The 54,863-nt window shown below is 71.8% G+C and carries 59 protein-coding genes and 1 pseudogene (1 of these 60 running past the window's edge); 35 read left to right on the top strand and 25 right to left on the bottom strand.

Going from position 1 to position 54,863, the window contains the following annotated elements:
• From E6R62_RS29805 to E6R62_RS29790, 4 genes are all read left to right on the top strand, one after another.
• Positions 1-1,097, top strand: partial view of a bifunctional uroporphyrinogen-III C-methyltransferase/uroporphyrinogen-III synthase gene (locus tag E6R62_RS29805; protein ID WP_136216591.1) — the 3' portion only. The gene continues 571 nt to the left of window position 1, outside the view; 1,097 of the gene's 1,668 nt are visible here — the last part of the coding sequence; its start codon lies beyond the left edge, outside the window; the stop codon is at positions 1,095-1,097.
• A gap of 157 nt (positions 1,098-1,254) precedes the next feature.
• Positions 1,255-2,256 carry a porphobilinogen synthase gene (gene hemB, locus E6R62_RS29800; RefSeq protein ID WP_136216590.1) on the top strand — a complete coding sequence of 334 codons (1,002 nt, stop codon included), beginning with the start codon at positions 1,255-1,257 and terminating at the stop codon, positions 2,254-2,256.
• A 132-nt stretch (positions 2,257-2,388) separates the two neighbouring features.
• A complete protein-coding gene (locus E6R62_RS29795) occupies positions 2,389-2,754 on the top strand; it encodes a hypothetical protein (RefSeq protein ID WP_136216589.1) in 366 nt (121 codons plus the stop codon).
• Positions 2,755-2,810: 56 nt separating this feature from the next.
• Positions 2,811-3,083 carry a DUF1876 domain-containing protein gene (locus tag E6R62_RS29790; RefSeq protein WP_136216588.1) on the top strand — a complete coding sequence of 91 codons (273 nt, stop codon included), beginning with the start codon at positions 2,811-2,813 and terminating at the stop codon, positions 3,081-3,083.
• On the opposite strand, the gene E6R62_RS29785 is transcribed toward E6R62_RS29790, so the two are convergent.
• The gene (locus tag E6R62_RS29785) at positions 3,065-3,304 is read right to left on the bottom strand and encodes a DUF397 domain-containing protein (protein WP_136216587.1); all 240 of its coding nucleotides are present in this window, start codon (positions 3,302-3,304) and stop codon (positions 3,065-3,067) included. The genes E6R62_RS29790 and E6R62_RS29785 overlap by 19 nt on opposite strands.
• A complete protein-coding gene (locus tag E6R62_RS29780; RefSeq protein ID WP_306432481.1) occupies positions 3,301-4,107 on the bottom strand; it encodes a helix-turn-helix transcriptional regulator in 807 nt (268 codons plus the stop codon). Before E6R62_RS29780 ends, E6R62_RS29785 begins: the two co-directional genes overlap by 4 nt.
• Before the next feature lie 130 nt (positions 4,108-4,237).
• On the opposite strand from E6R62_RS29780, the gene E6R62_RS29775 reads away from it, so the two are divergent.
• A complete protein-coding gene (locus E6R62_RS29775; protein WP_136216585.1) occupies positions 4,238-4,639 on the top strand; it encodes an ATP-binding protein in 402 nt (133 codons plus the stop codon).
• On the opposite strand, the gene E6R62_RS29770 is transcribed toward E6R62_RS29775, so the two are convergent.
• The 4 genes from E6R62_RS29770 to E6R62_RS29755 form a co-directional block, all read right to left on the bottom strand.
• On the bottom strand, positions 4,636-5,091 hold the full coding sequence (locus E6R62_RS29770) for a hypothetical protein (RefSeq protein WP_136216584.1): 456 nt from the start codon (positions 5,089-5,091) through the stop codon (positions 4,636-4,638). The two genes, E6R62_RS29775 and E6R62_RS29770, sit on opposite strands and share 4 nt — an antisense overlap.
• Positions 5,088-5,528 carry an RNA polymerase sigma factor gene (locus E6R62_RS29765; protein WP_136216615.1) on the bottom strand — a complete coding sequence of 147 codons (441 nt, stop codon included), beginning with the start codon at positions 5,526-5,528 and terminating at the stop codon, positions 5,088-5,090. The genes E6R62_RS29770 and E6R62_RS29765 overlap by 4 nt, the downstream gene beginning before the upstream one ends.
• Positions 5,529-5,593: 65 nt before the next feature.
• Positions 5,594-6,022, bottom strand: a complete 429-nt coding sequence (locus E6R62_RS29760; RefSeq protein WP_136216583.1) for a DUF3995 domain-containing protein — start codon at positions 6,020-6,022, stop codon at positions 5,594-5,596.
• A 131-nt stretch (positions 6,023-6,153) separates the two neighbouring features.
• The gene (locus E6R62_RS29755) at positions 6,154-7,071 is read right to left on the bottom strand and encodes a LysR family transcriptional regulator (RefSeq protein ID WP_136216582.1); all 918 of its coding nucleotides are present in this window, start codon (positions 7,069-7,071) and stop codon (positions 6,154-6,156) included.
• A 70-nt stretch (positions 7,072-7,141) separates the two neighbouring features.
• On the opposite strand from E6R62_RS29755, the gene E6R62_RS29750 reads away from it, so the two are divergent.
• A complete protein-coding gene (locus tag E6R62_RS29750) occupies positions 7,142-8,155 on the top strand; it encodes an NAD-dependent epimerase/dehydratase family protein (protein ID WP_136216581.1) in 1,014 nt (337 codons plus the stop codon).
• 16 nt (positions 8,156-8,171) lie between these two features.
• Here E6R62_RS29750 and argS read toward each other — a convergent pair whose 3' ends face one another.
• Entirely contained in the window at positions 8,172-9,953 is a 1,782-nt protein-coding gene (gene argS, locus E6R62_RS29745) for an arginine--tRNA ligase (RefSeq protein ID WP_136216580.1), read from the bottom strand.
• A gap of 181 nt (positions 9,954-10,134) precedes the next feature.
• Between argS and lysS the strand changes: the two genes are divergently transcribed.
• The gene (gene lysS, locus E6R62_RS29740) at positions 10,135-11,862 is read left to right on the top strand and encodes a lysine--tRNA ligase (RefSeq protein ID WP_206308881.1); all 1,728 of its coding nucleotides are present in this window, start codon (positions 10,135-10,137) and stop codon (positions 11,860-11,862) included.
• 72 nt (positions 11,863-11,934) lie between these two features.
• Here lysS and E6R62_RS29735 read toward each other — a convergent pair whose 3' ends face one another.
• From E6R62_RS29735 to E6R62_RS29725, 3 genes are all read right to left on the bottom strand, one after another.
• Entirely contained in the window at positions 11,935-13,293 is a 1,359-nt protein-coding gene (locus E6R62_RS29735; RefSeq protein ID WP_136216579.1) for a DUF2637 domain-containing protein, read from the bottom strand.
• 186 nt (positions 13,294-13,479) lie between these two features.
• Positions 13,480-14,334 carry a DUF3558 family protein gene (locus E6R62_RS29730; protein ID WP_136216578.1) on the bottom strand — a complete coding sequence of 285 codons (855 nt, stop codon included), beginning with the start codon at positions 14,332-14,334 and terminating at the stop codon, positions 13,480-13,482.
• Positions 14,335-14,528: 194 nt separating this feature from the next.
• Positions 14,529-15,398 carry a DUF3558 domain-containing protein gene (locus tag E6R62_RS29725; RefSeq protein ID WP_240801986.1) on the bottom strand — a complete coding sequence of 290 codons (870 nt, stop codon included), beginning with the start codon at positions 15,396-15,398 and terminating at the stop codon, positions 14,529-14,531.
• A gap of 193 nt (positions 15,399-15,591) precedes the next feature.
• Between E6R62_RS29725 and E6R62_RS29720 the strand changes: the two genes are divergently transcribed.
• Positions 15,592-16,791, top strand: coding sequence for an RtcB family protein (locus tag E6R62_RS29720; protein ID WP_136216577.1), 1,200 nt, complete (start codon positions 15,592-15,594; stop codon positions 16,789-16,791).
• Positions 16,792-16,869: 78 nt separating this feature from the next.
• Here E6R62_RS29720 and E6R62_RS29715 read toward each other — a convergent pair whose 3' ends face one another.
• Positions 16,870-17,127, bottom strand: a complete 258-nt coding sequence (locus E6R62_RS29715) for a Uma2 family endonuclease (RefSeq protein WP_240801985.1) — start codon at positions 17,125-17,127, stop codon at positions 16,870-16,872.
• Positions 17,128-17,135: 8 nt separating this feature from the next.
• Positions 17,136-17,897, bottom strand: coding sequence for an SDR family NAD(P)-dependent oxidoreductase (locus E6R62_RS29710; RefSeq protein WP_136216575.1), 762 nt, complete (start codon positions 17,895-17,897; stop codon positions 17,136-17,138).
• A gap of 202 nt (positions 17,898-18,099) precedes the next feature.
• Here E6R62_RS29710 and E6R62_RS29705 point away from each other — a divergent pair, with 202 nt between their 5' ends.
• Positions 18,100-18,567 carry a hypothetical protein gene (locus E6R62_RS29705; protein WP_240801984.1) on the top strand — a complete coding sequence of 156 codons (468 nt, stop codon included), beginning with the start codon at positions 18,100-18,102 and terminating at the stop codon, positions 18,565-18,567.
• Between the two features lie 57 nt (positions 18,568-18,624).
• On the opposite strand, the gene E6R62_RS29700 is transcribed toward E6R62_RS29705, so the two are convergent.
• From E6R62_RS29700 to E6R62_RS29690, 3 genes are all read right to left on the bottom strand, one after another.
• Complete coding sequence (locus E6R62_RS29700) at positions 18,625-20,112, bottom strand: FAD-dependent monooxygenase (RefSeq protein ID WP_136216573.1); 1,488 nt, start codon at positions 20,110-20,112, stop codon at positions 18,625-18,627.
• Positions 20,113-20,133: 21 nt separating this feature from the next.
• The gene (locus tag E6R62_RS29695; protein ID WP_136216572.1) at positions 20,134-20,892 is read right to left on the bottom strand and encodes a Mut7-C RNAse domain-containing protein; all 759 of its coding nucleotides are present in this window, start codon (positions 20,890-20,892) and stop codon (positions 20,134-20,136) included.
• 119 nt (positions 20,893-21,011) lie between these two features.
• Positions 21,012-21,497: a carboxymuconolactone decarboxylase family protein gene (locus E6R62_RS29690; RefSeq protein WP_136216612.1), complete on the bottom strand. Its 486-nt coding sequence runs from the start codon at positions 21,495-21,497 to the stop codon at positions 21,012-21,014.
• Positions 21,498-21,686: 189 nt separating this feature from the next.
• Between E6R62_RS29690 and E6R62_RS29685 the strand changes: the two genes are divergently transcribed.
• Both E6R62_RS29685 and E6R62_RS29680 read left to right on the top strand, forming a co-directional pair.
• Positions 21,687-22,616 (top strand): RNA polymerase sigma-70 factor, encoded by a 930-nt coding sequence (locus E6R62_RS29685; protein WP_240801983.1) that lies wholly within the window; start codon positions 21,687-21,689, stop codon positions 22,614-22,616.
• 228 nt (positions 22,617-22,844) lie between these two features.
• Positions 22,845-23,915: a serine hydrolase gene (locus tag E6R62_RS29680; protein WP_136216570.1), complete on the top strand. Its 1,071-nt coding sequence runs from the start codon at positions 22,845-22,847 to the stop codon at positions 23,913-23,915.
• Positions 23,916-23,933: 18 nt separating this feature from the next.
• On the opposite strand, the gene E6R62_RS29675 is transcribed toward E6R62_RS29680, so the two are convergent.
• Positions 23,934-24,371: a hypothetical protein gene (locus E6R62_RS29675; protein WP_136216611.1), complete on the bottom strand. Its 438-nt coding sequence runs from the start codon at positions 24,369-24,371 to the stop codon at positions 23,934-23,936.
• Between the two features lie 295 nt (positions 24,372-24,666).
• Here E6R62_RS29675 and hemL point away from each other — a divergent pair, with 295 nt between their 5' ends.
• The 8 genes from hemL to E6R62_RS29635 all read left to right on the top strand — a co-directional run bounded on the left by hemL (position 24,667) and on the right by E6R62_RS29635 (position 32,989).
• A complete protein-coding gene (hemL, locus tag E6R62_RS29670; RefSeq protein ID WP_136216569.1) occupies positions 24,667-25,989 on the top strand; it encodes a glutamate-1-semialdehyde 2,1-aminomutase in 1,323 nt (440 codons plus the stop codon).
• On the top strand, positions 25,986-26,675 hold the full coding sequence (locus E6R62_RS29665) for a histidine phosphatase family protein (protein WP_136216568.1): 690 nt from the start codon (positions 25,986-25,988) through the stop codon (positions 26,673-26,675). The genes hemL and E6R62_RS29665 overlap by 4 nt, the downstream gene beginning before the upstream one ends.
• A 293-nt stretch (positions 26,676-26,968) precedes the next feature.
• Positions 26,969-28,192 (top strand): hypothetical protein, encoded by a 1,224-nt coding sequence (locus E6R62_RS29660; RefSeq protein WP_136216610.1) that lies wholly within the window; start codon positions 26,969-26,971, stop codon positions 28,190-28,192.
• Positions 28,193-28,258: 66 nt separating this feature from the next.
• Positions 28,259-28,891, top strand: a complete 633-nt coding sequence (locus E6R62_RS29655) for a TlpA disulfide reductase family protein (protein WP_136216567.1) — start codon at positions 28,259-28,261, stop codon at positions 28,889-28,891.
• Between the two features lie 5 nt (positions 28,892-28,896).
• Positions 28,897-29,676 carry a cytochrome c biogenesis CcdA family protein gene (locus E6R62_RS29650; RefSeq protein WP_136216566.1) on the top strand — a complete coding sequence of 260 codons (780 nt, stop codon included), beginning with the start codon at positions 28,897-28,899 and terminating at the stop codon, positions 29,674-29,676.
• Between the two features lie 13 nt (positions 29,677-29,689).
• Positions 29,690-31,381, top strand: a complete 1,692-nt coding sequence (locus E6R62_RS29645; protein ID WP_136216565.1) for a cytochrome c biogenesis protein ResB — start codon at positions 29,690-29,692, stop codon at positions 31,379-31,381.
• Positions 31,378-32,457: a c-type cytochrome biogenesis protein CcsB gene (gene ccsB / locus E6R62_RS29640; protein WP_136216564.1), complete on the top strand. Its 1,080-nt coding sequence runs from the start codon at positions 31,378-31,380 to the stop codon at positions 32,455-32,457. The genes E6R62_RS29645 and ccsB overlap by 4 nt, the downstream gene beginning before the upstream one ends.
• 25 nt (positions 32,458-32,482) lie before the next feature.
• Complete coding sequence (locus tag E6R62_RS29635; RefSeq protein ID WP_136216563.1) at positions 32,483-32,989, top strand: SRPBCC domain-containing protein; 507 nt, start codon at positions 32,483-32,485, stop codon at positions 32,987-32,989.
• Between the two features lie 19 nt (positions 32,990-33,008).
• Here E6R62_RS29635 and E6R62_RS29630 read toward each other — a convergent pair whose 3' ends face one another.
• Positions 33,009-33,317, bottom strand: a complete 309-nt coding sequence (locus tag E6R62_RS29630; protein WP_136216562.1) for a PLD nuclease N-terminal domain-containing protein — start codon at positions 33,315-33,317, stop codon at positions 33,009-33,011.
• A 90-nt stretch (positions 33,318-33,407) separates the two neighbouring features.
• On the opposite strand from E6R62_RS29630, the gene E6R62_RS29625 reads away from it, so the two are divergent.
• From E6R62_RS29625 to mqnP, 3 genes are read left to right on the top strand one after another with little or no spacing between them, the layout of a single operon-like run.
• Positions 33,408-34,865, top strand: a complete 1,458-nt coding sequence (locus E6R62_RS29625; RefSeq protein WP_136216561.1) for a menaquinone biosynthesis decarboxylase — start codon at positions 33,408-33,410, stop codon at positions 34,863-34,865.
• The gene (locus tag E6R62_RS29620) at positions 34,862-35,341 is read left to right on the top strand and encodes a hypothetical protein (RefSeq protein WP_136216560.1); all 480 of its coding nucleotides are present in this window, start codon (positions 34,862-34,864) and stop codon (positions 35,339-35,341) included. The genes E6R62_RS29625 and E6R62_RS29620 overlap by 4 nt, the downstream gene beginning before the upstream one ends.
• Positions 35,341-36,261 carry a menaquinone biosynthesis prenyltransferase MqnP gene (mqnP, locus tag E6R62_RS29615; RefSeq protein WP_136216609.1) on the top strand — a complete coding sequence of 307 codons (921 nt, stop codon included), beginning with the start codon at positions 35,341-35,343 and terminating at the stop codon, positions 36,259-36,261. Before E6R62_RS29620 ends, mqnP begins: the two co-directional genes overlap by 1 nt.
• Positions 36,262-36,282: 21 nt before the next feature.
• On the opposite strand, the gene E6R62_RS29610 is transcribed toward mqnP, so the two are convergent.
• Entirely contained in the window at positions 36,283-36,822 is a 540-nt protein-coding gene (locus E6R62_RS29610) for a rhomboid family intramembrane serine protease (protein ID WP_136216608.1), read from the bottom strand.
• Between the two features lie 194 nt (positions 36,823-37,016).
• Between E6R62_RS29610 and E6R62_RS29605 the strand changes: the two genes are divergently transcribed.
• Positions 37,017-37,703: a UbiX family flavin prenyltransferase gene (locus E6R62_RS29605; protein ID WP_136216559.1), complete on the top strand. Its 687-nt coding sequence runs from the start codon at positions 37,017-37,019 to the stop codon at positions 37,701-37,703.
• On the opposite strand, the gene E6R62_RS41900 is transcribed toward E6R62_RS29605, so the two are convergent.
• Positions 37,700-37,834, bottom strand: a complete 135-nt coding sequence (locus tag E6R62_RS41900; RefSeq protein ID WP_268250203.1) for a hypothetical protein — start codon at positions 37,832-37,834, stop codon at positions 37,700-37,702. The two genes, E6R62_RS29605 and E6R62_RS41900, sit on opposite strands and share 4 nt — an antisense overlap.
• 123 nt (positions 37,835-37,957) lie before the next feature.
• Here E6R62_RS41900 and E6R62_RS29600 point away from each other — a divergent pair, with 123 nt between their 5' ends.
• The 5 genes from E6R62_RS29600 (at position 37,958) to E6R62_RS29580 (ending at position 42,616) form a co-directional block, all read left to right on the top strand.
• The gene (locus tag E6R62_RS29600; protein ID WP_136216558.1) at positions 37,958-38,413 is read left to right on the top strand and encodes an Lrp/AsnC family transcriptional regulator; all 456 of its coding nucleotides are present in this window, start codon (positions 37,958-37,960) and stop codon (positions 38,411-38,413) included.
• 108 nt (positions 38,414-38,521) lie between these two features.
• Positions 38,522-39,685, top strand: a complete 1,164-nt coding sequence (gene mqnE, locus E6R62_RS29595; RefSeq protein ID WP_136216557.1) for an aminofutalosine synthase MqnE — start codon at positions 38,522-38,524, stop codon at positions 39,683-39,685.
• Between the two features lie 116 nt (positions 39,686-39,801).
• Positions 39,802-40,326 carry a GNAT family N-acetyltransferase gene (locus E6R62_RS29590; RefSeq protein ID WP_136216556.1) on the top strand — a complete coding sequence of 175 codons (525 nt, stop codon included), beginning with the start codon at positions 39,802-39,804 and terminating at the stop codon, positions 40,324-40,326.
• Between the two features lie 111 nt (positions 40,327-40,437).
• Positions 40,438-40,782: a DUF4229 domain-containing protein gene (locus E6R62_RS29585; protein WP_306432480.1), complete on the top strand. Its 345-nt coding sequence runs from the start codon at positions 40,438-40,440 to the stop codon at positions 40,780-40,782.
• 496 nt (positions 40,783-41,278) lie between these two features.
• Positions 41,279-42,616, top strand: coding sequence for a dicarboxylate/amino acid:cation symporter (locus tag E6R62_RS29580; protein ID WP_136216555.1), 1,338 nt, complete (start codon positions 41,279-41,281; stop codon positions 42,614-42,616).
• A 90-nt stretch (positions 42,617-42,706) separates the two neighbouring features.
• Here the strand turns inward: E6R62_RS29580 and E6R62_RS29575 are convergent, their stop codons facing one another.
• Both E6R62_RS29575 and E6R62_RS29570 read right to left on the bottom strand, forming a co-directional pair.
• A complete protein-coding gene (locus E6R62_RS29575; RefSeq protein ID WP_240801982.1) occupies positions 42,707-43,072 on the bottom strand; it encodes a hypothetical protein in 366 nt (121 codons plus the stop codon).
• Positions 43,065-43,478 (bottom strand): MerR family transcriptional regulator, encoded by a 414-nt coding sequence (locus E6R62_RS29570; RefSeq protein WP_136216605.1) that lies wholly within the window; start codon positions 43,476-43,478, stop codon positions 43,065-43,067. The genes E6R62_RS29575 and E6R62_RS29570 overlap by 8 nt, the downstream gene beginning before the upstream one ends.
• 139 nt (positions 43,479-43,617) lie before the next feature.
• On the opposite strand from E6R62_RS29570, the gene E6R62_RS29565 reads away from it, so the two are divergent.
• The 5 genes from E6R62_RS29565 to E6R62_RS29545 all read left to right on the top strand — a co-directional run bounded on the left by E6R62_RS29565 (position 43,618) and on the right by E6R62_RS29545 (position 48,791).
• Complete coding sequence (locus tag E6R62_RS29565) at positions 43,618-44,292, top strand: class II aldolase/adducin family protein (RefSeq protein ID WP_136216554.1); 675 nt, start codon at positions 43,618-43,620, stop codon at positions 44,290-44,292.
• Complete coding sequence (locus E6R62_RS29560) at positions 44,289-44,729, top strand: carboxymuconolactone decarboxylase family protein (RefSeq protein WP_136216553.1); 441 nt, start codon at positions 44,289-44,291, stop codon at positions 44,727-44,729. The genes E6R62_RS29565 and E6R62_RS29560 overlap by 4 nt, the downstream gene beginning before the upstream one ends.
• 303 nt (positions 44,730-45,032) lie before the next feature.
• Entirely contained in the window at positions 45,033-45,959 is a 927-nt protein-coding gene (locus E6R62_RS29555; protein ID WP_136216552.1) for a helix-turn-helix domain-containing protein, read from the top strand.
• Positions 45,960-46,161: 202 nt separating this feature from the next.
• Complete coding sequence (locus E6R62_RS29550; protein ID WP_136216551.1) at positions 46,162-46,605, top strand: hypothetical protein; 444 nt, start codon at positions 46,162-46,164, stop codon at positions 46,603-46,605.
• A gap of 311 nt (positions 46,606-46,916) precedes the next feature.
• Positions 46,917-48,791, top strand: a complete 1,875-nt coding sequence (locus E6R62_RS29545; RefSeq protein ID WP_136216550.1) for a long-chain fatty acid--CoA ligase — start codon at positions 46,917-46,919, stop codon at positions 48,789-48,791.
• Positions 48,792-48,843: 52 nt separating this feature from the next.
• Here the strand turns inward: E6R62_RS29545 and E6R62_RS29540 are convergent, their stop codons facing one another.
• Positions 48,844-50,046 (bottom strand): PLP-dependent aminotransferase family protein, encoded by a 1,203-nt coding sequence (locus tag E6R62_RS29540; protein ID WP_136216549.1) that lies wholly within the window; start codon positions 50,044-50,046, stop codon positions 48,844-48,846.
• A gap of 143 nt (positions 50,047-50,189) precedes the next feature.
• On the opposite strand from E6R62_RS29540, the gene E6R62_RS29535 reads away from it, so the two are divergent.
• Positions 50,190-51,086, top strand: a complete 897-nt coding sequence (locus E6R62_RS29535) for a hypothetical protein (protein WP_136216548.1) — start codon at positions 50,190-50,192, stop codon at positions 51,084-51,086.
• A gap of 146 nt (positions 51,087-51,232) precedes the next feature.
• On the opposite strand, the gene E6R62_RS29530 is transcribed toward E6R62_RS29535, so the two are convergent.
• The 3 genes from E6R62_RS29530 to E6R62_RS29520 form a co-directional block, all read right to left on the bottom strand.
• On the bottom strand, positions 51,233-51,445 hold the full coding sequence (locus E6R62_RS29530; RefSeq protein ID WP_136216547.1) for a DUF397 domain-containing protein: 213 nt from the start codon (positions 51,443-51,445) through the stop codon (positions 51,233-51,235).
• A gap of 214 nt (positions 51,446-51,659) precedes the next feature.
• On the bottom strand, positions 51,660-52,544 hold the full coding sequence (locus E6R62_RS29525) for a helix-turn-helix transcriptional regulator (protein WP_136216546.1): 885 nt from the start codon (positions 52,542-52,544) through the stop codon (positions 51,660-51,662).
• Between the two features lie 349 nt (positions 52,545-52,893).
• Positions 52,894-53,655, bottom strand: coding sequence for a GPP34 family phosphoprotein (locus E6R62_RS29520; RefSeq protein ID WP_136216545.1), 762 nt, complete (start codon positions 53,653-53,655; stop codon positions 52,894-52,896).
• A 186-nt stretch (positions 53,656-53,841) separates the two neighbouring features.
• On the opposite strand from E6R62_RS29520, the pseudogene E6R62_RS29515 reads away from it, so the two are divergent.
• Positions 53,842-54,863: pseudogene (locus E6R62_RS29515) on the top strand (hypothetical protein); the annotation flags it as partial.

Below are 54,863 nucleotides of genomic sequence, written 5' to 3'. Positions count from 1 at the left end.
CGGCCGCCGCCGCGGAGCTGGTGGGCGCCGGACGGGGGCCCGACACCCCGCTGACGGTGACCGTCGCCGGTACGACGACCCGGCAGCGGACCTGGAGCGCGACGCTGGGCTCCATCGCGCAGGTCTTCAAGCAGGGCAAGGTGCTCCCCTCGCCCGAGGGTTCGCGCTCGGTCATAGCCGTGGTCGGGGAGCACGGCGCCACCGCGCGCCGCGAGGACCTGGCCTGGTTCGAGTCGAAGCCGCTGTTCGGCTGGCGGGTGCTCGTGCCGCGTACCAAGGAGCAGGCCGCCTCGCTCTCCGACCAGCTGCGTTCGTACGGCGCCGTGCCGCACGAGGTGCCGACCATCGCCGTGGAGCCGCCGCGCACCCCGCAGCAGATGGAACGGGCCGTCAAGGGCCTGGTCACCGGCCGCTACGAGTGGATCGCGTTCACCTCCGTCAACGCCGTGAAGGCGGTGCGGGAGAAGTTCGAGGAGTACGGGCTCGACGCGCGCGCCTTCGCGGGCATCAAGGTCGCCGCGGTGGGCGAGCAGACGGCCGCCGCGCTGGTCGAGTTCGGTGTGAAGCCGGACCTGGTGCCGAGCGGCGAGCAGTCGGCTGCCGGGCTGCTGGAGGACTGGCCGCCCTACGACCCGGTCTTCGACCCGATCGACCGCGTCTTCCTGCCGCGCGCCGACATCGCGACCGAGACGCTGGTCGCGGGCCTGATAGAGCTCGGGTGGGAGGTCGACGACGTCACCGCCTACCGGACGGTGCGCGCGTCGCCGCCGCCGGCGGACACGCGAGAGGCGATCAAGGGCGGCGGCTTCGACGCCGTTCTCTTCACCTCGTCCTCCACGGTGCGCAACCTCGTCGGGATCGCCGGCAAGCCGCACAACGTGACCGTGATCGCCTGCATCGGCCCGGCGACGGCCAAGACGGCGGAGGAGCACGGCCTGCGGGTCGACGTGCTCTCCCCCGAGCCGAGCGTCGGCAAGCTGGCCGAGGCCCTGGCCGAGTACGGGGCCGCGCGCCGCGAGGCGGCCAAGGAGGCCGGCGAGTCGGTGTACCGGCCGAGCGAACGCCGCCCGGGCGCGCGCCGGCGCCGGACCACCTGACGGCGACAGCGGTGAGGCGCGGGGCCCGGACGCGACGCGTCCGGGCCCCGCGTCGTACCCGGGCGGGGCGCGGCGCGGGGTGTGGCGCGGGGACGCGGGCGGGCACGGCCTACGCTGGATGCCGACTGTTCTCGATGCTCGAAGAGGCGACTACAAGATGAGCACGTACGGATCCTTCCCCGGCTCGCGCCCCCGCCGGCTGCGCACCACCCCGGCGATGCGACGAATGGTCGCGGAGACCCGCCTGCACCCCTCGGACCTGATCCTCCCCGCCTTCGTGCGCGAGGGCATCACTGAGCCCCTGCCCATCTCGGCGATGCCGGGCGTGGTCCAGCACACCCGTGACACCCTGCGGAAGGCGGCCGTGGAGGCCGTCTCGGCCGGCGTCTCGGGGATCATGCTGTTCGGTGTCCCGACGGACGAGAACAAGGACGCGCTGGGCACGGCGGGCACGGAGCCGGACGGCATCCTCCAGGTCGCGATCCGCGACGTGAAGGCCGAGGTGGGCGACGACCTCGTGATCATGTCCGACCTGTGCCTGGACGAGTACACCGACCACGGCCACTGCGGTGTCCTCGACGAGCACGGCCGCGTCGACAACGACGCGACGCTGGAGCGCTACGCCGAGATGGCGCAGGTCCAGGCCGACGCGGGTGTCCACGTGGTCGGGCCCAGCGGGATGATGGACGGCCAGGTCGGGGTGATCCGCGACGCGCTGGACGAGACGGGCCACGAGGACGTGTCGATCCTCGCGTACACGGCGAAGTACTCGTCGGCGTTCTACGGTCCCTTCCGCGAGGCCGTCGCCTCCTCCCTCCAGGGCGACCGCAAGACCTACCAGCAGGACCCGGCGAACGCGCGCGAGTCCCTGCGGGAGCTGGCGTTGGACCTGGAGGAGGGCGCCGACATGGTCATGGTCAAGCCCGCGGGCCCCTACCTGGACATCCTGTACCGGGTCGCGCAGGCGGTGGACGTGCCGGTGGCCGCGTACCAGATCAGCGGCGAGTACGCGATGGTCGAGGCGGCAGCCGAGAAGGGCTGGATCGACCGCGACCGCGCCGTCATGGAGACGCTGCTCGGCATCAAGCGGGCGGGCGCGGACACGATCCTCACGTACTGGGCGACCGAGGTCGCGCAGTGGCTGGGCCGGGAGCGCTGAAGCGGGCCGGGTAGCGGGGCGGGCAACCCCCCGCCCCCCGACGCCGCCCCGCCAGGCCTGGGTGGGGCGGCCCCCCGGGGATGAGTACGGGCACTCATGCGCCGGGGGCCCCTGGGGTGGCTTGATGGGGGCATGACGCAAAACGCCACCGCCGTCACCATCCGCACCGCCCGTGACCGCCGCGCCTTCGTCGCGCCGCTGGTGACGACCCTGATCACGCTGCCCCTCGGCCTGGTGGCGCTGTTCTTCGCCGGTATCAGCCCGATGGCCTGCGACTCCTGCGACGGCGAGGTGGCCCACCGCTTCGACGACAGCTTCGCCACCGCCTTCACGGTGCTCCAGGTCGGGCTGGCCGTGGCGCTCGTCCTAGTGGTGACGGCATGGGCGCTGCCCTGGCAGCGACGCCACGCCACGAAGCGCGTGCTCGTGGCCGCGCTCGCGCCCACCGCCGTCGCCTTGGCCTGGGTGCTCTTCCACGGCATGGTCGACTGGCCGTAAGCCAAGGGGTGGGCGCACCCTGGAGGGAAGAGGTCGACCTCTGGAGGTGATGCCTCATGGCCACGCTCGCCGGGTGGCATGTGGAGATGGAATTCACCGAGGAGGGCCACCGCACCAGCGCGGCAGCCCTGCTCAGGCTCATGGACGGCACCGAACTGCGGGCGCGGGGCTACGCCATGCGCCATCCGTCCGACACGGACCAGCTCCGCGTCGGTGAGGAGATCGCGGGCGCACGCGCGCTCATGGATCTCGCGTCGCAGCTACTGGACAAGGCCCACACCGAGATCGACGCGGAGTCGGGCCGGCACTCCTACCCGCTGACCCAGTGAGCGAGGCGGGTCCAGGTAGCCGGTGAGAGGGTGAGGACGGGACCGTGCGGGACCTTCGAGTCCCGCACGTGTACCTGGTCGGCGCAGGGCGCGACCTCGACGCACTGGCCGCCCTCATCACCGCTGTACGTCGACTTCTGCCAGGCGTAGCCCACTTCGACGCAGTTGCCGCCGTCGCTGCCGCTGTAGCTGGACTTGAACCACGTGAGTTCGGTGCTCATGGATCTCCTAGCAGCCGGTTCAACAGGTCCCTGGTCTCGTCGGGGTTGAGGGCCTGTGTCCGCAGCATCGCATACCTCTGGGCGATGATGCTGACCTCATCGAGGTCGGAGACGACCAGACTGCCGCGTTGGCTTTCGACGTACGCGATGTGCTCGTGGTTCGGCGTTTCCAGCAGGACGAACGGTCCGTCGAGGGCCGGGTGGGCGGTCCGGTCCAGCGGCAGTACCTGGATCATCACACCGGGGAGCCGTGAGCAGGTCACCAGGTGCTGGAGCTGCTCCCGCAGGACCTCCGGACCGCCCAGCGGGCCCCTCAGGGCCGGCTCCCAGATGACGAAGCTGACCAGCATCGGCTTCTCGCGGTGTAGGACCGACTGCCGGTCGATCCGGGCGGCCGTCTGGTCGGCGATCTCGTCGTCGGTGTACATGGGGATGCGGCTGCGGAAGACCGCCTCCGCATACGCCTTGGTCTGGAGCAGACCCGGGATGACCTGGTTCTCGTACGAGGACAAGGCCAGGGCTTTCTTCTCCAGGCTCATCAGCGGCTCCGCCCAAGGCGGTATCACGTCCATCTGGGGCAGCCGGTCGGCCGCGACGGCGAGCAAGCCGGGCAGCCCGAGCACGGCGTCCATCAGCGCCGCCACGTCGGGCATCAAGGGGCGCCTGCCCTGCTCGATGGAGGCGATGCTCTCCTCCTGGAGCCCGACCCTCTTTCCGAGCTCCCGCTGAGTCAGTCCTTTGGCGACGCGGGCGGCGGCGACTTGGGCGCCGACCATCCTCATCGCCGTCGCGTTGGGCCGCACCCTGTTCCTTGGTGGCATGGACCTGAACTCCCCACCTGCACAAGCGAACTACCCGTACCCATCCGTACTGGATGGTCAGTACGGATAGGCGTACTGCAGCACGGTAGTCACACACCGCGACCCTCGTCAGGTGAACGTGACGAATGAACCCGCCCTGGTGCGGGACCGGTTCTATCCGCGCAGCCGCCAGACCGTCGGTGCCGCCAGGCAGTTCGCCGCCGCGACCCTCGACGCGTGGGATGTCGTGGGCCGCCTGGACGACGTGTTGCTGTGCGTGAGCGAGCTGGCCACCAACGCCCTGCTGCACGGCGTCCCGCCCGGCCGGGGCTACCGGCTGCGGCTGCTGCGCTTCGGCGGGGTGGTCCGGGTGGAGGTGCACGACAGCGGCGGCGGACGGCCCCGGATCGGGGGCCGGAGCGACGACGCCGAGTGCGGGCGGGGACTGCTGCTCGTTGCGGCCGTCGCCGACCGGTGGGGTGTCGGGCTGCGCAGCCCCGGCAAGACGGTGTGGTGCGAGCTGGACGTGCCTTAGAGACGCACCTCCTCGACCCGCTGCGCCAGCCGGGACATCGCTCGGGCCAGTTCGCCGGCCGTGCCCAGGGGGACGATCGCCGCGCGGCCCGGGACCCGTACCCCGCCCGTCAGGGCCACGCGGGTGCCCCCGCCCGGTTCCGGGGCCGCCGCCATGCCGATGATCAGGAAGCGGCTCTGGAGCCAGCACCAGCCCGGGCGCAGCACCCCCCGGAAGTGGGCCCGCAGCCCGTACTTGCTGCGGGCCAGCGCCTCCACCCGGTCGCCGCGCACCCGCAGCACCCGCAGCGAGCGCATGTCCGGCTGGAACCGGCCGAACTCGCCCTCCAGGTCGGCCATCACCGCCCAGACCGTCTCCGGGGCGGCGGGCAGCACCCGTTCGGCGACCCGCGCGCCCGGGACGCCGGCCGCCATCACCCGCAGCCGGGCGACCGTGTCGATCGCGTACGTCATGAGGACCACGCCTTCCGGAAACTCGTACGGGCCCGGTGCAGCCGGGACTTGGCGGTGCCGGGCGGTACTCCGAGGACGGCCGCGGCGGCCTCCTCGTCCAGTCCCTCGATGTCCCGCAGCACCAGCACCGCCCGGTGGTCGGGGGACAGGCGGGCCAGTACGTCGTCGATGTCGGCGGCGAGCTGGGGGTCGCCGCGCTCGGGGACGTCGGCGAGTTCGGCCGGGTGGGCCCGGGCCGCGCGGCGGGCGGTGCGCACCGCCTCGCGGACGGCGATGGCCCGCACCCACCCGTACAGGGCCTCGGGGTCCCGCAGCGTCCTCAGCGCCCCGAAGACGGCGATGAGGGCCTCCTGGGTGGCGTCCGGGCCGTCCGCGAGGGCGATCGGGGCGCAGATCCGGGCGACGAACGGGGTGAGGTGGTCCAGAAGGTCGTGCATCGCGAGGGTGTCGCCGGCGCGGGCGGCGCGGGCGAGGGCGACCGCGCGTTCGCGTTCCTCGGGGCTCACCGGGCGCGTGCCAGGCGGGCGGCGGCCCAGCCGAAGCCGAGGCAGGCGGGGGTGTAGAGGGCGAGGTTGAGGGCGTAGAAGGGCCCGGGCGGGCTGTCGACGACCTTCGCGACCCACCCCAGGCCCGCGAGGCCCCGGACCGCGAGCCCGGCGGCGACCGCGCCGGTCACCAGGCGGGTCGCGGGCCCGCCGCGGCGGTGGGTGGTGGCCAGGACGGCGGCGGCGCCGGTGAGGGTGAGTGCGGCGAGCGGCAGGACGACGGGCGGCGCGAAGGAGACCGCGGTGCCCAGGACGGCGAGGGACAGCGCGTGCGCGTCGGGGGCGGGCCAGGTCCGCCCCGTGGCCCAGTACAGGTGGACGAGGCCGTCCACGGCCAGCAGGGCCGCGAGCCCCGTGCCCAGGCTGCGGCGGGTGGTGTCGTTCATGTGCTCCCCCTCGGTGTCGGACGCGGTGTCGGGAACCGACGCCAGGGAGAGGGGGCGCGGGGGCGGAACGTTCCCTGTGTTCCGCGTCACATCCTTGCGCGTCGCAGCGTTCCGCGTCACGTCGTCCCGCCTCACATCGGGGACTCGGCCGGTGCGGCCGCCTGTTCCCGCAGGGCGCGGATCAGGGTGGCGACCTCCGGTTGGTCGCGGCGGCGGCCGATCGTGGCGAGACCGATGTGCCGGGTGGGGGTGGGCGCCTCGACGGGGACGGTGCGCAGGCCCGGCACGCGCGGGGCGAGGGCGATGGACGGGACCAGCGAGAGGCCCAGGCCCGCGGCGACGAGGGAGCGGGCGAAGAAGTAGTCGGTGGTGGTGCCGTGCACCCGGGGGGCGAAGCCGGCGCGCTCGGCGTAACGACGCAGGTACGCCTCGGTCTTCAGGCAGCCGAGCACCCAGGGTTCGGCGGCCAGCTCGGCGAGGTCGAGCGCCTCGCGGGTCGCCAGCGGGTGCCCCTCGGGGAGGACGACGTACAGGGGGTCCTCCATGAGGGGGGTCCACTCCAGGGCGGGGCCCTGGCCCGGGCGCCCCGGCAGCGGGCCGTCGAAGTGGTAGGCGAGCGCGAGGTCCACGGCGCCCCGGCGGAGCAGGGCCAGGCTCTCCTCGGGCTCGCCCTCCCCGACGTGCACCACCGTGTCGGGGTGGGCCGCCGTCAGCTCGGCGAGCGCGCCGGGGAGCAGGAGCCTGCCGCCGCTGGTGAAGGTGGCGATGGTGAGCCGGGTGCGGCCCGTGCCGAGCCGGTCGACCTGCTGCCTGGCGTGGGCGAGTTCGGCGGCGACCGACTCGGCCGCGCCGACCATGATCCGTCCGGCGGGGGTGAGGGTGACCCCGCGCGTGCTGCGCGTGACGACCCGCGCGCCCAGGCCGCGTTCCAGGGTGGCTATCTGTTGGGAGACGGCCGACGGGGTGAGGCGCAGGGCCGCTGCCGCCCGGTTGAAGCTGCCGTGCTCCGCCACCGCCCGCAGGACGCGGAGCCGCTGCACATCGATCAACAGTTTTCCTTTACGCGCGTGCAGGAAGTGGGCACTTCTGCCGGGGACGGTACGTCTCCAGGATGACGGCATGAACAAGATCGGTACACGCCCGCCCGGTACGCGCACTTCCGGTACACGCACTTCCGGCACGCACACGTCCGGTGCGCACCAAGTCCCGCGGCGCGTCTGCGTCATCGGCGGGAGCCGGTACTTCGGGAAGCTCCTGGTCGAGCTGCTCCACGCGGCCGGACACCGGGTCACGGTGATCAACCGCGGTTCCGTCCCGCCGCCCGAGGGCGTCGAGCACCTCGTCGTGGACCGCGACGACGAGGCCGCCCTCACCGCCGCGCTCGCCGGCCGCGCCTTCGACGTGGTCGTCGACCAGGTCTGCTACACCCCCGTGCAGGCCTCGATCGCCGTCCGCGCCTTCTCCGGGCGCACCCGGCGGTACGTGATGACGTCCACGATCGAGGTGTACGACCCGGCGACCGCCGCGCCGGGGGAGGTGGCGACCCTCGCGCCCGGCACCCCCGTGCCGGAGGACCTCGTGGACCCGGCCGGCGGGCCGGTGCGGACGGACCTGCCCTGGCAGGACGCGGCCTACCGCGAGGCGCACTACGCCGAGGGCAAGCGCCAGGCGGAGGCGGTCTTCACCCGCGAGGGCCGGTTCGCGTTCGCCTGCGTGCGCAGCGCGCACGTACTCGGCGGCGGCGCAAGGGAGTTCACCGGACGCCTGGCGTACTACGTCGAGCGGGTCGCCGGGGGCCGGGAGATCGCCGTGCACGCCGGGGCGCTGCCCACGGTGTTCATCCACTACCGGGAGCTGGCGGAGCTGCTGCTGTGGGCGGCGACGGCCACCGGCTTCACCGGCGCGGTCAACGCCTGCTCCGACGGTCTGCTCGACGTGCGCGACCTGGTGGCCGTGATCGCCGGGCAGACCGGGCGGCGGCCCGTGTACCGGACCGTCGCGGCGGGCGGGGAGGCGAGCCCGTTCTCCTTCGAACGGCACTACGCCATGCGCAACGACCGGGCGCTGGAGCTGGGTTTCGCCTTCTCCCGCACGGCCGACTGGCTGCCCGGAGCCGTCGCGGAGGCGCTCTGAACGGCCCCGGGGGCCGTCAGAGGCGCTCGGGGGTGCGGATGCCCAGGAGCGCCATGCCCTTGGTGAGGGTGCGGGCGGTCAGGTCGCAGAGGAAGAGGCGGTTCTCCATCTGCTCGGCGGTGTCGGCCTTCAGCACCGGGCACTGGTCGAAGAAGGTCGAGTAGAGCGTCGCGAGCTGGAAGAGGAACGCCGCGACCTTGTGCGGGGCGTACTCGGCGGCCGCGTCCGCGACGACCTCGCCGAACTGGTCGATGTGCAGGCCCAGCGCGCGCTCGGCCGGGGCCAGAGCCAGCTCCGGGTGCGCGACCGGCCGGGTCTCGCCCGCCTTGCGCAGGATCGAGCGGTTACGGGCGTACGCGTACTGGAGGTACACGGACGTGTCACCGGTCAGCGAGACCATCTGGTCGAGGTCGAACTTGTAGTCGCGGCCGGCGGAGGTGGACAGGTCCGCGTACTTGACCGCGCCGATGCCGACGTACCGGCCGTTGGAGACGATCTCCTCCTCGGTCAGGCCGATCTTCTCGCTCTTGTCGCGCACGACGGCGGTCGCCCGCTCGACGGCCTCGTCCAGCAGGTCCACGAGCCGGACGGTCTCGCCCTCACGGGTCTTGAACGGCTTGCCGTCCTTGCCCAGGACGGTGCCGAAGGCCAGCTGGACGGCCTTGACCTCGTCGTTCAGCCAGCCGGCGCGGCGGGCCGTCTCGAAGACCATCTTGAAGTGCAGCGACTGGCGGGCGTCCACCACGTAGATGAGGGTGTCGGCCTTGAGCTCGCCGACACGGTTGCGGATGGCGGAGAGGTCGGTGGCGGCGTAGCCGAAGCCGCCGTCCGACTTCTGGACGATCAGGGGCGTCGGGTTGCCGTCCGGGCCCTTGTACTCGTCGAAGAAGACGCACAGCGCGCCGTTGGAGCGGACGGCGACGCCCGAGTCCTCCAGCAGCTTGCAGGTCTCGGCGAGCATGTCGTTGTAGCCGGACTCGCCCACGACGTCCGGGTCCTGGATGTCCATGTCCAGCTTGTCGAAGACGGAGTAGAAGTAGATCTTCGACTCGTCCACGAACCGCTGCCACAGCGCGAGGGTCTCGGGCTCCCCGGCCTGGAGGTCCACGACCCGGGCCCGGGCGCGCGTCTTGAACTCCTCGTCGGAGTCGAAGAGGGCGCGCGAGGCCTTGTAGAGGCGGTTGAGGTTGGACATGGCCTCCTCGCCGGAGACCTCCACGTCCCCGGCGGCGACGTCGGCCTTGTGGTCCAGCTCGTGCGGGTGCTCCAGGAGGTACTGGATGAGCATGCCGAACTGGGTGCCCCAGTCCCCGATGTGGTGGCGACGGATGACCTTCTCGCCCGTGAACTCCAGGATCTCGACCATCGCGGCGCCGATGACGGCGGACCGCAGGTGGCCGACGTGCATCTCCTTGGCCACGTTGGGCTGCGCGTAGTCGATCACCGTGGTGCCGGCGTTCGCGGCGTGCGGGACGCCGAGGCGGTCGTCGGCGGCGCGGGCGGCCAAAGTCTCGATGATCGCCCGGTCGGTGATCGTGATGTTGAGGAAGCCCGGTCCGGAGACCTCGATCTCCTGGATCAGGTCACCGGTCGGGATCGCGCCGACCACGTCCGCCGCCAGCTCGCGCGGGTTGGCCTTGGCCTTCTTCGCGAGCGCCAGGATGCCGTTGGCCTGGAAGTCGGCCCGGTCGCTACGTCGCAGCAGCGGGTCGGTGGCACCGGCCTCCGGCAGGGCGGAGGCGAGGGCGTCCGCGACGCGCTGGTTGACGGAAGAAGCGAGGGAAGGGACCGAGGCCATGAGCTGCCGTTCCTGTGAGGTCGCGCCCGGGGGCGCGCTGGGAGGTGAACTTGGGTGTTCCGACAAAGACCGAGTATCCCACGGGAGGCCCTGCGGTTTCCCGGGAGAAAAGCAACCCCGGAGCGGCCTCTTCCGTCTGGGAGAATGGCGTAAGCCAGCATTCGAGATAGAAGGACGTGTCGTGGCTCAGAGCAGCACCGAGACCGACTGGGTCTCCCGTTTCGCGGACGAGGTCATCGCCGAGGCGGAGCGCCGAGCACCCGGCAAACCTGTCGTCGTCGCGTCCGGACTCTCCCCCTCCGGCCCGATCCACCTGGGCAACCTGCGCGAGGTCATGACCCCGCACCTGGTCGCCGACGAGATCCGCCGCCGGGGCATCGAGGTCCGGCACGTCCTGTCCTGGGACGACTACGACCGCTACCGCAAGGTGCCGGCGGGCGTCGAGGGCGTGGACGAGAGCTGGGCGCAGCACATCGGCAAGCCGCTGACCGCCGTCCCGGCCCCGGCCGGGTCCGCGTACGGCAGCTGGGCCGAGCACTTCAAGGCCGCGATGGTCGAGGCGCTGGCCGAGCTGGGCGTCGAGTACGACCCGATCAGCCAGACCGAGCAGTACACGAATGGTGTCTACCGCGAGCAGGTGCTGTTCGCGATGAAGCACCGCGGGGACATCGACGCCGTGCTCGACCAGTACCGCACGAAGCAGAAGCCGGGCGGCAAGAAGCCGCAGCAGAAGCCGGTGGACGCGGCCGAGCTGGAGGCGGCCGAGGGCTCGGGCGCCGCCGCCGAGGACGACGGCAGCGCCGAGGGCGCGGAGTACTTCCCGTACAAGCCGTACTGCGGCGCCTGCGGCAAGGACTTCACCAAGGTCACCTCGTACGACGACGCGACCACGGAGCTGACCTACGTCTGCACCGAGGACGGGTTCACCGAGACGGTCGCGCTCGACGAGTTCAACCGCGGCAAGCTGGTCTGGAAGGTCGACTGGCCCATGCGTTGGGCCTACGAGGGCGTCATCTTCGAGCCCTCCGGCGTCGACCACTCCTCGCCCGGTTCGTCGTTCCAGGTCGGCGGGCAGATCGTGCACATCTTCGGCGGCGAGCAGCCGATCGGACCGATGTACGCCTTCGTCGGCATCAGCGGCATGGCCAAGATGTCCTCCAGCAAGGGCGGGGTCCCGACCCCGGCCGACGCGCTGAAGATCATGGAGCCGCAGCTGCTGCGCTGGCTGTACGCGCGCCGCCGCCCGAACCAGTCCTTCAAGATCGCCTTCGACCAGGAGATCCAGCGGCTGTACGACGAGTGGGACAAGCTGGAGGCCAAGGTCGCCGACGGCTCCGTCCTGCCGGCCGACGCCGCCGCGCACACGCGCGCCGTGCGGACCGCCGCCGGCGAGCTGCCGCGCACCCCGCGCCCCATGCCGTACCGGACGCTCGCCTCGGTGGTCGACATCACCGCCGGGCACGACGAGCAGACGCTGCGCATCCTGTCCGACCTGGAGCCGGAGCGCCCGCTGGCCTCTCTGGACGAGGTGCGGCCGCGACTGGACCGCGCCGAGAACTGGATCACCACCCAGGTCCCGGCCGACCAGCGGACCCTGGTGCGCGAGGAGCCCGACACCGAGCTGCTCGCCTCGCTGGACGACGAGGGCCGGGAGTCGCTGCGGCTGCTCCTGGAGGGGCTGGACTCGCACTGGTCGCTCGACGGGCTGACCACGCTGGTCTACGGCGTGCCGAAGGTGATGGCCGGGCTGGAGCCCGACGCCAAGCCCACGCCGGAGCTCAAGGTCGCGCAGCGCACGTTCTTCGCGCTGCTGTACCGGCTGCTGGTGACCCGGGAGACCGGGCCGCGCCTGCCCACGCTGCTGCTGGCGGTGGGGGCGGACCGGGTGCGCAAGCTGCTGGCCGCCTGAGCCCTCGTGAAGACCTGAGAAGGGCCCGCACCCCCCGGGGGGTGCGGGCCCTTCCGTCGTGTCCGGCGCGGGTTACGCGATGTGCTCGTTCTCCAGGTCCCGCTGGTAGCGGAGCTTCAGCTCCGGCATCAGGCGGCGGATCATCGAGGCGCTGCGCGGGTGCACGATCCCGTGCCGGTCCGCGAGGTGTATGTCCACCTGCTCCGGGGTCGGGAAGTGCGAGTTCTCGGCGAGGAAGGCCCGGAAGACCTCGTAGGCGGCCTCCTCGAACTTCACCTCGTCGATCTCCGGGTCCGCGGCCATGCCGGGGTCCGCGGCGATGCCGGAGTCCGGGGCGTTCTGCGGGGCGGAGGCGTGCTGCGCGGCCTGTTCCTGCTGGTCCGGGCCGGCCGGGGCCATGACCGGGGTCGGCTCCAGGCCCTCGACGTACTGGGGGTTGTAGCCGCCCTCGTACGCCGCCTGCGGGGCCAGGGGCGCGGCGAACCAGGCGCTGTTGTGGGCCGCGGGCATGGCGGTCGGCTCCACCGCGAAGGGCAACTGGGCGGGGAGGGGGCCGGGGACCACCGGCTGGGGGGCGGCCTGGGGGGCGGCTTGGGGGGCCGGTCCGGCCTGGGGGGCCGGGGTCGCGGGCTCGGCGGCCTCGGGGGCCGGTGCGCCGGGGGCGGTCGTTCCGGGAGCCGCTTCGAGGGCGGGGGCGGCGGCCGGCGACTGGGCCCCGACCTCGGCCGGGGGCAGCAGCATCGGCTCGATACCGGCGGCGGCGAGGCCCGTGGGGGCCGTCTGCGCGAGCGGTACCCCGATCCGGGCCAGGCGCAGCGGCATCAGCGCCTCCACGGGGGCCTTGCGGCGCCAGGCACGGCCGTAGCGGGCCTGGAGGCGGGCCTGGTAGATCAGCCGGTCCTGCTCCATGCCGACCGCCTGCTCGTAGGAGCGCAGTTCCCACAGCTTCATCCGGCGCCACAGTTTGAAGGTGGGGACGGGGGAGAGCAGCCAGCGGGTGATCCGGACGCCCTCCATGTGCCGGTCGGCGGTGATGTCCGCGATCCGGCCGACCGCGTGCCGGGCCGCCTCGACGGTGACCACGAACAGGATCGGGATCACGGCGTGCATGCCGACGCCGAGCGGATCCGGCCACGCCGCCGCGCCGTTGAAGGCGATGGTCGCGATGGTCAGCAGCCATGCCGTCTGGCGCAGCAGCGGGAACGGTATGCGTATCCAGGTCAGCAACAGGTCCAGCGCCAACAGCACGCAGATGCCGGCGTCGATGCCGATGGGGAAGACCAGCGAGAAGTTGCCGAAGCCCTTCTTCAAGGCCAGCGCGCGCACCGCGGAGTACGAACCCGCGAAACCGATGCCCGCGATGACCACGGCTCCGGCGACCACGACACCGACGAGTATCCGGTGCGTACGAGTCAGCTGCATCGCGGCCACCCGTGATCCCCTCCCCTTCGACGTGCTACGAGCTGCTGCCAGAGCTGCGAGGAGCCCGGGCAGGCACAGAGTACGGGTGACTGGATGTCAGCCCCACCTCTGCCCCTGCTCCTGCGGATTCCCCTGCCCGGACGGGGCGCTTCCTGCCGGTTCCTGCCGGTTTCGGCGCCGCCGTCCGCCTGCCGCCTACTGCTCGGCGGACTTCGAGGGCTCCGGGGACTTGGACTCCTGCGCCGACTGCGAAGGCGCCGGGGACTGCGGGGCGCCGCCCTGGGGTGCGCCCTGTCCGGGGGCCGGCTGGTTGGGGGCCGGCTGGCCGGTGCCCGCGGCCTCCACCGAGGCGGCCGTCTCCTTGGCGGCGGCGATGGCGTCCTGGAGCAGCTTGCCCTGGTCGGGGGCGGCGGCGCCCTCGTAGGCGGCGCCGTTGTAGTCGAGGGTGATCACGACGTTCTTGTCCCGCACGACGACGGTGGTGTTGAAGAAGTCGACGTCCTTCTTCACGCCGTAGACGACCGAGGTGCCCTGGTCGCCGATCCCGCCGGCCTGCTCGACCTTGACGTCGTGGGCGCCGTCGACCTTCTTCGCCGTCTCGACCTGCTTGTTGTACTGGTCCTCGGCGCGCTTGTTGCCGCTGCCGAGCGTGGCGTGGGAGTCGTAGCGGACCAGCGAGATCGACAGCCAGTGGTACTGCGAACCCTTGAGGCCGTCCTCGTCGAGGCCGTTCCAGGAGCAGCTGGCGCGGCTGGAGAGGTCGTTCGACTTCGTCGCAGAGCCGTTCTTGTCCTTCGCCTCGGGCACGAGGGTGTCGATGGTCTTCGACTGCACCGCCTTGCAGGGCTCGGGCAGCGTGGTGAACGCCACCTTCTCCAGGGTGGGCGTCTTCTTCGCGTTCGGCTTCGAGGATGCGGAGGAATCGGACTTCTTGCCGTCCGAGCCCGAGGCCTTGCCGCCCGAGTCGGAGGAGCATCCGGCGACGGTGAGGATCACCGGGACGGCTGCGCAGGCGAGAACGCGGGTGAGGCGCGAGGCTGATCGGTGCATGGTTCCTTCAGTCGTTGGGGCCTTCTCACGGGCCTTTTCACGGGCCTTCGTGCGGGCCTTGCTGCGGCCCTGGTGCGGCCCTTGGTGTCGGCGCGTTGCGGGCGCGGGACTCGAACAACGGTAGCCCGACCCGGCGCCCGGCTGCTGTGCGCGCCGTCACGCGGGCCGCGCGCGCCCCTCGGGGGCGCGTGCGGTCAGTCGTTGAACCGCTCGACGAGCGCCTGCGCCAACTGCCTGACCCTGTCCTGGGTTTCCACGCTGGAAGGGACGACGCCGGGCTGGGAGGGCTGGACGCTGTACTCGATGGTGACGATGACGTTCGAGGTGCGGAACACAGTGCGCACGGTGCGCGACTGCGGGGCGGTGGTGCCGGCCGGGCTCAGCTTGTCCTCGATGTAGGCCTCGTTGCCGAGCCCTTCCAGGACGCGGGAGCCGAGTTCGGGCGCGGCGGTGGGGCCGGGACCGGCGCCCGGGCCGGCGCCGGGGCTGCCGGTGGGGCTGCCGCCCGGGCTGCCGGTGGGACTCGGGGGCGCCGCGGGCGCCCCGCCGGTCGAGGCGGACGCGACCGGCGGGGAAGGCGTCGCCGTAGCCCCCGGGAAGGGCAGGTGCGCGTCGGTGAGTCGGCGCACGTACACCTGGCGCGCCTTGTCGTCGTCGCTCGCGGTGGCCCGGTCGTAGGAGACCACCCGCTCGAAGCCGACGGACAGCAGCCGGGTCTCGGAGGGCGTCTGCGCGGTCCAACGGCAGCCCACGCGCCGGTCGGCGTCGTAGGAGGCGTCGGCGGTCCCGGCGTAGAGCTGCTCGCGCTGCTGGTTGGTGAGGCTCTCGTCGGCGGGGAGCATGACCCGCAGCCGCTTGGCGTCGACGGCCTTGCAGGGCGCCGGGAGATTGCGGTACTTCCCCGGCTGGGCGGGCGCGACGGTGCTGCCGCCGGCCTTCGCGTCGGTGGTGGTCCCGGGGCTGCTCGTCTCGGTGCACCCGGTGAGGCCGGTGACCCCGGCCACGAGCGCGGTGAGCATCGCGACACCTGGCAGGGCCCGCCGTCGTACCGCCTTGCGCTGCACGTCCCATGGCTCCCTTCGGCCGGCCGGCTGCCCGGCGGTCAGGAAATTGCTTTGCCGTGCCTGGGGCACGGCTGGACACAATGTCTATCGCACACGTTGGTGCCGGCGCCGGTTCCCTGTCCGCTATGGGGCCTTGAGCGAGGCTTTTTGCGTATTCCGACTTTCCTGTGCTTAACGGGGTTTTGAGGCTGTTATGTCGTATGTAGAGGTGCCCGGGGCGAAGGTTCCGATCCGGATGTGGACCGATCCCGCGTCGGTCGAGGACCACGCGATGCGGCAACTGCGCAACGTCGCCACCCTCCCGTGGATCAAGGGCCTGGCCGTCATGCCGGACGTCCACTACGGCAAGGGGGCCACGGTCGGTTCGGTGATCGCGATGAAGGACGCGGTGTGCCCGGCGGCGGTGGGCGTCGACATCGGCTGCGGCATGTCGGCGGTGAAGACCTCCCTCACGGCGAACGACCTGCCGGGGGACCTGTCGGCGCTCCGCTCGAAGATCGAGCGGGCCATCCCGGTGGGCGTGGGCCTCCACCGGGACCCGGTGGACCCGGCGCGGCTGTACGGGTTCGGGGTGAGTGAGAAGGCGTACGACGACCTGTGGCAGAGGTTCGACTACCTCACGGACGCGGTCAAGTCCCGTCGTGAGCGCGCCGCGAAGCAGGTGGGAACGCTCGGCTCGGGAAACCACTTTGTCGAATTCTGTCTCGATGAGTCGGGTTCCGTCTGGCTGATGTTGCACTCGGGTTCGCGCAACATCGGCAACGAACTGGCGAGCTTCCACATCGACGTGGCCCGTGGGCTCTCCCACAACCAGGGCCTGGTCGACCGGGACCTCGCCGTGTTCCTGGCGGCGACCCCGGAGATGCGGGCCTACCGCAACGACCTCTTCTGGGCGCAGGAGTACGCCGAGTTCAACCGCGCCGTGATGATGAGCCTGTTCAAAGAGGTCGTCCGCAAGGAGTTCCGGAAGGCGAAGGTCTCTTTCGAGCCGGAGATCAGCTGTCACCACAACTACGTGGCGGAGGAGCGGTACGACGGGATGGACCTGCTGGTCACGCGCAAGGGCGCGATCCGCGCCGGCAGCGGGGACCACGGGATCATCCCCGGCTCGATGGGCACGGGTTCCTACATCGTGAAGGGTCTCGGCAACGAGAAGTCCTTCAACTCCGCTTCGCACGGCGCCGGCCGGAAGATGAGCCGGACGGCGGCGAAGAAGCGGTTCTCGGCCCGGGACCTCGCGGAGCAGACCAAGGGCGTGGAGTGCCGCAAGGACTCGGGTGTGGTGGACGAGATCCCGGGCGCCTACAAGTCGATCGAGCAGGTCATCGACCAGCAGACGGACCTCGTCGCGGTGGTCGCCAAGCTCAAGCAGGTCATCTGCGTCAAGGGCTGAGGTCCGGCGGGGGCCGTAGGAGTGGAGGCGCGGGGGAGCGGAGGGTCCGGACGGTCGACGGTCCGGACCCTCCGGCTGTCATCTGCCCTCGTCGCCGTCGAGGAGGCGGTCGACGGGCGGTTCCAGGGTGACCCCGGTCGACTCGGGGAGAAGGAGGGAGGCGCCCCGTTCGAAGGGCTTGCGCGAGCGGTACTCGCCGCCGCGCGGGTCGGTGTAGAGGACGACCTCGTCGTGGCGGCGGTCGCCCACGACGTATACCGGGATCCCGGCCTGGGCGTAGCAGTCGACTTTGGAGCCCAGGTCGTCCGACCGGTTGGTGGCACCGGGCAGGGGCACCGGTCCGGTTACAGCTCGCGGTGGACCTTCGTGTTCGAGGCCTGGGCGCGGGGGCGGACCACCAGCAGGTCGATGTTGACGTGGCTGGGGCGGGTCACCGCCCAGGTGACGGTGTCGGCCACGTCGTCGGCGGACAGCGGGTGCGCGACGCCCGCGTAGACCTTCTCGGCCTTCTCGGCGTCACCGCGGAAGCGGGTCTTCGCGAACTCCTCCGTCTTGACCATGCCCGGAGCGATCTCGATGACGCGGACGGGCTGCCCGACGATCTCCAGGCGGAGCGTCTCAGCGAGGACGCGGGCGCCGTTCTTGGCGGCCACGTAGCCGGCGCCGCCCTCGTAGGTGGAGTGCCCGGCGGTGGAGGACAGGACGACCACCGTGCCGTCGCCCGAGGCGATGAGGGCCGGGAGGAGGGCCTGGGTGACATTGAGCGTGCCGATGACGTTGACCTCGTACATCGTGCGCCAGTCGGCGGGGTCGCCGGTCGCGACGGGCTCGGCGCCGATGGCGCCGCCGGCGTTGTTGACGAGCACGTCACAGTCCGGGAGGGAGGCCGCGAAGGCGTCCACGGCGGCGCGGTCGGTGACGTCGAGGGCGTGGGCGGTGGCCTCGTGCCCCGCGTCGGTGATCTCGGCGGCGAGGGCCTCGACGCGGTCCTTGCGGCGGGCGGTGAGGACCACGTGGTAGCCGGCGGCCGCGAGCTGCCGGGCGGTGGCCGCGCCGATGCCGCTGCTCGCGCCGGTGACTACGGCGGTCCGGGTGGCGGGGCTCATGGGCGTGCTCCTCGTTCGTCGTTCGTTCGTACGGGCGATTACCGGCCAGCATAGGCGGATGACACGGCGGGGCCGGTTGGGCGCAGTGGGAGCGGCGACCCGCCCTCCTTCGTGTGATGGTCCGACCGGCGGGCGTCCGGGCGCTCTAGCGTGCGCGCCGGAGGTGGTGGCGGTGCGCCGTGGTGCCGTACGGAGTGTGGTGGTGGCGGGCTTGCTCGTCGTGGGCGGTGCCTGCGGTACGGGCGGCGCCTGGGGCGCGGGCGGCGTCGGGGACCCGACGCCGGGGGCCGAGGCGGACGTCTCGTACCACGGCCGGGTCTCGCTGGACGAGGGGCGGCTGCGCGTGTGGCTGGTCCCGCACAACGAGGGCCCGAACGCGCTGGCCGACACCACGCTCCGGGTGCGACTGTCGGAGGACCTCGCCGACCGGCAGGAGCCGGCCGAGGGTTGCGCGCGGGCGGGCAGGCGCGAGGTGGTCTGCGAGACCGGGCCGCTGCCCGCGCACGGGCAGGGCCGGCACATCGCGCTGGTGCTCGGGCTGCGGGAGCCGGTCGCGGAGGTGGTGGTGCGGGTCGACACGTTGTGGAACGGCGACGCCGCCGACCGCAACAGCGGCAACAACGAGCACACGGTGCTGGCGCTGGACACGGGGGACGCGTACGCCTTCTGACGCGGTGCGGAGGCGGGCCCGGGCGGTCGGCACCGGCGGCGGCTCCGGGCGGCGGGCCTACTCCTTCTTTCCCCGCGGGAGGAGCCAGGACGCGACGGCGGAGGCGGTCGCGGTGTCGTCGGCCCGCTCGGCGCTCCAGGCGACGTAGCCGTCGGGGCGTACGAGGACGGACGCCGTACGCCGCCCGGTGGGCCAGTGGTGGTGGGCGAGCGGGCTGCCGGGCGGGGTGGGCCGGCCGGGAGGGGTGACGAGGACGAAGCCGCCGGTGCGCAGGGCCTCGTAGAGGCGCAGGCCGCCGGCGAGGGGCAGGTCGGGGGCGCGACGGCCCGCGGTGGTCGGGCGGTGGGTGCCCGGCGGGGGCGGGTAGCCGATCCCGATGCCGGAGACCAGGCCGAGGGCGCGCTCCTGGGCGGGGTGGAACCGGGCGAGCAGTGCGGCGCCGAGGGCGCGGGCGGCGCGGCGGGCGGGGTCGCCGACCATGGCGGTGCGGACGAGGGCGCCGCTCGCGCGCAGGACGAGGCGGCCGACGGGGTGGCGCTCGCGGTGGTAGCTGTCGAGGAGGGCCTCGGGGTCGGGACTGTGGCCGCCGAGGACGGCGGCGAGCTTCCAGGAGAGGTTGGCTGCGTCCTGGAGGCCGGTGTTCATGCCCATGCCGCCGGCGGGGGAGTGGACGTGGGCGGCGTCCCCGGCGAGGAAGACGCGGCCGACGCGGTAGTGGGGGACTTGGCGTTCGTCGCTGTGGAAGCGGGACATCCAGCGCGGGTCGTGCATGCCGTGGTCGGTGCCGAGGGCGGCGCGGGTGATGGTGCGCAGCTCTTCGAGGTCGACGGGGTCGGTGTCGGCGGCGCGGCCGTCGCGGTGCCAGGCGATGGCGCGGTACCAGCCGTCGCCGAAGGGGACGATGAGGGCGAAGGCGTCGTCGCGGCCGTTGACGGCGAGGAAGTCCTCGGGGGGCTCGGTCAGGCGTACGTCGGCCAGGACCATGGAGCGGACGACGGCCTGGCCGGGGAAGGGCAGGCCGAGGGCCCGGCGGACGGTGGAGCGGACGCCGTCGGTGCCGACGACGTGGCGGGCGGTCTGACGCACGGGGCCGGTGGGGGTGGTGATGTCGAGGGTGACGCTGTCGTCGTCCTGGTGGAGGCCGGTGACTTCGCAGTCGTATCGGATGACCGCCCCTGTGGACAGAGCTCGGCGCTCCAGCACTTTCTCTGTCTCATATTGGGGGGTGATCAGCACGAAGGGGTAGCGGGAGCGCAGTCGTCGAAGGGAGAGGGCCATGCCGCCGAAGGGGCGTAGGCGGTCGATTCGTCGGCCGGTGGAGACGAGTTGGTCGGCGACGCCGCGGGCGTCGAGGAGTTCGAGGGTGCGGGCGTGGACGGCGAACGCCCGGGTCAGGTTGGGGGCGGTGCGGGGGCGGCGCTCGATGAGGGTGACGGAGAGACCGGCGGCGGCGAGGTCGCCGGCGAGCAGGAGCCCGGTGGGTCCGGCGCCTACGACGGCGACGTCGACAACGGCGTTGGGGGTGTGGTCCTCAGCGGCAGTCATGCCTCGGCAGTCTGCCGCAGATCAGGCGGCGGCGTCACCGGGGCCGAACTCGGCCAGGGCTTCGGAGACGATGCGCTCCAGGCGGGCGTGGTGGGCGCCGCGCCAGTACACGCGCTCGCAGTCGGCGCACTGGGCGAACACGTCGTAGGAGCGCTGCGTGCCGTGTTGCAGACGGTCGCCCACGCTGTCCTTGTCGGCCTCGCGCAGTGGTCCGTTGCAGGCGGTGCAGCGGGTCCAGGGCGCCAGGAGCGGGGCGAACCGGCTGAGGACGTCGCGCAGTTGCTCGTCGGGGCTGTCGCTGTAGACGTACGCGCCGGCGTAGATCTCGCGGCGGCGAAGGAGGCCGCGGTCGCGGGAGAGCAGGACGCGGTGCTCGGCGGCGGAGCGGGTGGCGAGGGCGGGGTCCCCGATGTCCTCGTTCTCGTAGGCGGCGTCGACACCGAGCAGGCGCAGGCGGCGGGCGAGCGTGCCGAGGTGGACGTCGAGGAGGAACCGGAGGGGGGTGGTGTCGTCCTCGTCCCGCCGCGGGATGCGCTGGGGCCGGTCGACGCCGAACACCTCGACCAGCTCGCCTGCTTGGGGCACGTACGAGACCGGCACCTCGTGCCCGTCCACGAGCAGCCGGCCGACCTCGGTGAGCGGGACGCCGGCGGACTCGACGACGTGCCCGACGCTGGAGGCGCCGTCGGTCGCGGTGGGAACGCGCTCGGCGCGCCTCCCGGGGGCGGCGAAGACGTGCAGTTCGGGCGCGAGGGTGAGTTGAATGCCGGGTCCGTTCACCCTGCCAGCATGCCATTCGCCTCCGGCACCCCGCGGCGATTTTCGCGGGCTCCCGGCCGCGCCCCCGCGGCTTGCCGCCGCGGGGTCGGGCGAGGGCGGGGCCGGGGGCGGGGTGGGAGTCAGGCCAGTGCGGCGGTGAACATGCCGGGTTCGTAGGAACCGCCCCGTTGGTGCACGATCACCGCCAGTCGGTTGGCCGCGTTGATCAGGGCGACCAGGGAGACCAGCGCCGCGATCTCGTCGTCGTCGTAGTGCTTGCGCACCTCGGCCCAGGTCTCGTCGGACACGCCTTCGTGGGCGTCGGCGAGCCGGGTGCCCTCCTCGGCGAGCGCCAGCGCGGCCCGTTCGGCCTCGGTGAACACGGTGGACTCGCGCCAGGCCGCGACCAGGTGGAGCCGGACCGCGCTCTCACCGGCGGCCTCGGCCTCCTTGGTGTGCATGTCGATGCACCAGCCGCAGCCGTTGATCTGGCTGGCACGCAGGGACACCAACTCCTGCGTGGACTTCGCCAGCGGCGACTGCTGGATCACCAGACCGGCGTTGGCGAACCGCTTGGTGAACTTGACCGAGATCTCGTTGTCGAACAGGTTGAACCGGGCGTCCATGACGTCGTCCTCACTCGTGGTCACTCGTGGTCTTGCAGGGACGAACACGAGATGCCGGCGGCCCGCCCGCTGTGACAGGTGCGGCCGTGTGACGAGCGCCACGGCCGGGCGATGTCACAAGAACGCGGGGAGCGGCGTCTTGTGCGCGTGCCGGTATCGGCGTCGGAGCGAACAGGCAGGGGGCAGCCGGTGGAGAGCGAGTACGGCGAGTACGGCGAGCACGCGGGGGCCGCGGACCCCGGGACGGACGCCGCCACTGAGGCGTTCGTCACCCACCGCAATCTGCTCTTCACCGTCGCCTACGAGATGCTCGGCTCCGCCGCCGACGCCGAGGACGTCCTCCAGGAGACCTGGCTGCGCTGGGCGGGCGTCGATCTCGGCACGGTGCGGGACCGGCGGGCGTACCTGGTCCGGATCACCACGCGCCAGGCGCTGGGTCGGCTGCGCGCGCTCGGCCGCCGCAAGGAGTCGTACGTCGGCTCCTGGCTGCCCGAACCGCTGCTCACCGCACCGGACGTGGCCGAGGACGTCGAGCTGGCCGACAGCGTCTCCATGGCGATGATGCTGGTCCTGGAGACGCTCGCGCCGACCGAACGGGCCGTGTTCGTGCTGCGCGAGGTGTTCGACCTCGGCTACGACGAGATCGCCGAGGCCGTCGACAAGACCCCGGCCGCGGTCCGTCAGATCGCGCACCGGGCGCGGGCCCACGTCGCCGCGCGCCGGCCGCGCGGCGCCGTCTCCCCGGCCGAGACCCGCGGCGCGCTCGACGCGTTCCGGCGGGCGGTGGAGACGGGCGACCTCCAGGGCCTGCTCGACCTCCTCGCGCCGGACGTCGTGCTCATGGGGGACGGCGGCGGGATCAGGCAGGCCGTGCTCCGGCCCGTCGTGGGAGCCGACAAGGTGGGCCGCCTGCTGGCCGCGGGCCTGGGCCGGATCACCGCGGCCTCCCTGCGGCCCGCGCAGGTCAACGCCCACCCGGCGCTGGTCGTCCGGCTCGACGGGGAGGTGGACACCGTCCTGGCGCTGCGCATCGACGACGGCCTCATCACCGGCCTGTACGCCGTGCGCAATCCGCAGAAGCTGTCGCACATGGGACGGGAGACCGCCCTGCGTCGCTGAGCGGTCGGGCAGGCAGGCAGGCAGGCGGGCGGTCGGGCAGGCAGGCAGGCGGGCGGGCAGGCGGTCGGGCAGCCGGGCGGGCGGCCCGGATCGCCTTGGGGGCGTACGGGAACCACCCGCCCGAGGGACCCGGCGGACGGTCCGGCGCGGCAACGGGGCGGGCCGCGCCCGCTCTGGCCACGCTAAGCGCGGAGATCATTACCGCACGGCACCACCCCGGAGGCAGAGATGACCCAGGCCGTACCGTTCACGACCGCCGAGACCCACGGGCTGCGCGACGCGCTGGACGAGACCGTCGCCGCCCGCGCCACTCCCGGCGGCGTCATCGTCTGCGGTACGGCCGCGGGCGAGCGGACCGTGATCTGCGCCGGGGTGGTCTCCCCGTACACGAACCCCAAAGCCCCGGACGAGAACACCGTCTACGACCTGGCATCGCTGACGAAGGTCACCGCGACCTGGCCGCTCGTCGGCCGCGCCGTCGCCGACGGGCTGCTCGACCTCGACACTCCGGTACGGGCGTACCTGCCGCCGATGGACGGCCACATGCCCAGCGGCGAGGCCACCGTGCGCCAACTGCTGACACACACCTCCGGCCTCCAGGCCGCCACCCGGCTCGACCTCTACGACCTCACCTCCCGGCCACTGCACGAGCTGATCTGCCACGAGTTGATGGAGAGCCTCCCGGGCACCCACCGCTACATCAACCGCGGTTACATCCTGCTCGGCCTGGCCCTCGCCCACATCGGCGGCCGACCCCTGGACCGCCAGGCCGCCGACTTCTGGGCCGAGCTCGGCATGGGCCGCACCGGCTACGGCCCGATCCCCCAGGCGCCCGACATCGCGCCGACCGAGCACCCCGACGGGCACGACCGCCTCTGGGGCGTGGTGCACGACGAGAACGCGGCGACGATGGGCGGCGTCGCGGGTCACGCCGGGGTCTTCGCCCCGGCCGCCGACCTCGCCACGTACGCCGAACACCTGCTGGGCGACGACGCGGACGCGGGCCACGAGAGCCCGGATCACCAGAACTCGGGCCACGGGGGCCCGCTCCGCCGGTGGCTGCGCGAGAGCCTCGCCCCGCAGGCCGAGATCGAGCCGGGCCTCTACCGAGGTCTGGGCTGGGTCCTCGCCGCCGGCGGGACGGTGGCCTACCACCACGGCTACACCGGGACGAGCCTCTACCTCGCCCCCGCGACCGGCCGCTACGTCGTCATCGCCACCAACGCCGTCCACAACGGCGCCCCCCGCATCCCCCTGGCCCCGCTGCGCGAACGCGCCCTCAAGACCCTGGCCGGGTGAAGCGGGTGAAGTCGGGGGTCACGGCCAGACGAGGCAGTACGCCTGGTGGCCCGCCTCGTGGAGGCGGTGGGAGAAGTCCTGCCATTCGTGCAGGAGCTGGTACACGTTGAACGCGTCGCTCGGGCCCCCGCGGTCCGGGACCGTGGACCAGATGAAGGCCGCCGCGCCCACCGACTCCTCGCCGACGCCGCGCAGCGGGTCGACCACCGTCATCGGGAGCTTGACCACCGCGTAGTCGGGATGCAGGACGACCAGTTCCAGCGGGGGCACCTTGTGCAGGGGTATGCCTTCGATGCCGGTCAGGACCATGGCCGCCATGGTCTCGGGCTTGATCTTGGTGAACAGGCCGCCCATGCCCAGCTCGTCGCCGCCCAGTTCCTCGGGCCGCATGGTGACGGGCACCCGCGCCGCCGTCGCGCCGTCCGGGGCGCCGAAGTACTTGTACGTCACCCCCATGCCGCGTCCCTTGGGCAGGTCGTCCGGTGGCCTGACGGGTTCGGGTACCGCATCGGCGGCCTCGGTGCCGCGCCGCCGGTGCTTCCCGCGACGGCGGGCATCACGGGCGCGCTGCGGGTCCAGGCCGTCCGTACCCTCGCCCGGTCCACCACCGCGTTGCATATCTCCACCCGACTGGTATTGCCTGCCCCGGCCCCGCGGCCCGCGCCACGCAGCCTGATCATCATGGCAGTGACCTCCCCCGGGGCGGCGTGGTGAAACGCCCGTCCGCAAGTCCGTCGCGGCCTCTGAGACCATGGCTGGTGTGAGCTACCCGTATCCGTATGAAGCCCCAGTCTCGCAGAACCTGTTTACGCGCGCGTCCGTAGTGACGCCCGGCGGCGTGAACTCTCCCGTGCGCGCCTTCCGCGCCGTGGGGGGTACGCCCAGGTTCATGGTGTCTGGTACCGGTCCGTATCTGACCGATGCCGACGGCCGCGAGTACGTCGACCTGGTCTGCTCGTGGGGACCGATGATCCTCGGCCATTCCCACCCCGCCGTGATCGAGGCGGTCCAGGCCGCCGTCGCCCGCGGCACGTCCTTCGGTACGCCGGGCGAGGGCGAGGTCGCGCTCGCCGAGGAGATCGTCGCCCGCATCGAACCCGTCGAGCAGGTGCGTCTGGTGTCGTCCGGCACCGAGGCGACCATGTCGGCGATCCGGTTGGCCCGCGGTTTCACCGGCCGCGCCAAGGTCGTGAAGTTCGCCGGCTGCTACCACGGTCACGTCGACGCGCTGCTGGCGTCGGCCGGTTCCGGGCTCGCGACCTTCGCGCTCCCCGACACCCCGGGTGTCACGGGCGCGCAGGCCGGCGACACGATCGTGCTCCCCTACAACGACCTGGAGGCGGTCCGGGCGGCGTTCGCCGCGCACCCGGGCGAGATCGCCTGCGTGATCACGGAGGCCGCGCCCGGCAACATGGGCGTGGTCACCCCCGGCGAGGGCTTCAACCAGGGCCTCGCCGACCTGTGCCGCGAGAACGGCGCGCTGTACATCTCCGACGAGGTGATGACGGGCTTCCGTACCTCCCGCGCCGGCTGGTACGGCGTGGACGGGGTCAAGCCCGACCTGATGACCTTCGGCAAGGTCATGGGCGGGGGCTTCCCGGCCGCGGCGTTCGGCGGTCGCGCCGACGTGATGGGCCACCTGGCCCCGGCCGGCCCGGTCTACCAGGCGGGCACGCTCTCCGGTAACCCGGTCGCCACCGCCGCCGGTCTCGCGCAGCTGCGCCTGCTGGACGAGGCGGCGTACGAGAAGGTCGACGCGGTGTCGCGGCAGATCCAGGGCCTGGTCACCGAGGCGCTGACGAAGGAGGGAGTCGCGCACCGGCTGCAGACCGCCTCCAACATGTTCTCGGTCTTCTTCACGGAGGACGAGGTGAGGAACTACGACGACGCGAAGAAGCAGGACGCCTTCCGCTTCAACGGGTTCTTCCACTCGATGCTGGCGCAGGGCGTCTACCTGCCGCCGTCGGCGTTCGAGTCGTGGTTCGTGTCCACCGCCCACGACGAGCAGGCCGTCGAGCGCATCGCCGCCGCCCTGCCCGCCGCCGCCCGCGCCGCGGCGGAGGCCTCCGCATGAGCGGCGGCACGCGCGGTGAGATCACCGTCGTCCACCTGATGCGGCACGGCGAGGTGCACAACCCGGACGGGGTCCTCTACGGCCGCCGCCCGGGTTACCACCTCTCCGAGCTGGGCCGGCAGATGGCCGAGCGGGTCGCGGAGCACCTGCGGTCGCGGGACATCACCTACGTCGTCTCCTCCCCGCTGGAGCGGGCGCAGGAGACGGCCGCCCCGGTCGCGAAGGCGCACGGCCTCGACCTGGCGACCGACGCGCGGCTGTTGGAGGCGGAGAACGTCTTCGAGGGCAAGACCTTCGGCGTCGGTGACGGGGCGCTGCGCAAGCCGGCGAACTGGAAGCACCTGACGAACCCGTTCAAGCCGTCCTGGGGCGAGCCGTACGTCGAGCAGGTCGTGCGGATGATGAGCGCGCTGGAGGCGGCGCGGGACGCGGCGCGCGGGCACGAGGCGGTGGCGGTGAGCCACCAGCTGCCGATCTGGATCGTGCGCAGCTTCGCGGAGAAGCGGCGGTTGTGGCACGACCCGCGCCGGCGGCAGTGCACGCTGGCGTCGCTGACCTCGTTCACGTTCCAGGGCGACGCGTTGGTGTCGGTGGGCTACAGCGAGCCGGCCCGGGACCTGGTCCCGGCACACCTGCTGGCGGGGGCCAAGCCGGTGAAGGGCAAGTCGAAGGCCTTCGGCGCGTAGCCCCGCCACGGCGGCCCCCGTGCCGCAGCCGGTCGGCCTGGGGCCCACCGCCCCGGCCCCGCCGCGCCCGAGGCGCGGGGGCCGGGGTCCGGGGCGGTGCAAGCGACACACCGCCCGCGGCTCCCGTCCCACCCGCCCCACCGCCCCGCCCGTCAGGCCCCCGCCCCCGGCGGCGCACGCCCGGGCCGGGGTGTGCCAAGGTTTGGCCTATTTTCGTACAAGTCGCTCCATCGCGGTCGTGTCGCTCTCCCCCTCCGTCTGAATGTCGGTTTGTATGACATTTCATGAGCGATGTGCGCGACTTCAGTCGAAGGGCGTTGCTGGGACTGGGACTTGGCGCCGTGGCGGCCGGCGTCGCCGGGTGCGGTGGCACGTCCGGGCCGGGTGGCGCGGGTCCGGCGAGCCCCCGGGGCGGCGCCGAGCCCCACGCGCCCGCCGTCAAGCCGATCGGCGACGGTTCCACCGCCGACACCGGTCCCCAGCCCCACCAGCCGGCGGCCCCCGTCCCGCTCCAGCCGGGCGAGACCCCGCCCCAGTTCGTCGTGTTCAGCTGGGACGGCGCCGGCGAGGTCGGCAACGGACTCTTCCCCCGCTTCCTGAAGGTCGCCAAAGACCACGGCGCGGCCATGACCTTCTTCCTCTCCGGGCTCTACCTGCTGCCCGAGTCCAAGAGGGACCTCTACCGCCCGCCCGGCAACCCCGTCGGCGCCTCCGACATCGGCTACCTGAACGACGACCACATCCGCGCCACGCTCACCCACGTGCGCCAGGCGTGGCTGGACGGCCACGAGATCGGCACCCACTTCAACGGCCACTTCTGCACCGGCTCCGGCTCCGTGGCCCACTGGAGCCCGGAGGACTGGCAGAGCGAGATCGACCAGGCCGTGTCGTTCGTCACCGACTGGCGGACCAACACCGGCTTCACCGACCTCCCGCCGCTGCCCTTCGACTACCGCAAGGAGCTGATCGGCGCGCGCACGCCCTGCCTGCTCGGCCAGGAGAACCTGCTGCCCACCGCCGGCAAGCTCGGCTGGCGCTACGACGCCTCCTCGCCCGGCGGCGAGCAGCGCTGGCCCCGCAAGCGGGAGGGCCTGTGGGACCTGCCCCTCCAGTCGATGCCCTTCCCCGGGCACTCCTTCGAGGTGCTGTCGATGGACTACAACATCCTCGCGAACCAGTCCGTCAACACCACCCGGGGCGTCCCCGCCAACTACCCCGCCTGGCGCACCCAGGCCACCGCCGCCTACCTCGGCGGCTTCAAGCGGGCCTACGAGACCAACCGCGCGCCCCTGTTCGTCGGAAATCATTTCGAGGACTGGAACGGCGGGATCTACATGGACGCCGTCGAGGAAGCTCTCAAGGGCATGTCGGACAAAAAGGGCGTACGGCTCGTATCCTTCCGGCAGTTCGTCGACTGGCTCGACGTCCAGGACCCGCGCCTCCTGGCCAAGCTGAGCGCCCTCACCCCCGGCCAGGAGCCGGCCGGTGGCTGGCGCACGTACCTCGCCTCCGGCTGACCAGCGGCTTGGCGCACGCCCGGGGGGCGCGGAAGATCCACAAATCGGTCATGCGAAACTTTTCACATGAGCCTTGGCCAAGCCCCCCGACGCCGCCGCTCGACCAGCGGCCGCGTCAGCCTGCTGACCGCGGTGACCCTCGCGAGCGCCCTGACCCTCACGGCGTGCGGCGATTCGGACAGCGGCAAACCCTCCGGTTCCGCCGGCGGGAACTACGTCGCCGGCGCCGGCGGCATCTCCACCGTCGCCAAGGGCGAGCGCACCCAGGCGCCCAAGCTCGACGGCGAGACGGTCGACGGCAAGACGCTCGACACGACCACCCTCAAGGGCAAGGTCGTCGTCCTCAACGTCTGGGGCTCCTGGTGCCCGCCGTGCCGCGCCGAAGCCCCGTACTTCGCCAAGGTGTCGAAGGAGCTGACCGACGGCGGCAAGGACGTCGCCTTCGTCGGGCTGAACATCCGGGACAACAGCAAGCAGAACGCCACCGCCTTCGAGGAGAACTTCGGGATCACCTACCCGAGCCTCTACGACCCCGACGGCCGACTGATCCTGCGCTTCCCCAAGGGCACGCTGAACCCGCAGTCGATCCCTTCCACGGTCGTCCTCGACAAGGAGGGCAAGATCGCCGCCCGTACGCTGGTCGCGCTCAACGAGACCCAGCTGCGCTCGATGATCGACCCGTTGCTCGCGGAGAAGTGACCGGCGTGGTCACCGAGCTCCACCTCCTGGCCGCCGAGGCGACCGGCGTGAACACCACCGTCCTGAACGGGGCGCTGCTGCTCGCGCTGCCCCTGTCGCTGCTGGCCGGCCTGGTCTCCTTCTTCTCGCCGTGCGTACTGCCCCTGGTCCCCGGCTACCTGTCCTACGTGACCGGGGTGGGCGGCGCCGACCTCGCCGACGCGCGGCGCGGACGGATGCTGGCCGGGGCGAGCCTGTTCGTCCTCGGGTTCACGGCCGTCTTCGTCTCGACGGGCGCGCTCTTCGGCTACTTCGGGGACACCCTCGCCGAGAACAAGGACGTCATAGCGCGCGTCCTCGGCGGCCTGGTGATCCTGCTCGGCCTGTTCTTCATGGGGGCGATCCCCGGCCTGACGATGCGCGAGTTCCGCTTCCACAAGAAGCCGGCCGCCGGTCTGATCGGCGCGCCCCTGCTCGGCGTACTCTTCGGCGTCGGGTGGACCCCCTGCATGGGTCCCACCCTCGCCGCCGTCAACACGCTCTCCATCGACCAGGCGACCGCCGGCCGGGGCGCCCTGCTCACCACGGTGTTCTGCCTGGGACTCGGGGTGCCGTTCATCCTCACCGCGCTCGCCTTCCGCAAGGCGCTCGGCGCGTTCGGGTGGGTCAAGCGGCACTACGCGTGGGTGATGAGGATCGGCGGAGGGATGCTGATCGTCACCGGGCTGCTCCTCGTCACAGGTTGGTGGGGCACGCTCATCAGCGACATGCAGAGCTGGACCAACGGCTTCACGGTGGGGATCTGAGGACTACACGGACATGAGTACGACCGACAAGGCGCCCCCCGAGGCGTCCCAGCAGACCGAGGACGCCGCCGCCGGGGCGCAGCTGTCCACCGCCCCCCTGGAGGACGCCCCCGGCGCTCCCGTGGGGATCGGCGTGATCGGCTGGCTGCGCTGGTTCTGGCGCCAGCTCACCTCCATGCGGGTGGCGCTGATCCTGCTGTTCCTGCTCTCCCTCGCCTCCATCCCCGGCTCGCTCATCCCGCAGACCCAGGTCGACGCGATGAAGGTCGCCACCTGGAAGCGCGAGCACGCCTCCTGGGTGACGGTCGCCGAGAAGCTCCAGCTCTTCGACGTGTACAGCTCGGTGTGGTTCTCCGCGATCTACCTGCTGCTGTTCGTCTCGCTGATCGGCTGCATCCTGCCCCGCTCCTGGCAGTTCGTGGGCCAGCTGCGCGGCCGGCCGCCCGGCGCGCCCAAGCGGCTCGACCGACTGCCCGCCTACACGACGTGGCGTACGGACAAGCCCGCGGACGAGGTCATCGCGGCGGCGGGGAAGGTGCTGGCGGGAAGCCGCTTCCGCACGGAGACGCGCGCCGGCTCCGTGGCGGGCGAGAAGGGCTACCTGCGCGAGGCCGGGAACCTGGTCTTCCACATCGCCCTCATCGTGATGCTGGTGGCCTTCGCCTGGGGGCAGCTCTACAAGTCCGAGGGCGGCAAGCTCGTCCTGCGCGGCAAGGGCTTCTCCAACACGCTCACCCAGTACGACGACTTCAAGTCCGGGTCCTTCTTCACCCCCGACGACCTCCCGCCGTTCTCCTTCACCCTGGACCGGTTCGACGCCTCGTACGCGAAGACCGGCCCGCAGAAGGGCACCGCGCGCGACTTCAAGGCGCACGTCACTTTCCGCGACGGCGCGGACGGCGCACCGCACCAGCGGGAGATCGAGGTCAACAAGCCGTTGGAGGTCGACGGCTCCAAGGTCTACCTCCTGGGCCACGGCTACGCGCCGATCGTCTCGGTGACCGACCCCACCGGCAAGGTGATCTTCAAGGACGCCGTGCCGATGCTCCCGCAGGACTCCAACCTCACCTCCTCCGGTGCCATCAAGGTCACCGACGGCTACAAGGACAAGGACGGCAAGAAGGAACAGCTCGGCTTCGGTGCCATGTTCGTGCCGACCTACGCGGGCGAGGGCAAGGGGACGATGTTCTCCCAGTTCCCCGACCTGGGCTTCCCGGCGCTCATGCTGAGCGCCTGGCACGGCAGCCTCGGCGTGGACTCCGGTCTGCCGCAGAACGTCTACCAGCTCGACACGTCGAAGATGCAGATGTTCAAGGACGACTCGGGCCAGTTGTTCAAGCAGAAGATGCTGCCCGGGGAGACGATGACCCTGCCGGGCGGCGCGGGCACCGTGAAGTTCGAGGGCATCGAGCGCTGGGCCACCTTCTCGATCACCCACCAGCCCGGCAGCGGCCTCGCGCTCGCGGGCGCCATCGCCGCCATCGGCGGACTGGCAGGCTCCCTGTTCATCCAGCGCCGCCGGATCTGGGTCCGGGCGGTCACGGGCGAGGACGGGGTGACCGTCGTGGAGATGGCCGGCCTCGGCCGCAGCGAGTCCACCAAGCTCCCCGAGGAACTGGGAGCGCTCGCCGCCGCGCTCCACCAGCAGGCGCCCACGGCGCCCGACCAACCTGTCAAGGAAACCGTTGAAGGGGAGCGCGGATGACGCCGCTCGCAGCCGAGGCCAATGAGAACCTGGCCCAGATCAGCAACTACCTGGTCTATTCGTCGATGGCGGTCTACACGTTCGCCTTCCTCGCCCACATCGCCGAGTGGATTTTCGGCAGCCGCAGCAAGGTCGGCCGCACCGCCGCCGCGCTGACCGGGGCCAAGGCCGCCGCGGCGCCGGCGGTGCAGGTGCGCGGCAAGGGGGGCACCGCCGTCCTCGACCGGCCGCAGGTCGTCACCCGGTCCGCCGCCGGCACCCGTGACGTCCCGGACGGCCCCGGCGCCGCGGGCGGCACCGAGCAGGGCGACCTGTACGGGCGGATCGCGGTCTCGCTGACCGCGCTCGGCTTCCTCATCGAGGCGGCCGGTGTCGTCGCGCGCGCGACGTCCGTGAAGCGGGCCCCCTGGGGCAACATGTACGAGTTCTCGCTCACCTTCTCCACGGTGGCCGTCGCCGCGTACCTGATCCTGCTGATGCTCGGGAAGAACGTCCGCTGGATGGGCCTGATCCTGGTCACCACCGTCCTGCTGGACCTGGGCATCGCCACCACCTGGCTGTACACCGCGAGCGACCAGCTGGTCCCGGCCCTGCACTCGTACTGGCTGTGGATCCACGTCTCCACCGCGATCATCTGCGGCGCGGTCTTCTACATCGGTGCCACCGGCACGGTGCTCTACCTCTTCCGTGACGGTTACGAGAGCCACCTGGAAGCCGGTCGCACCCCGGGCCGCTTCCGCACCTCGGTGATGGAGCGCCTGCCCTCGGCGGCCACGCTCGACAAGTTCTCCTACCGGATCAACGCCGCGTTCTTCCCGCTGTGGACCTTCACGATCATCGCGGGCGCGATCTGGGCGGGCGACGCCTGGGGCCGGTACTGGGGCTGGGACCCCAAGGAGGTCTGGTCCTTCGTGACGTGGGTGGCGTACGCCTGCTACCTGCACGCACGGGCCACGGCGGGCTGGAAGGGCCGCAAGGCCGCCTACCTGGCGCTGTTCGCCTTCGCCTGCTGGATCTGGAACTACTACGGCGTGAACATCCTGCTCAACGGCAAGCACTCGTACGCGGGCGTCTGACCGGCGTTAGTGGGACGCTGGTGTCATGTCTCCCGTGAGCCATGGCACCAGCGAGAGCCCCGGCGGGGGCCGCCTGCTGATCCGCTTCGAGCCGCACCTGGCGCACTCCTACGAGGACCTCTGGCCCGCCTTGACCACGGCGGACGGGCTGCGCCGTTGGCTGGGCGAAGCGGACGTCCTGGAACGGCACCTCGACGGCGCCGTCACCCTGCGCCCCCTCGACGGCGGTCCGGCGGCCTCGGGCCGGATCACGGCCTGGGACGTGGAGCGGGTCGTGGAGTACACGCTCGGCGGGCTCGGGCGGCTGCGCTTCCACCTGGAGCCGGTCGGCACGGACTCCACGGTGATCCGCTTCCTGAACGAGCGCGAGGGCCCGGGGCCGGAATCCGGCGACCCACTCGACGCCCTCGCTGACTGGCACCAGCACTTCGAACTCCTCGAAGCGGCGCTGACGGACCCCGCCGCGTGGACGCCGGCCCGCCGCGCCGAACTGCGCGACTCCTACGCGAGGCCCCTCACCCGGCGCCGCTGAGCGGTCGGCCCCGAGCCGGTCAGTCCTTGTCGGTGTCCCTGTCCCTGTTCTTGTCCTTGTTCTTGTCGTGCTCCTCGCGCAGGGACCGCAGGAACTCCGGGTTGTCGTCGGGCGCCACCCATTCGGTGCGGCGGTCACGGCCGCCGCCGGCCCGGGTCCTGCCCGCGAACAGCCACACCACCGGTCCGACGATCGAGAACAGCAGGATGATCAGTACCCACACCACCTTCGGCAGGTGCCTGACCTCCTCCTCCGGCGTGTTCAGGCAGTCGATGAAGGCGTAGATGGTCAGCGCGATGATCAGCAGGAACGGCAGGTAGCGCAGCACGGTGCGGGACCGACTCCCAGGCAGTGACGGCGGGCCCACGCGGAGCCCCGGTGACGTCCCCAGGGTAGTAGGTGACGGATACTGGGCCCCATGGCTTACGACGATCTCCGCTCGCTGCTCCGGGCTCTGGAGCGGGAGGGCGACCTCAAGCGCATCAAGGCCGAAGTCGACCCCTACCTGGAGGTCGGGGAGATCGTCGACAGAGTCAACAAGGCCGGTGGTCCCGCGCTGCTCTTCGAGAACGTCAAGGGCTCGGCCATGCCGCTCGCCATGAACGTCTTCGGGACCGACCGCCGGCTGCTCAAGGCCCTCGGCCTGAAGTCGTACGCGGAGATCAGCGACAAGATCGGCGGTCTCCTCAAGCCCGAGCTGCCCCAGGGCTTCATCGGCGTGCGCGAGGCGTTCGGCAAGCTCGGCTCGATGGTGCACGTGCCGCCGAAGAAGGTGAAGGGCGACTCCGCCCCGGTCCAGGAGGTCGTCCTCACCGGCGACGACGTGGACCTCGACCGCCTCCCGGCCCTGTTCACCTGGCCCAAGGACGGCGGCTCCTTCTTCAACCTGGGACTGACGCACACCAAACACCCGGAGACGGGCGTGCGCAACCTCGGCCTCTACCGCCTCCAGCGCCACGACAAGCGCACCATCGGCATGCACTGGCAGATCCACAAGGACAGCCGCAACCACTACGCGGTCGCCGCCGCGCGCGGTGAGCGGCTGCCGGTCGCGATCGCCTTCGGCTGCCCGCCGGCGGTCACGTACGCGTCCACCGCGCCGCTGCCGGGCGACATCGACGAGTACCTCTTCGCCGGGTTCGTCGCGGGCAAGCGCATCGAGATGGTCGACTGCAAGACGGTCCCGCTCCAGGTGCCCGCCAACGCCGAAGTCGTCATCGAGGGTTGGCTGGAGCCGGGCGAGATGCTGCCGGAGGGGCCGTTCGGCGACCACACCGGCTTCTACACCCCGCAGGAACCCTTCCCGGCGCTGACGATCGACTGCGTGACGATGCGCAAGCGTCCGCTCCTCCAGTCGATCGTGGTGGGTCGGCCGCCGACCGAGGACGGGCCGCTGGGGCGCGCGACGGAACGCTTCTTCCTGCCCCTGCTCAAGATCATCGTCCCGGACATCGTGGATTACCACCTCCCCGAGTCGGGCGGCTTCCACAACTGCGCGATCGTCTCGATCGACAAGAAGTACCCCAAGCACGCCCAGAAGGTCATGCACGCCATCTGGGGCGCGCACATGATGTCGCTGACCAAGCTGATCATCGTGGTGGACAAGGACTGCGACGTCCACGACCTGCACGAGGTGTCCTGGCGGGCGCTCGGCAACACCGACTACAGCCGTGACCTCACCGTCGTCGAAGGTCCCGTGGACCACCTGGACCACGCCTCCTACCAGCAGTTCTGGGGCGGGAAGGCCGGCATCGACGCGACGAAGAAGCTGCCCGAGGAGGGCTACACCCGCGACGGCGGCTGGCCCGACATGGTGGAGTCCGACCCCGCGACGGCCGCCCTGGTCGACAGCCGCTGGAAGGAGTACGGCCTGTGAGCCCCATCGGTGTGAGCGGACCCGAGCTCTTCATCGGCACCGACACGGCCTACGTGGCCCTGGTGCGGCCGCGGTTGGACCCGGCCGACCCGGAGGTCCGCGAGGCCGCCGGACAAGCGGGCGTCTCGGCGGAGGAGTTCGCGGGGCCCGGTGACGTCTGGGCGCTGATGTGGGAGGACGAGACCGGTGAGGGCGGCGGTTTCGAGCTGCCCGGCCTCAGGGACGCGGAGGCCGAGGACTTCGCCGGCCGGCTGCTGGCCGAGCTGTCCTTCGAGACCGGGCCGTTCATCGTCGGGGCGGGCGAGGTACTGCGCCTCCAGGCCTACCCGGGCCCCGGCGGCGCGGACTGCCGTTTCCTGTCGACCATCACCCCGCCGGAGGGCGAGGAGCTCTCCCCGCTCACGCTGGAGATCCCGGCCGTGGACGCCGACGCGCTGCGCGCCGATCTCGAAGACTTCCGCAGGAGCCTCGCATGATGACGACAGCCGACGGGGTGGTCGGGTCCGGCCCCGCGCCACAGGCCCCGGGCAAGGTCAAGGCGTTCCTGCGGCTCGTGATGATCGAACACTCGGTTTTCGCGCTGCCCTTCGCCTACATCGCCGCGCTGACCGCCATGTTCCGGCTCGACGGGACGACGCACTGGCTGAAGCTGCTGCTCGTCACGGTCTGCATGGTGGGCCTGCGGACCTTCGCGATGGCCGCCAACCGGATCATCGACCGCGAGATCGACGCCCGCAATCCCCGCACCGCCGGGCGCGAACTGGTCACCGGCGCGGTGTCCGTGCGCTCCGCCTGGACGGGGGCCGGCGTGGCGCTCGCCGTGTTCCTGGGCGCGGCGGCGCTGCTGAACCCGCTGTGCCTGGCGCTCGCGCCGCTCGCCGTGGTCCCGATGGTGGTGTACCCGTACGGCAAGCGGTTCACGAACTTCCCGCACGCCATCCTCGGCCTGGCCCAGGCGATGGGCCCGATCGGGGCCTGGCTGGCCGTCACCGGCGAGTGGTCCTGGGACGCGGTGATCCTCGGCCTCGCGGTGGGCGTGTGGATCGGCGGCTTCGACCTGATATTCGGCTGCCAGGACGTGGCCGCCGACCGCGCGGAGGGCGTGAAGTCGGTCCCGGCCCGCTTCGGCATCCCGGCGGCGCTGTGGGGCGCGCGCGGCGCGCACGTCGTCACCACCGCTCTGCTGGCCTGGTACGCGGTGGCCACGCACGCCGGGGTGTTCTTCTGGGTCGGTCTGGTGATCGTCGTGGCCGCCTTCCTCTACGAGCACACGATCGTCACGCCGCACGACCTGTCCCGGCTGAACCGCGCCTTCTTCACGGTGAATGGTTTCATCGGGATCGCGCTCTTCGTCTGCGCCGTACTGGACCTCGCCGTGCGGGGCCTGACCCTCTAGCACCGTCAGCCCGTCAGCCCGTCAGCCCGTCAGGGCCGGTCGCGGCGGGCGGCGGAAGAGGAACGCCGTCGCCACGCCCGCGACGAGTCCGAAGAGGTGCGCCTGCCAGCTGATCATCGAATCGGTGGGCAGGACGCCCGACAGAAACGTGGTGCCCCAGACGGCGGCGAGGGCGAGCCCGACCACCACCCCCAGCGGTCGGCGTTCCACGAAGCCGCGCACCAGCAGGTACCCGAAGAGTCCGAAGATCAGGCCCGAGGCGCCGGCGGTCACGGAGTGCGAAGGGGATATCAGCCACACCGCGAGGCCGTCGGCCAGGGTGATCACCGCCGACACGGCGAGGAAGCGGCGTATCCCGCCCAGGGCGGCGACGAAGCCCAGCACCAGCAGCGGGAGACTGTTGGACGCCACGTGGTCGAAGCCGAAGTGCAGGAACGGGGCCAGCGGTATCCCGCCCAGGCCGTCGGTCTCGCGGGCGGTGATCCCGTACGCGTCCAGCGCGTGCCCGGTGGCGTAGTCCACGGCCTCGATCACCCACAGCAGCGCGACCCAGGCCGACATCAGCTTCGCGGCGGCTTTGGCCCGATCGGCGCGGCCCCGGTCCTCCCCGCCCTGCCGCACGGCTCGTGCCGCCGGCCCTGCCCGCCCCGCGCGCACCTCTTCCACGCCGACCCCCCCGTCATTCGTGTCCACCCCTTGAACGTCCGGGCACCTTACTCCGTGCCCGCTCGCGGTGGCCGGATAGTCTCGGAGGCATGACTGACGGCAAGCGCACCCCGTGGGTGGTCGGGGTTTCCGGGGCGTCCGGGACGCCGTACGCGGCGGCGGTGCTCCGCGGGCTTCTCGCGGCGGGGGAAAGCGTCGACCTGGTGGTGAGCCGGGCGTCGCGCCTGACCCTGCTGGACGAGACCGGCATCGCGTTCCGGGACGCGCACTGGCGCGAGGACCTGGCCCGGTGGCTGGAACGCGGCGCGGACGGCAAGCCGGGCAGTTTCGCGACGCCCGAGCTGGACGACGTGCGCCACTGGGCCGCGGGGGACCTGGCCGCGGGGCCGAGCTCGGGTTCGTACCCCGTGCAGGGGATGCTGATCGTGCCCGCGTCCACGGCGTGCGTGGCGGGCGTGGCGCTGGGACTGTCGAAGGACCTGCTCCAGCGCGTGGCGAGCGTGACGCTCAAGGAGCGGCGCCGGCTGGTGGTCGCGGTGCGGGAGACTCCGCTGAACGGTCAGACCCTGAAGCACTTGGTGGCGCTGGACGAGGCGGGCGCGGTCGTGCTGCCCGCCTCTCCGGCGTTCTACGCGGGTGCGACGCACATCCAGGATCTGGTGGACTTCGTCGCGGGGCGGGTGCTCGACGCGGCGGGTGTGCCGCACCGGCTGTACCGCAGGTGGGAGGGGGAGCTCGGAGGTTCCCGTGCTCCCCGGGAGGCGAGCGGTGCCTAGCGCTTCTTGTCGGTGCGCGGCTTGCGCATCTTGTCGACGCGGTGCGCGGCGGACGGCTGGTCGGTGCGGGATCGGTTGGCCAGCTCCTGGAGCTGTCGCATGTGCGCGTAGGCCATCTCGATCGTGTACACGGTGAACCACTCCTGAAGATCGTCTTTGATCTGTTGAAAGATTTCACAGGGTGTTGACCCCTGTGTGCCTTAGATTCTATACCTAGACTCGCAGAATCGCCGAATAATGGAAGGCTCCACGTAATGGACACGGTGGACAGGCAGCTCATCCAGGCACTCCGGGAAAACGGCCGTGCCTCGTACGCGGAGCTGGGCCGTCTCGTGGGCCTCTCCGGCCCGAGCGTCACCGACCGCATCAACCGTCTGGAGACGGCGGGCGTGATCACGGGCTACCGCGCGACCGTGGACGCGGCCTCGCTGGGTCTCGGCGTCACGGCGCTCATCGGCATCTCGCTCTCCGACGCCGCCGACCACGAAGACGTGGCCCGCCGGCTGCGCGACCTCGCCGAGATCGAGGACTGCTGGTTCATCGCCGGCGACGACTCCTTCATGTTGAAGGTGCGCGCCAGCGACGTGGACGGCCTGGAGAAAATCATCCGCAAGCTCTCCGGCACCAAGGGCGTCTCGCGCACCCGCACCACCATCGTGCTCTCCACGAAGTGGGAGAACCGGGTCGGGGAACTGCCCGAGGAGGGCTGAGAGTACGGTGGGTGGCGGTCGCGGCCACCCGGACCACGGGTCGAGGCGGCGACGCGCAAAGCACGGGCAGTGCAGGACAGATCAGGACAGACAGAGGAGAGGACCGGCATGGACGCTGGGCTCAAGCGTGAGCTGGAGGAGAAGGTCCGTTCCGGCGAGCGGCTGACCCGTGAGGACGGCATCGCCCTCTACGAGTCCGACGACCTGGCCTGGCTCGGCGGCCTCGCCCACGAGGTGCGCACGCGCAAGAACGGTGACGTCGTCCACTTCAACGTCAACCGCCACCTCAACATGACCAACGTGTGCACCGCGTCCTGCGCGTACTGCTCGTTCCAGCGCAAGCCGGGCGAGAAGGACGCGTACACGATGCGCATCGAGGAGGCCGTCCGCCTGGCCAAGGCCATGGAGAACGAGAACCTCACCGAGCTGCACATCGTCAACGGTCTGCACCCGACCCTGCCGTGGCGCTACTACCCGCGCTCGCTCTCCGCGCTCAAGGAGGCGCTGCCGAACGTCTCGCTGAAGGCGTTCACGGCCACGGAGATCCACCACTTCGAGACGATCTCCGGCATGTCGGCCTCCGACATCCTGGACGAGCTGATCGAGGCCGGCCTGGAGTCGCTGACCGGCGGCGGCGCCGAGATCTTCGACTGGGAGGTCCGTCAGCACATCGTGGACCACCGCACCCACTGGGAAGACTGGTCGCGCATCCACCGCCTGGCGCACTCGAAGGGCCTCAAGACCCCCTCGACCATGCTCTACGGGCACATCGAGGAGCCGCGCCACCGGGTGGACCACGTGCTGCGGCTGCGTGAGCTCCAGGACGAGACCGGCGGCTTCCAGGTCTTCATCCCGCTGCGCTACCAGCACGACTTCGTGGACATGCAGGACGGCAAGGTCCGCAACAAGCTCCAGGCGCGCACGACGATGGCGACCGGGGCCGAGGCGCTCAAGACCTTCGCGGTCTCCCGGCTCCTGTTCGACAACGTGCCGCACGTGAAGGTCTTCTGGGTGATGCACGGGGTGCAGACCGCCCAGTTGGCGCTCCAGCACGGCGCGGACGACATGGACGGCTCGGTCGTCGAGTACAAGATCACGCACGACGCCGACAACTACGGCACCCCGAACAAGCTGGGCCGCGACGACCTCCTGGAGCTCATCCGGGAAGCCGGTTTCCGCCCGGTCGAGCGCAACACGCGCTACGAGATCATCCGCGAGTACCCCGGCCCGGACGCGGACCTGCGCGAGTCGCCGCAGGCGATGCGCGTCTGACGCGCCGCGCGCCGTACGACGGAGGCGAGCCCCGGTCCTGGCGGACCGGGGCTCGCGCCGTTCCGGGAGCGGCAAAACCGTTGCCGAGGCGCCTAAGTAATAGATATTCTTTGGTTGTGACCCTTACCTTTGCTCTCGACCCCGTGGTCGACCCGGCCCTGCGCGACGGACTCCTCGACCTCTGGACGGAGGTCAGCAACGCGGGTGGCGCGGTCGGCTTCGTCCCGCCCGTCACCGCCGAGGACGTGCGGCCCGCGCTGGTCAAGCACCTCGTGGCGATGGTGGAGGGAAGCCACCGTCTGATCGTGGGCCACGACGGGGCGGGCCGGGTCGGCGCCGCCGCCGTCCTCGCCCTCAACCCACACCGGCTCATGCGCCACTGGGTCACGGCCTACACCGTGATGGTCGCCCCCGACCTCCAGGGCCGGGGCGCCGGCCGCGCCCTGATGGCGGCCGTCGCCGACGCCGCCCGCACCCTGGACGGCATCGAGGCCGTCCGCCTGAGCTGCCGTGGCGGCCTCGGCCTGGAGCACTTCTACGCCTCCTGCGGCTACAAGGAGGTCGGCCGCGTCCCCGACGCCATTCGCGTCGGTCCCGGCGACGACCGCGACGACATCACGATGCTGCTCCCGCTGCACTGAGGGCCTGGGGTATGGCGGCACGGCGGCACGGCGGTACAGGGTGCGGGGGCGCGGGGCCGGCGACCCCGGCGGACCGGAGGTCGGCCGCGGCGTGCTTCACTGGATGGGCACGTGCCGCCGTACGAAGACGAGAGAGAAGGGGTCACCGTGTCCCTCAAGCCGAGCGCGACGATCCGCTACACCGCGATGCGCCTGGGCATCTTCGTCGGGTGCCTGGTGCTCGTCGCCGTATTCGTCCGGCTGGGCTGGGTGCCCTCCGGCCTGGGCGACGCGAACTTCGCCTGGATCGTGCTCCTCGCCCTCGTCCTCTCCGCGCCGCTGTCCTTCGTGCTCCTGCGCAAGCAGCGCGACGAGATGTCGCTGCAGATCTCCGGACGCGTCGCGGGTGCGAAGCAGAAGCTCGCCGAGAACCGGGGCCAGGAGGACGCGGCGGACGACGCCGCCCGCGTTGCCTAGCGCGCCGGCCGGGCCCGACCCGGTTAGCTTCATCACACACCCACACGCTTCCGCGAACGCTCCAGCAACGGGAACACCACCCGTACCGCTGGGGCGTTCGCGCGTTCCGGCGCGGGGAGAGCCGTGACCTTGGCTCAAAGGGCGCCTTTGAGATTCTCAAAGGAGAAGTGTTAGCGTGTTCAACATGTTGACCACAGTTGCGCACCAGATGACCGCGAGCGTTCCGCTCGTGGCGCGCCTGCACGTCGACCTCTGCCGCCGCGTGTCCGCGGCCTGTTGCTGTTGTCGTTGACGCCGTCGCGGTAGACGTCGTCACGGTCGGCGTCCCGTCGACCCGACCGACCAGCAGCGGCCCGGCCGGCCCGGCACTTTCCGGGTGCTGCCGCACCGTGTCCCCACCGCGTTGTCACCACCGCCGCAGGAACCTTTCGTCCGTCCCTGCGCGCCCCGTCCCCCACGACTTCACGCGTCTTCCGTTACGCGTCACCCCCGGAGAGTGTCCGTGTCCGCCACCCCCCAGGCCCCGGCCCCCGCCGCCAAGGCCTCGTTCAAGTTCCCGTTCTGGGCCCAGATCGTCACCGGTCTCGCGCTCGGCGTGCTGTTCGGCTGGCTCGCCAAGAGCCAGGACATCAGCTGGCTGGGCACCACCCTGGAGCAGATCGGCGACATCTTCATCCAGCTGCTCAAGCTGGCCGTCGCCCCCCTCGTGTTCTTCGCGATCCTGGTGTCCATCACCAACCTGCGGAAGGTGAACAACGCCGCGCGCCTCGCCTCGCGCACCCTGCTCTGGTTCATGATCACCTCGCTGATCGCAGTCGGCATCGGCCTCGCCATCGGCCTGCTGACCAACCCGGGTGCCGGCACCGGCCTCACCCCGCAGGACGGCAAGCTGCCCAAGCACCACGGCTCGTGGCTCGACTTCCTGACCGGCATCGTGCCGAAGGACATCGTCACGCCGTTCACCGAGCTGAACGTCCTGCAGATCGTCTTCCTGGCCGCCGTCGCCGGTATCGCCGCCCTCAAGCTCGGCACCAAGGCGCAGCCGGTCCTCACCCTCGCCGAGTCCGTCCTGGAGCTGCTCCAGAAGGCCCTGTGGTGGGTCATCCGCCTCGCGCCGATCGGCACCGTCGGCCTCATCGGCACCGCGATCGCCACGTACGGCTGGGACCTGATCGGCAAGTACGCCACCTTCACCGCGGACGTCTACATCGGCTCCGCGCTGGTGATGTTCGGCGTGTACCCGCTGCTCCTCGCGACGGTCGCCAAGGTCAACCCGCTCCAGTTCTTCAAGGGCGCCTGGCCGGCCATCCAGCTGGCCTTCGTCTCCCGCTCCTCGGTCGGCACCATGCCGGTCACCCAGAAGGTCACCGAACGCCTCGGCGTCCCGAGGGAGTACGCCTCCTTCGCCGTCCCGTTCGGCGCCACGACCAAGATGGACGGCTGCGCCGCGATCTACCCGGCGCTCGCGGCGATCTTCATCGCGCAGATCTTCGACGTCCAGTTGGGTATCAAGGAGTACGTGCTCATCGCGTTCGTGTCTGTGGTCGGCTCCGCCGCCACGGCGGGTCTGACGGGCGCCACGGTCATGCTCACGCTGACCCTGTCCACGCTCGGCCTGCCGCTGGAGGGCGTGGGCCTGCTGATGGCGATCGACCCGATCCTGGACATGATGCGCACCGCGACCAACGTGGCCGGCCAGGCCGTCGTCCCGGTCATCGTCTCGGCGCGTGAGGGAATCCTGGACAAGAGGGCCTACGCGGCCGCCTCGTCCTCCCCGCTCGACGACGTGACGCCGGAGGACCCGGCCCGCACCCCGGTGGCCGTTGCCGCCTGACGCCCCGTACGCACGCACCGCGGCCCCCGCCCCCCTCCGGGCGGGGGCCGCGGTGTTCGCTCTGGCGGCCGGGAACGCGGCCCGTGCGGCTCAGGCGGTGAGCGCCCGGACGTAGGCGACGAGGCCGAGCGCGAGGGGCACGAGGTACCACCACCGGCTCAGGGTGCGGCGGTACACCGGGAGGAGCGAGAGCAGCAGCCCGAGCAGGCTGACGCACAGCGCCGCGACGGCGCACGCCTCGATGTCGGCGCGGGTGTGGTCGTCGTGGGGCCCGTCGGGCCGCATGAGCAGGGCGATCCGGCAGCAGTACGCCGCCGCCAGGTAGACGAGCCCGAGCGGCACCCCGAGCACCCACCGCAGGCACCCCTGATCCTCCGGCAGGTCGACGCCCTCGCGCCGCGCCGCCCGGCTCGGCGGGCCGTCGTCGCCGCTCTCGCCGCGGACGCCGTCACCCACGGTCGGGTTCCGGGACTGCGGCGCGGCCGGGGGCGGAGGTCTCCCAGGCGGCCATCTGCTCGCGGAACTTGGGGCAGCCGACGATGTCCTCCTCGCCGCACTGCACGGCGTGGACCAGGAGCTGATGGGCGTGGTCGAGGTCGATCATCCGCTGCTCGACCTCGGCGATCTTGGCCTGGATCATCGCCTGCCTGCGCGGCCGGTCCTCCTGCAACTCGCCGATCTCCGCCAGGGTCAACCCCGCCTGCTGGCACTTGCGCAGGACCACGATCCGCTGCGCGGCCTCCGGCGGGTAGCGCCGCTGCCCGCTCCGGCGCTCGGGCGCCGGGAGCAGGCCGTGGCGTTCCCAGTACCGGATGGCCGACGCCGGCACTCCGGTGATCTCCGAGAGCTGTCCGATGGTCATGCGCACGCAGCCGCTCCTCCCGTTCCCGCCCGGTCCGGCCGTCGGCCGCTTGACTTGAACCTGAGTTTAAGTTGAAGAGTGGGGTGCGCGGGCACGGCGGCGATCGAGAGCCGTCGGCAGCGGACTACGGAGGTGCCGGATGGCAACCACACGGGTGGCGAAGGAACGGGCGCACGAGCGGGCGGAGCTGGTCGCGGCGGCGGAGGCGCTCTTCACGGCAGGGGTGATGTCCCACTCGGGGCACGCCAACCTCAGCGCCCGGCTCGACGCGGACAGCTTCCTGCTGACGCCGGGGTTCGTCCGCGGGCTCCGGCCGGAGGACCTGGCGGCCGTCAGCCTCGACGGGCGAGTCCTGGAAGGGGAGCTGCGCTCCGTCAGCGCCGAGATCATCGCCATGCACAGCGCCGTCTACCGGGCGCGCCCGCACGTGGGCGCCGTCATCCACACCCACTCGCCCTCCGCGACGGCCTTCGCCGTCGCCCACCGGCCGCTGCCGTGCCGGACCGAGCCGATGCTGCGCTTCGGGCAGCCCGAGGAGGTCCCGGTGGTGCCCTGGGGGCCGCGTGGGTCCGACGTATCCGTGCGCGGCATCGTCGACGTCCTGGAACGGCGCCCCGCGACCTCGGCGGCCCTGCTGGCCAACCACGGCCTCATAGTGTTCGGTCCGGACTCGGCGGCGACCGCCCACCTGGTGGTGGCCATCGAGGAGAGCGCCGAGGCGGAGATCGCGGCGGCGGCGATCGGCGGGGCCGTGGACTTCCCGGAGGGCGCCCTGGCCGCCGTGCGCGCCTCGATCGCCCGGGTCGCGTCATGACCGCCGACGCGACGGCCGACGCGACGGCCGACGATACGACGGCGGCCGACGACGCCCTCGCCCGGCGCGCCGAAGCGGTGCGCGCCCGCTACCGCTCCACCCTCGGAGGTGTTCCGGGCGGTGTGCGGGACCGGCTGCGCCTGGCGCGGGACTTCGACCGGCTGCCAACCGAGGAGGCACTCGCGGCGCTGCGGCACATCGTGTTGACCGAAAACCCGCTCGGCGCGCGCGTGCAGCAACTCGTCCACTTCGGCCAGCTCCTGTCCCTGGGCCGGGAACACCCCGCGCGCATCCACGCCCAAGGCGCCCTCCACGCCGGCGCCACCGTCGCCGAGCTCATCGGAGTCGCCGAAACCGCCCTCATCACCTCGGGCGTCCCGGCGTACGCCCTGGGTACGGAGATCGTCGTCGATCTGTTGGCGGCCACCGCGCCCTGACGCCCGCGTGTCGGCGCGGCCGGTCGGGGTGGTCGGGGTGGTCGGGGTGGTTCACCGGGTCGTCGTGGAGCGGGACCCGGTGGCGTTGGTCCCTGTACCACCAAGGACGAAGAGGGTGAACGACCCCCTACCAACCCTCCCGGCCTCCCATCGCTCGGATGGGTGAACTGTGCCAACTGGGCTGGATTTGATGTGGGTTGGCCGGCATATGCTCGGCCCCGACAACCGCAGACATGAGACGGCCCCCGCCGGGACTGGCATCCCGGGCGAGGGCCTGACCAATCAGGAAGTGAACGCTTCCCAATGGCCTACACGCAGTCTAGTGCGCCCTCCCGTGCCCCATCCCGGGTCGCGCCCGGGAATCACCGGTCCGGCGTCATTCACGTCAAGTCCCGTCACCGCAACCGCTTCACGGTCGTCGGCAACCACCTCGCCCAGCACGCGGGACTGTCCGCCACGGCCATCGGCGTCGCCGTGTACATCCAGTCGCTGCGGGACGGCGCACCCGTCGGCATCAAGGTGCTGGCCGCGCACTTCCCCGAGGGGGAGATCCGACTGGCCGCCGCCCTGCGGGAGTTGGAGCAGTGCGGGTACGTCGAGCGGCGGACCGTACGGCTCGACGGCGGGCGCATGGTCACCCGGACGTACTACTACGAACAGCCGGGCGCCGACCCGGACGAGGCCACGCCACCCCGCCAGGGGCGCGTGCGACCCGTCCCCGTGACGCGACGCGAACCGGAGCCCGACCCCAAGCCCGCCCCGGGGCCCGTGGTCGAGCCCGTATGGGAACCCGACGTGCCGGACCCGGAGGCCGAAGAGCCCGTGCCGGAGGCGGAGGAGCAGGGCCTGGAGGCCGCCGACCCGCTCCACCCGGCCGCCATCGACCTGTTGGCAGGCCTGCGCGCACTCGATCCTCGAGTGCTCCTGTCCGAACGGGACATCCTGCGTCTCGCGCCCGGCACCTCCACCTGGTTGGAGCGCGGGGTCGCCCCCGACGCCATCGCGCGGAAGCTGACCGTCGACCTCCCGGACCACATCCGGCACCCGGCGTCCGTGCTGGCCTACCGGCTCACGGCGTTTCTCCCACCGCCCGTCCCCGCCGTCCCGCCCGAGGAGTCGAACCGCGCCCGCCCCGACCCGTTGCAGACCTGTGACGGCTGCGAACGCGCCTTCCGTGCCCGAGAACCGGGCCGTTGCCGCGACTGCCGGGTCACCGCCGCCGCCGCGTAGGGCGAAGCGGCCTCCGGCCGACAGGGGGCGGCGGGGCATGGTGGGAAGGGCGGACGTCTTCCGGAGGCCGATCGGGAAGCGCGCGCGGAGCGCGACCGCTCCCGTACACCGCGGCGACGACGTCGGCGCCGGTCTGTGCGCCCGCCGGCCGTGTCGGCCCCGTGGCTCCATCACTCTCCCCCACCCCAGGCGAGGAAAGACGATGAACCAACGCACCCGCATCACGCTGTTCACCCCCCTCATGGCCTGCTCGATCGCCCTCGGGACGGCCGCCACGGGATGGGCCGCCACCCCGGCGGTCACATCCGCGGCGCCCGCGGCTCCCGCCGCGGCCCAGTGCTTCGTCGAGGCGAAAGCCGGTGACGCGACGAAATCGATCGTCACCGGCGAGGGCTTCGACAAGGCCAAGGGCAAGGTCTTCCTCGACCAGACCGACGGCGCGGGCGGGGGCACCGCAACCGTGGGCGACGACGACAAGTTCACCTCCGGACGTGCCGGCCGGCAAGTACAAGGCCTTCCAGAACGGCGGTGCCAACACCGACTGCCTGGGCGGCGCGGCGGCCCAGGACGCGGTCAACCAGAAGCTGATCAATTCCGAGCGGCAGCGCCTTTCGAAGCGGCGCTCAAGCGGTACTGCACCGACTAGCGGGGAGCTCGGACGCGGACCCGGTGTTCGACACCACCGGGTCCGCGTCGGTCTGCGCCGTCCGCCCGCCCGTGGCCCCGGTGGTGGGGTGAGGCATCGGTGAGACGTCGTGCGGATCGGCCGCGGCGAAGCGGGCACACCGCATCGTTGTACCGGCCGTACCCGACCGTGACCTGCGTGCGACCTGCGTGCGCGCCCGGTGGAGGAGTCGTGTTCGCGGTGGTCAGGGCCTGGTAAGGGGCTGGCCGGCGGCTATTACTCGTGCGTAGATTACCGGCGGTAACTCCGGAGTCGAGCCGAGGAGAACGCCCGTGCATGCCGAGCCGAAGCAGGCCGCGCCCGAACCGGCCGCGCCGAGACCGGTCGAGCCCGTCAAAACAGTGATCGACGGGGTGGTGCGACAGGTCGCGGTGCCCGCGCTCGTGGGACCGCCCGTGCGCGGATCGCTCGGGGACATCCCGTTCGACAACGCGGCCCGGGCGCCCGGCGAGGCCGTCCTCGCACGCAAGGAGCCCGACGGCACCTGGCGTGACGTGAGCGCCGCCGAGTTCGCCGCCCAGGTGCTGGCCGTCGCCAGGGGGTTGATCGCCGAGGGCCTGCGGGCGGGGGACCGGCTCGCCATCATGGCGCGCACCACCTACGAATGGACCCTGCTGGACTTCGCGGGCTGGGCGGCCGGACTGGTGACGGTGCCGATCTACCCGACCTCCTCGGCAGCCCAGGCCCGGTGGATCATCCACGACTCGGGGGCGGTGGCCTGCGCCGTCGAGGACACCACGCAGGCGCGCATCATCAGCGCCGAACGGGTGAACCTGCCCGGCCTGGCCCACCTCTGGGAGTTCGACACGGGGGCCGTGGCCCGGCTCGTCAAGGCCGGGGAGCGCATCCCGGAGGCGCTGGTGCACGAGCGCAGGCGGGTCCGTACGCCACAGGACGTCGCGACGCTCGTCTACACGTCCGGGACCACCGGACAGCCGAAGGGGTGCGTGCTGACGCACGCGAACTTCTTCGCGGAGGTGGACAACGCGGTGGAGCTGCTGTACCCCGTGTTCCGCGCCACCGGCGACGAGCCCGCCTCCACCCTGCTGTTCCTCCCGCTGTCGCACATCTTCGGACGGATGGTCGCCGTGGGATGCATGCGGGCGCGGGTGAGACTGGGCCACGCGCCGAGCATCCGCACGGAGGACCTGCTGGCGGACCTGGCCGGGTTCAGACCGACGTTCCTGCTGGCCATCCCGTACGTCCTGGAGAAGGTCTACAACACCGCGCGGGCGACGGCGGAACAGATGGGCCGGGCGGCGTCCTTCGACCGGGCGGCGAGGATCGCCCGGAAGTACGGGGAGAGCGGCGGGTCAGGGTGGGGGCTGCGGGCGGCGCGGGCCCTGTACGACCCGCTCGTGTACCGCCGCATCAGGGCGGCGTTGGGCGGACGCGTGCGGTACGTCCTGAGCGGTGGATCGCCGCTGGGGGCGAGGCTGTCGGCCTTCTACACCGGCGCCGGCGTGGAGGTCTTCGAGGGCTACGGCCTGACGGAGACGACGGCGGCCGCGACCGTGACGCCCCCGCTGAAGCCGCGGCTGGGCACGGTCGGGTGGCCGCTGCCGGGAACGGCCGTACGCATCGCGGACGACGGGGAGGTGCTGCTGCACGGGCCGCACGTCTTCGCGGGCTACTGGAACGGCGGGGCGGCGGAGCCGGGCGGCTGGTTCGCGACCGGCGACATCGGGGAGCTGGACGCGGACGGGTACCTGACGATCACCGGCCGCAAAAAGGACATGATCATCACCTCCGGCGGCAAGAACGTCGCCCCGGCGGTCCTGGAGGACGCCCTGCGGGCGCACCCCCTCGTGGCCCAGTGCCTGGTGGTCGGCGACAACCGGCCGTACGTCGCCGCGCTGATCACCCTGGACGGGGAGGGGCTCGCGCACTGGAGGCAGATGCGCAAGAAGGTCGGGGTGCCGGTCGGGGAACTGCTGTGGGACGAGGAACTGCGGGCCGACGTGCAAAGGGGCGTGGACGAGGCGAACGCCTTGGTCTCGCGGGCGGAGTCGATCCGCCGGTTCGTCCTGCTCGCGGGGGAGTTCACGCAGGAGCGGGGACAGATGACGCCGTCGTTGAAGTTGAGGCGGGGGGTCATCGTGCGGCAGTACGCCTCGGAGATCGACGCGCTCTACCGGGGGCGCTGACCTGTCCGGCGCCCCCGACGGCGGGGCGGGCGGTGCGGAGCCGGGAGGGGGGCTAACGCAGGGCGCGGCCCAGTCGGCGCAGGCCCTCGGTGATCTCGGACGGGGTGTGCGTGACGAAGGACAGCCGCAGGGTGCGGTGGTCCGGGGTGCCGGTGTAGAAGGGCGCCCCGGGGACGTAGGCGACGTCGTGCGCGACGGCGGACGTGAGGCGGGCAGTCGCGTCGTACCCGGCCGGCAGCCGGACCCAGGCGAACATGCCGCCCTCCGGCCGGTTCCACCGCGAGCCCGGCGGGAGCGCCTCGGACAGGCCGGCCAACAGCGCGTCCCGGCGGACGCGGTAGGCCTCGCGGACCGTGGCGACGTGGGCGTCGAGGTCCACCGAGGCCAGGTAGCGGGCCGCGGCCAACTGGTTCACCGTCGAGGTGTGCAGGTCGGCCGCCTGCTTGGCGACCACCGCCGCCCGCAGCAGGGCCGCCGGGGCGCGGAGCCAGCCCAAGCGCAGGCCGGGCGCCATGACCTTGGAGAAGCTGCCGAGCAGCGCGGTGCGGTCCTCGGCCCCGGGGTGCGCGGCGAGCCACGGCTCGTGGGACCCCTCGTAGCGGAGTTCCCCGTACGGGTCGTCCTCCACCAGCCACAGTCCGAGCCGCCCGGCGATCTCCGCGACGGCCGCGCGGCGGGCTCCGGGGAGGGTGCGGCCGGTCGGGTTCTGGAAGGTGGGGATCGTGTACAGCAACTTGGGCCGCTCGCGCCGGACGATCTCCTCCAGGGCGTCCGGGAGGATGCCGTCCTCGTCACAGGGGACGGGCACGACCCGGGCGCCGGCCAGGCCGAAGCCCTGGAGCGCCGCCAGGTAGGTCGGGTTCTCCACCAGGACCACGTCGCCCGGGTCGAGAAGGGCGCCGGCGAGCAGGGAGAGCGCCTGCTGGGAACCGGTGGTGACGCACACCTGGTCGGCGGTGGTCTCCAGGCCGCGGGCGGTGGCGCGCGCGGCGATCGCGGCGCGGAGCTCCGGCACGCCCTCGGTGGTCGAGTACTGCAGGGCCCGCGCGGCGGAGGCGGGGTCGCCGAGGGTCGCGTCGAAGGCCGCGCGCAGGCCGGCGGTGTCGAAGAGCCCGGGGGCCGGGTAGCCGCCGGCGAAGGAGACCACCTCGGGGCGGTCGGTGAGGGAGAGGATGTCGCGGATGGGCGAACCCCCCACCGAGGCGGTCCTGGCGGCGAAGGCCGGCAGCGGCAGGGCGGTGAGGGGACCGGGCACGGTGGCTCCTTCGGGAGGCGGGTCCGCGCAGCCTAACCACGAAAGGTGCACAGAGCACCTACCTGTCCGCCAGGTGAACAGGGCCCGTGTGTACCGACGTCCGCCCCCTCCCCAACTGACGCTGCATCAGATAAACCGGTCCCATGACGACAGACGAGACATCGACATCGACATCGACATCGATCTCGACGCGGCGGCCGGGCGGCGAGGACGACACCCGGGCCGAGGACTACGCGGCGCTCGCCGCCGTGGGACCGTACGGCGTCCGCCCCGGCCACGCGCTGATCACCATGGTCGAACCGCACCCGGGCCACGAGTTCGCGTACAACCGTTGGTACGAGGACGACCACTACTACGCCGGCGCCATGGCCATGCCCTGGATGTACGCGGGACGCCGCTGGGTGGCCACCAGGGACCTCCAGGAGCTGCGCTATCCGGAGAAGTCGGCCGTCGCCCGGCCCGTCACGGCCGGCTGCTACCTGTCGACGTACTGGGTGACCGAAGGCCGCTACGACGAGCACATGAAGTGGACCGTCGGGATCAACAAGCGGCTGAACCGCGACGGTCGCGTCTACCAGGACCGTACGCACGTCTTCACCGCGTTCCAGGACCACGCGGCCACCGTCTACCGCGACGGCGCCGCCGGACCGCGGGACTTCCACGCCCTCGACCACCCGTACGCCGGGCTGGTCCTCCAGGTCATCGACGCCGACGGCCCCGAGGAGCGGGCGCGACTGCTGGAGTGGCTGCGCGCGCGGGCCCTCCCGAAGCGGCTGGCAGGCGGGCCCGCGGCGATCGTGACGGTCTTCCGGCCGACGCCTTTGCCGGGTGACCGGATGACGTACGTCAAACAGGTCGAGGGCGTCGGCACCCGGTTGACGCTGCTGTGGTTCCTGGAGGCCGATCCCCGAAGCTGCTGGCACCGGTTCGAGGGGCTGGACGCCGAGGTCGCGGAGGCGGGCTTGGGGCGGGTGGAGCTGGTGGCGCCGTTCATCCCGACGGTGCCGGGGACGGACCGTTACGTGGACCGGCTGCGCTGAGGACGGCGCGGGTCCGCGATGGCATCGGGGCGTCCCGCCGCGGGCACGGCCGAGCCCCCTCGGCCAGGACGGCGACCGGTCGAGAGGGCTTCAATCTGCGGCCGTCATCGTGGTGCGGACGGTCGGGGCGGACGTCGTAGGCACGCTCAGACGAGGCGTCCCAGCCGTCCCTCGGTGACATCGGTGACGAAGGAGTTCCAGGACCCGGGCGCGAAGGTGAGGGACGGACCGTCCTGCACCTTCGAGTCGCGGACCGCGATGGCGTCCATGACGGGGGACTTGACTTCGACGCAGGCGCCGTTTCCGCCGGAGTAGGAGGACTTGGTCCAGTTTTCCGTAGCGCCCTGACGAATAGCCATGTTTTTCTCCGGTTCAGCGAGTAGTTCCGGGTCTCGCCAGCCATTACTCCGGCTGACGTGATCGACGCTACCCGCCCCGCCCGATGGCTGAAGTGGGCATTCACTCGACCGGGTGGCATATTCCATTCAGGCCTTCTGCGGCCGGGGAGTGACGGTGTACCGTACCGGCCCCTTCTGCCCCTGCCCGCCCGTTGCGTGCCCGCTGCCTCCCCTTTTACTTCCCCTTGCCCGCATAGTGCTCGATGATCTCGGCGATGAACTGACGCGTCTGGTCGACATTGAGCGCCTGGGCGCGCAGGTGCTCGTACATCACGCTGTACTTCTGAACGTCGTTGGCCTTCTCCAGGTACAAATCGCTCGTCACGCCCTCGATGTAGACCACGGTCGAGTCGGAGGCGTCCGGGAATTCCAGGATGGCGTACTGCCCGTTGACGCCCGGATGGGCGCCCATCGAGAACGGCATCACCTGCACGGTGATGTAAGGCTGTTCCGATTGCTCTATCAGGTATTCGAGCTGCCGGATCATCAACTGCGCGTCGCCCACGTGCCGGCGCAGCGCCGCCTCGTCGATCACCGCCCACAGGCGCAGCGGCCCGACCTCCGGGTTGTTGTTGTCGGTCTCGGAGAGCCGCTTCTGGCGGTGCATGCGGACCTGGACGCGCTTGTCCACGTCGGCCGGCGCGGTCTCCGGGAGCGCGCCGCGGATCAGAGCCTGGGCGTACTCGGGGGTCTGGAGCAGGCCGGGGACCATCTGGGGCTCGTACGTGCGCAGACTGGCCGCGTCCGTCTCCAGGCCGATGTAGACGCTGTACGGGATGTCGCCGAAGGCGTGCCACCAGCCCTGCTGGCGCGAGTCCTTGGCCATCTGCATGAGGGAGTCGACGAGCCGGCGGTCCTCGACCTCGTACACGTCGCACAGGTCGCGGACGTCGCGCTGGCTGATGGAGCGACGGCCGTTCTCCAGCCGGCTGATCTTGGACTGGGAAACGAGCAGCCGCTCGGCGACCTGCTCGGCCGTCATGCCCTTGTCCTCGCGCAACTTGCGCAACTCCATGCCCAGTCGGCGGCGTCGGACGGTGGGATTGACATTGGACGCCACGTGGACGGCACCTCCGCCTTCTTCTGGATCTGTCTCTCTGCGTGTCTGATGTTCAGCAGACTGCCACCGAAGGGTGCGGCGGCGCTGGGGAACGGACCGAAAGACAGACGCGCGGGGCCGGCGGGACCGGTATCCGGCCCCGCCGCCCCGCGCCCCGGCGGCTCCCGAAACCGGGCCTTTGGGGGGACGACCGGTTGCGGCAGTGGCGCTGTGACGCTGTTGTGCGTGGTGCGTGCGTGGCGGCCCGCTGGTTGGTCAAGGGGTGTGGCGGGCTGCGGTGCGGGTGCTGTCTGTGGTGCGGGTGGTGCCTGTGCCTTACTGCGTTCAGTGCGTGCCGTGCGTGCCGTGCTCAGTGCGCGGCCACCCGGGCCATCGCACCCGTACGGCGTGGCTGCATCGGTACGCCGCCGGCCCGGGCGGTGGGTGCCGCCGAGGTCGAGGCCGAAGCCGACGCGGTGGCCGGGGCGCGGTCGCGCCTCGGCTGTGCCGCCACCCCGTTCTGGACGTCCATGACGGCGTGCGCCACGAGACCGCCCATGGGGTCGTGCCGGATCAGGTCCCGCAACCGGGACCTGGACGACCGCCCCTCGTTGCCGGGGTACAGGTGCTTGCCGAGTCCGACCGCGTGGGCCAGTGCGGCGAGCGCCGCGGTCCGCGGGTCCGGCGGTACGCCGGTGCGGATCGCACTGTCGAGCCGGGCACGGATCTCCCGGCTGATCGCCGTGTCCGTCGCCTGGTAGCGAGTCGTCGGCAGCACCCCGCACATCTGTCCCGCGACGGCATGCACCATGCCGCAACGCTCCAGGTGAGCGAGGTAAATCTGACGGAGCCCCAGCCGGGGTCCGCCGATCCAGTGAACGGCCCGGACCGGGCTGCCGCGCCTGCGCAGCAGTTCCAGTGCGGAGTCCAGAGTCGGATCTCCTGTCGGCCGTGGCATCACCACGGCGATACGATCCCCGTCAGGGGCTATCCGTCCTGCCAGAGCCAGCTCTACTAGCTGTGCCCCGGCCAGGCCGAGGTCGAGCGACTGCGGCTGCGCCGTGGTTCCCGTGGTCGGGTCCAAGGCGAGCAGCAGAAGCTCCTCCGGAATTGTTCTGCGGCTCCTGCCCATCCATGCCTCCCCGCGTGGATGAGTGACAGGGTGACGCCTCTCACATTCATCTGTCGAGAGCGCCTGGACGCTTTGTGGGGGAACCGGCAGCTATGTCGTTCTCGTCTAGCGGGTGGGCGATGCCCCCGAGACGGGACACTGTTAGACGGTTCGGACAGCGGCCGGACGGCGAACGAGGAGGAACTGGTGGCGGGCGAGTCCCCCGACAAGTCGGTTGATGAAGGTGCGTCGGGAACGGCGGAGTCCGCCGCGCCGTCCGCGGAGCGGGACCCGAGGCTGTCGGTCCTGCGGCCGCGCGACGCGGGGTCCGGGGACCGGGACGCGTTGAAGGAAGCGGTGGCGGCGTGGGTCGCCACGAGCTCCTCCGACGGTTCGACGGACTCGGACTCGGGCTCGGACTCGGACTCGGACTCGGGTTCGCGTTCCGCCGCGTCCGGGGCTCCGGGCGACCGGGAGCCGGCGGCCGCCGCTGATGCGAAGTCGGGTTCCGCTTCGGCGCAGGACGAGCCGGAACGTGCTTCGGGTGCGGACGGCCGGGATTCGGCCAAGGTGTCCCGCCCGGCGGAGTCGGGGAAGACGGCGTTCGGTGTGTCGAAGCCGGCCTCCGCTTCCGATGCGGCTGCTGACGCCGCTTCGGGTGCGGCTTCGCGTGGCGACGGGGCGGACTCGGTGGATCGTCGGTCGGCCGAGTCGGAGGGTGAGGAGTCGAAGGTCGAGGAGTCGAAGGGCGCCGCTTCCGCGAAGCCTTCGGCCCCCGCCGACCGGCGGACGACCGCCTTCGGAGTCGTGAAGCCGGGTTCCGCTTCGGCCGCCGGCGACCGGGATTCGGCCAAGACGCCGCCCAAGGAGTCGCGTACCGCCACCCCGACCCCGGGCGCCGACAGCGAGCGCACGGCCGTCTTCCGCGCGGTCAAGCAGGGCACCGCCGCGCCGGAGAAGAAGTCGGCCGAGGAGTCGCGTACCGCCGCGCCGGAGAAGAAGCCCTCCGGGGACCCCCGTACCGCCCCGGGCAAGCCGGCGGCGGCCGATCCCGGTGCCGACAGCGAGCGCACGGCCGTCTTCCGCGCGGTCAAGCAGGACTCCGCCGCGCCGGAGAAGAAGTCGGCCGAGGAGTCGCGTACCGCCGCGCCGGAGAAGAAGCCCTCCGGGGACCCCCGTACCGCCCCGGGCAAGCCGGCGGCGGCCGATCCCGGTGCCGACAGCGAGCG

It is taken from the genome of Streptomyces sp. A1136 (assembly GCF_004795055.1).
Lineage (GTDB): Bacteria > Actinomycetota > Actinomycetes > Streptomycetales > Streptomycetaceae > Streptomyces.
The sequence above is the reverse complement of the archived record's forward strand: the minus strand, read 5'-3'. Positions and strand labels throughout refer to the sequence as shown.

Excerpts from the sequence above, each read along its gene's own strand:
- hemB (WP_136216590.1), top strand. The coding sequence starts at position 1,255 with ATGAGCACGTACGGATCCTTCCCCGGCTCGCGCCCCCGCCGGCTGCGC.
- E6R62_RS29795 (WP_136216589.1), top strand. The coding sequence starts at position 2,389 with ATGACGCAAAACGCCACCGCCGTCACCATCCGCACCGCCCGTGACCGC.
- E6R62_RS29790 (WP_136216588.1), top strand. The coding sequence starts at position 2,811 with ATGGCCACGCTCGCCGGGTGGCATGTGGAGATGGAATTCACCGAGGAG.
- E6R62_RS29785 (WP_136216587.1), bottom strand. The coding sequence starts at position 3,304 with ATGAGCACCGAACTCACGTGGTTCAAGTCCAGCTACAGCGGCAGCGAC.
- E6R62_RS29770 (WP_136216584.1), bottom strand. The coding sequence starts at position 5,091 with ATGACGTACGCGATCGACACGGTCGCCCGGCTGCGGGTGATGGCGGCC.
- E6R62_RS29765 (WP_136216615.1), bottom strand. The coding sequence starts at position 5,528 with ATGCACGACCTTCTGGACCACCTCACCCCGTTCGTCGCCCGGATCTGC.
- E6R62_RS29760 (WP_136216583.1), bottom strand. The coding sequence starts at position 6,022 with ATGAACGACACCACCCGCCGCAGCCTGGGCACGGGGCTCGCGGCCCTG.
- E6R62_RS29750 (WP_136216581.1), top strand. The coding sequence starts at position 7,142 with ATGAACAAGATCGGTACACGCCCGCCCGGTACGCGCACTTCCGGTACA.
- argS (WP_136216580.1), bottom strand. The coding sequence starts at position 9,953 with ATGGCCTCGGTCCCTTCCCTCGCTTCTTCCGTCAACCAGCGCGTCGCG.
- E6R62_RS29730 (WP_136216578.1), bottom strand. The coding sequence starts at position 14,334 with ATGCACCGATCAGCCTCGCGCCTCACCCGCGTTCTCGCCTGCGCAGCC.
- E6R62_RS29720 (WP_136216577.1), top strand. The coding sequence starts at position 15,592 with ATGTCGTATGTAGAGGTGCCCGGGGCGAAGGTTCCGATCCGGATGTGG.
- E6R62_RS29710 (WP_136216575.1), bottom strand. The coding sequence starts at position 17,897 with ATGAGCCCCGCCACCCGGACCGCCGTAGTCACCGGCGCGAGCAGCGGC.
- E6R62_RS29700 (WP_136216573.1), bottom strand. The coding sequence starts at position 20,112 with ATGACTGCCGCTGAGGACCACACCCCCAACGCCGTTGTCGACGTCGCC.
- E6R62_RS29690 (WP_136216612.1), bottom strand. The coding sequence starts at position 21,497 with ATGGACGCCCGGTTCAACCTGTTCGACAACGAGATCTCGGTCAAGTTC.
- E6R62_RS29680 (WP_136216570.1), top strand. The coding sequence starts at position 22,845 with ATGACCCAGGCCGTACCGTTCACGACCGCCGAGACCCACGGGCTGCGC.
- E6R62_RS29675 (WP_136216611.1), bottom strand. The coding sequence starts at position 24,371 with ATGGGGGTGACGTACAAGTACTTCGGCGCCCCGGACGGCGCGACGGCG.
- hemL (WP_136216569.1), top strand. The coding sequence starts at position 24,667 with ATGGCTGGTGTGAGCTACCCGTATCCGTATGAAGCCCCAGTCTCGCAG.
- E6R62_RS29665 (WP_136216568.1), top strand. The coding sequence starts at position 25,986 with ATGAGCGGCGGCACGCGCGGTGAGATCACCGTCGTCCACCTGATGCGG.
- E6R62_RS29655 (WP_136216567.1), top strand. The coding sequence starts at position 28,259 with ATGAGCCTTGGCCAAGCCCCCCGACGCCGCCGCTCGACCAGCGGCCGC.
- E6R62_RS29645 (WP_136216565.1), top strand. The coding sequence starts at position 29,690 with ATGAGTACGACCGACAAGGCGCCCCCCGAGGCGTCCCAGCAGACCGAG.
- ccsB (WP_136216564.1), top strand. The coding sequence starts at position 31,378 with ATGACGCCGCTCGCAGCCGAGGCCAATGAGAACCTGGCCCAGATCAGC.
- E6R62_RS29635 (WP_136216563.1), top strand. The coding sequence starts at position 32,483 with ATGTCTCCCGTGAGCCATGGCACCAGCGAGAGCCCCGGCGGGGGCCGC.
- E6R62_RS29625 (WP_136216561.1), top strand. The coding sequence starts at position 33,408 with ATGGCTTACGACGATCTCCGCTCGCTGCTCCGGGCTCTGGAGCGGGAG.
- mqnP (WP_136216609.1), top strand. The coding sequence starts at position 35,341 with ATGACGACAGCCGACGGGGTGGTCGGGTCCGGCCCCGCGCCACAGGCC.
- E6R62_RS29610 (WP_136216608.1), bottom strand. The coding sequence starts at position 36,822 with ATGTCGGCCTGGGTCGCGCTGCTGTGGGTGATCGAGGCCGTGGACTAC.
- E6R62_RS29605 (WP_136216559.1), top strand. The coding sequence starts at position 37,017 with ATGACTGACGGCAAGCGCACCCCGTGGGTGGTCGGGGTTTCCGGGGCG.
- E6R62_RS29600 (WP_136216558.1), top strand. The coding sequence starts at position 37,958 with ATGGACACGGTGGACAGGCAGCTCATCCAGGCACTCCGGGAAAACGGC.
- mqnE (WP_136216557.1), top strand. The coding sequence starts at position 38,522 with ATGGACGCTGGGCTCAAGCGTGAGCTGGAGGAGAAGGTCCGTTCCGGC.
- E6R62_RS29570 (WP_136216605.1), bottom strand. The coding sequence starts at position 43,478 with ATGACCATCGGACAGCTCTCGGAGATCACCGGAGTGCCGGCGTCGGCC.
- E6R62_RS29565 (WP_136216554.1), top strand. The coding sequence starts at position 43,618 with ATGGCAACCACACGGGTGGCGAAGGAACGGGCGCACGAGCGGGCGGAG.
- E6R62_RS29560 (WP_136216553.1), top strand. The coding sequence starts at position 44,289 with ATGACCGCCGACGCGACGGCCGACGCGACGGCCGACGATACGACGGCG.
- E6R62_RS29555 (WP_136216552.1), top strand. The coding sequence starts at position 45,033 with ATGGCCTACACGCAGTCTAGTGCGCCCTCCCGTGCCCCATCCCGGGTC.
- E6R62_RS29550 (WP_136216551.1), top strand. The coding sequence starts at position 46,162 with ATGAACCAACGCACCCGCATCACGCTGTTCACCCCCCTCATGGCCTGC.
- E6R62_RS29535 (WP_136216548.1), top strand. The coding sequence starts at position 50,190 with ATGACGACAGACGAGACATCGACATCGACATCGACATCGATCTCGACG.
- E6R62_RS29530 (WP_136216547.1), bottom strand. The coding sequence starts at position 51,445 with ATGGCTATTCGTCAGGGCGCTACGGAAAACTGGACCAAGTCCTCCTAC.
- E6R62_RS29520 (WP_136216545.1), bottom strand. The coding sequence starts at position 53,655 with ATGGGCAGGAGCCGCAGAACAATTCCGGAGGAGCTTCTGCTGCTCGCC.